The sequence below is a fragment of the Bizionia gelidisalsuginis genome (assembly GCF_008086185.1).
GTDB lineage: Bacteria > Bacteroidota > Bacteroidia > Flavobacteriales > Flavobacteriaceae > Bizionia > Bizionia saleffrena.
This window is the reverse complement of sequence record NZ_VSKN01000016.1, coordinates 1-57,671: the sequence shown is the minus strand read 5'-3', so window position 1 is coordinate 57,671 and position 57,671 is coordinate 1. Positions and strand designations below refer to the sequence as shown.

Here is a 57,671-nt window from a genome sequence, read left to right as displayed (position 1 = left end):
ATTCCGTTTTTAAATAAACTCTGTAAAGTGCATGGTACGGCACACCCAGAATTATTTACTATCACAGCGTTATTTACGGCGTCTAGTAAAGAGCTTGCTTCTCATATGAAAAAAGAAGAATTGATGTTATTCCCTTTCATTAAAAAGATGGTAAAAGCCACGCAGACAGACGAACGTATAGATCCCGCGCATTTTGGAACAGTAAAAAATCCTATTGCCAGTATGATGGCCGATCATGATAATGAAGGTGAACGTTTTAGACAAATTGAAGAACTCACCAATAATTACACACCGCCAGCCGATGCATGTAATACGTATAAAGTGACTTTTGCAATGCTAGATGAATTTGAAAAAGACTTACATTTACACATTCATTTAGAAAATAATATTTTATTTCCTAAAGCTGCAGCATTAGAAAAACGTTTATTTACTATTTAATATTTATGTTAAAACATCGTGTTACAACGTGTTTAGTTAATTTTTTTATTGCCGCTATAATGGGCTTACTTTTAAGGTATGCTTTTATAAGCGGCAGTATTTTTAATTATAAATACTTAATGCATGCGCACTCTCACGTTGCGATGCTAGGCTGGGTGTATTTAATGTTATTTACTTTTTACGTTCATTACTTTGTACCTGAAAAGTCACAGCGCTATTCCTCCTTATTTTGGACTACTCAAGCGGCTGTCATTGGGATGATGTTAAGCTTTCCATTGCAAGGTTATGCCGCTGTATCCATTAGCTTTTCTACACTGCATATTTTTTGTAGTTATGTTTTTGTGTACCGTATTTGGAAAGATATGTACATTCACAACCCCATAATAAAAACGTTAGTCCGGGCCTCTTTAATTTTTTTGTTGGTTTCTACAATTGGGGTTTGGTGCTTAGGTCCTGCAGTGGGGCTTTTGGGACAAGCGTCTGCTTTTTATCAAATTGCTATTCAGTTTTTTTTACATTTTCAGTTTAACGGTTGGTTTTTAATTGCGGTTATCGCTATTCTATTTCATAAACTTAAGATTAAACCTTCAAAAGACACACACCTATTTCTTAGGTTTCTTATTTTTTCAACAGTAGTCACTTTTGCCCTGCCTATTCAATGGTTTGCAAATCACCCACTGCTCTATTGGTTTAATGGCTTGGGTATTTTACTTCAATTAATAGCGTTATATTATTTTATTCAAATTGTTAAATCACCTTTAAAAGTAAAAATATCTCAACCATCAAATAGCCTAAACATATTGTACCGATTTTCCTTGATGTGTTTGCTTATAAAAATAGTACTGCAAACACTCTCCATTATTCCGGCGTTTTCTTCCACAGTATACGAGCATCACAATTTTGTGATTGGTTTTATTCATCTCACAATGCTCGGTGTTGTTAGCGGGTTTTTATTTGCGTTCCTATTTCAATCTAAAATAATTTCCATCAATGTTCTTTCTAAACTAGGCGTTTCCCTTTTTCTTTTAGGGATTATAAGCACAGAACTCATACTATTTTCACAAGGCGCTCTTTGGTATTTAGAGCAAGGTATGCTGCCGCATTATTTTAGTATTTTATTTATTGCAAGTATTCTCTTACCTTTAGGAATTCTAATCTTACTTATAAGTTATAAAACACAACACTATTATGGCACAAAAACCATTAAAACGACACGACGCTTTAAAACCGTTAAGCCGTGAGCACCATTATGGATTACTATTATCGTGGAAAATTAGGACTGGCTTTAGCAAGAATATTTCTGCCGAGCGTATAAAAATTTATGCCGATTGGTTTTATAAAACACAATTAATTCCGCATTTTGAATTAGAAGAAGCTGAAATCTTCACGATTTTAAATCCTGATCACGAGGGTATAAAGAAGGTGTTAGAAGACCATAAAAGACTTCATTATTTATTTACTGAAGAACCTGATATAGAAACAGCATTAATAGCTATTGAAAGAGAATTGGAACAACATATCCGGTTTGAAGAGCGGGTTTTATTTCCTGAAATTCAAAAAGTAGCAACCGAAACACAAATGATACGTATAGAAAAAATCCATCAACCAGAAGCCTTTCAAGACAAATTGGATGATGAATTTTGGAGATAATCTAAGTCTATATTTCTACTTAACGTCTCTAATTATTATTTCCTGATGATTTAAATAAGCTAGGTTTTACCGTTACCATTGCCCAACCCCAATTGGTTGTTGCCTTATGGTTTCCTCCTTTTAAAACTTCAAGCGTTTCTGTTCCAAATAATTGGGAATACCCCACTTGAAAACTCACCTCTTTTTGCCAGTTGTACGTTACTTTTAAATCTATTTCCGTTCCTAAATAATCGTCTACCGTTTTGTTGCTGGCATCTACAACGGTGGCAGCCGACCAAAATGCGTGCGGTGTCACGCCCACTTTTAATTTGTTTTTCTGATACTTTAAATTAATAAACGCATCGATTAACCCAACAGAGTTTGAATGACTTCCCACATAAAAGTAATCCATTGCACCATTAAATTTGTGGTTGGTACCAAACCAAGGCGTAAATGATTTTAAGTCTGTGCTGGTAGTGTTCATATCGGTTCCCGATAGGTACTCGGCGCCAACGCCCGTTATAAAATTATCGGTCAAACTATAATTTAATTGAGCTGCGGCGTTGTATGCACTTAAATTTCTATTCGCAATTTTACCTGTTTGGTAGTATAACGACGCTTCGGCTGACACATTATTTTCAGAAAACGTTAAATACGTTCCAATAGTTTGGTTGTAATCTACTTTTTCTTCTTGAGGCGCTGCATAATATGTTAATCCGTTATTCAAAACCAAGAAACTAAGGCTGACGTTATTGACAGCAGTATGGTACCATAAATATTGGAACGCTTTGTAATTATTAAGCGTATAATCGGTTTTTGTTAACGATTCGGAAGTTGCATTTAGCGCCAAACCCAATTCAAAATGATGCTTAGCATTGGGCTTATAAATTGCCAAAACTGCATCGTGACTTCTTCCTTGTTGCGCCCAACCCACACTTCCAAATATACGCTGATCGTCGTACACGATTTCTTGTCGCCCTAATTTTAGCGTAAATTGGGGTGCTAAAAATAATTCCGCCCAAGCTTCGTGCACACTTAATCCGTTATTATCGGTGGTATTTAAAGTCGGAACATCACCCCAAACACGAACATCTTGAATACTTAAATACGTCTTAAAATATGTCTGTTCGTAATCGAAATTTAATCGGGTACGTTGCGATACAAAAGCCGCAGCATCCAGTGAATCTACAGGTAATGTTTTATACCCATTGCGGTACTCAAATCGCGGTCTTACTTCGGCGGATACCTCAAAATTTTGAGCATAAAACACCTGACTCAATGCTAAGAATAGCATTAATAAACAATAATTTTTCATAATGTGTTTTTAAATGTATTACGGCGTTACAACCCTTATGGTGTAACCTTTAAAATAGATGAAATTGTTTCCTTATTATTAACCCCCAACCCTTCTTGCTGGTGAATTAATTCCCCTTCGGCATTAAACACTGAAATAATATTAGAATGCGAAAAATCTATAGGAGAAATCTCTTTATATTTTACAGACAGCACATTAGCGAACTCCCGCACACCACTTACTGTACCTTGTAAAAACGTCCATTGTCGGTCGTCCATTTCGTTTTCTATCGCGAAACTCTTCAAACGTTGGGGGGTATCTATTTTGGGATCGATACTTATTAAAACGAATTCAATGTTCTTCAACTTATCTTTGGGGATTTCTGCTTCAATATTACGCATATCGGCAACTAATCTCGGGCAAGCCGCCTTACAAGACGTATAGATCATTACCATTACTAAAGTTTTTCCTTTTAAGGATCTAAGCTGAAGTGCTTCGCCTTCTTCATTATGCCAGGTTGACGACAAATTAAAAATAGACGCTTCGGAAATTTCATTATTTTGACTTAATACTTTTTCTGAACCATCATTTATCATCTTTAAATCCATTTTACAGACAGGACAAGATCCTTCGGTATCATAGGTTTTTTCCCCCTCACACAACATAGGGCATTGGTAATCGGTGACCATTACGATGGCTTCTTTCTTTTCAGACTTACAACTCTGAAAAGCGATAAACGTAATGATTAACAGTATGCTATATTTTAATAATTTCATAAATAATTTATTTAGTTACAGGTTTAACACATCTAAACCCTAAGTTTTTCATAGAATACTTTGCCTCTAAACTTCCGCGAATAGCATATCGCATAAACGCTGCATAATTCATTAAATCGGTGGCATTAATTGCGGCACTACCACAAAACAAATTGTTGTCTGTATCGACATCTTTTCGCGACTCTCCAGTAATTAAGACCGAATTAAAATCGAGAGTCCACTCCCACACCAAACCGTGTAAATCGTAAACACCCCAAGCATTTTTAGCATTCATGCCAATAGTGTTTTCGTTAGATCGTGGTGCTTCATACCAATCTAAAATTTTCTTATTGTATTCTGGTTTTACACGTGCATCTTTAGTAGTTTCATCGGCCATAGCGGCATACTCCCATTCATCAATCGTAGGCAAACGTTTACCCTGGCATTCGCAATACGCTTTTGCAGCAAACCAAGACACGTAAGTTACGGGGCTATTAGAGAGTGCCGAAGCTTCTAGTTGTAAGTCATTTTTCCAATTGGTTAAATACATTTTATCGGTAAACAATTTAAGTGCTTTCGATTTTTGCCAGTTGGTGTTTTTCTTAAGAAAATCGCCATATTCTAAATTAGAAACTGGGTAGATATCCATTTCGAAATCTTTAACTTCTACAACCGTAGAGTCTCGTCCGTAAAGTGGAATATAGCGACTACCCTCAATGTAAACCATACCTTCAGATTGCGCAAATAATTCACAATGCATAAAAAAAGCAATACTTACTATCAGGAATTTAAAGGCTCCGTTTTTCATTATATTAAAAGACTTATTATTTTTGATTTTTCACTTTTTCAACCATTTCGCTAGTAATAATTTCACCAGAATTCCCCCAGCTATTATAAACGTAAGTTAATACGTTGGCAATTTCATCTGGAGATAACATTTGTCGTGTCATTACACTATTATATTTTTCACCGTTTACAGTTATTTCTCCTGTTAATCCATGTAGTACAGTGCCAATGGCACGATCTACATTTGCATTTAAATAATCTGATTTAGCTAAAGGAGGAAATGCATTAGGTATGCCTTGCCCTTCCGATTGATGACAAGCAAAACACGTTTGCATATAGGTTTGTTTACCAAATTCCATTTGTTCTTCGTATGATTTTGCAGGAACTTCAGAGGCTATAATTTCGTCGGTTGTTGGCATACTTTGAATTCCTGGTCCTTCTGGCAAATAAATATCATCACGGATTTCACCGGAGTATATTTTTTTGTCTTCCTCTCCTTCAACCTTAAGCATTCCTAAAGCACCTTTATTAAAGGCTCTAAAAATAGAGTGATCGACTATAATAAACGTTCCAGGAACATCAACTTTAAACTCAATCATTGCGGCACCACCGGCAGGGATTAAAGTTGTTTGGACATTTTCGTTTACTAAACTCCCACCTTCTACGTTGACTCTATCGAATATTTCTCCAATAACGTGGAAAGACGATACCAAACCTGGCCCACCATTTCCTACATATAAACGTACGGTTTCGCCAACTTTAGCCGTTAATGCATTGTCGCCTGTTAAAGCGCCAACTTTACCATTAAACACAACATAGTCTGCTTGTTCATTTACTGCTTTTTGCATATCGAAAGGTTGTAATCCGCGCTCCCCATTTGCCCCTTTAGTATAAAAATCTCCCTGCATAATGTAGTACTCTTTGTCTACTTCTGGTAAACCACCTGCTGGTTCTACCAAAATTAAACCGTACATTCCATTAGCAATATGCATTCCTACTGGAGCCGTAGCGCAATGGTACACATATAAACCAGGGTTTAATGTTTTAAAAGAAAACACTTTAGAGTGTCCTGGCACAACAAATGATGACTCTGCACCTCCTCCAGGGCCATTAACAGCATGTAAATCTATATTATGCGGCAGCTTATTGTCTGGGTGATTTTGTAAGTGAAACTCTACTTCATCTCCTACTCGTGTTCTTATAAAACTCCCAGGCACCGTACCACCAAAAGTCCAATACATATAGGTAACACCATCGGTCATTGTGCCTTCTTTTTCAAGAATTTCCATTTTTACGACTAACTTTTTTGCTTTTCTTCGTCCAACAGGTGTTGGTACATGTGGTGGTGAAGTAAGTTCGGCTATCATTTCTTGATTTACGGGTATATCTACCGTATCGTCATAGGTTGTTTTCGTGTCGTCAAAACAAGAAACCATAACTAAAGATGCTATAAATAAAATAGCGCCTTTTAAGGCTGTTTTTCGATTTAATTTTAATTGGGTTGCTTTCATAATATAATGGAGTTGATTTGTAGTTAGAATTAATAAACACTGCGAAATTACTTGAATTCACCCTTTGATTTGATGACATTTATCAGCTTATTGAAGTTTTTTTAACAAAATTTTATAATTTTAAACCCGCACTTTTATTTTGAAGTTACCCTTTTTAAAACTAAGAGATGGGGAATTAAAAATTTCAGCATAAAAAAAGCGGAAAAATAAGAGCTAAGAGTCAGTGAATCGGTGCTTTACAAAATGAATAGCTAAACACAGCATTTCATTTTAGGCAACTGTTAACAAGTTCAGTTTTTATTACTAATAAATAATTGTATTTTTACGCGTACTAAAATCTAAATATTTTAATGGGTAAAATCATTGCAATTGCCAATCAAAAAGGAGGGGTTGGTAAAACAACAACTTCTGTAAATTTAGCGGCCTCTTTAGGTGTGCTAGAAAAAAAAGTACTTTTAATAGATGCCGATCCACAGGCAAACTCCACTTCTGGTTTAGGAATTGATGTTGAAACTGTCGAGATTGGTACCTATCAACTTTTGGAGCATACCAATAGTGCTCGCGACGCAATTATAAAAACAAACACACCTAATTTAGATATTATTCCTGCACACATAGACCTTGTTGCTATTGAGATAGAACTCGTAGATAAAGAAAATAGGGAGTATATGTTAAAAAAGGCGCTTGAAGATATAGTAGATGATTACGATTATATTTTAATTGATTGTGCCCCCTCTTTAGGGTTACTCACCTTAAATGCTTTAACAGCAGCACATTCGGTAATTATTCCTATTCAGTGTGAATATTTTGCACTCGAAGGTTTAGGGAAATTATTAAATACCATAAAAGGTGTTCAAAAAATACACAATGCAGATTTAGATATTGAAGGCTTATTATTAACTATGTACGATTCGCGTTTGCGTTTATCGAACCAAGTAGTTGAAGAAGTGCAAAAACATTTTAACGATATGGTGTTTCAAACTATTATACAGCGAAATGTGCGTTTAAGTGAAGCGCCTAGTTATGGCGAAAGCATTATTAATTATGATGCTAGCAGTAAAGGAGCCATTAATTATTTAAGTTTAGCTAAGGAAATTATTAACAAAAACTCCTAAAAAATGGCGAAGGCAACAAAGAAACAAGCGTTAGGAAGAGGCTTATCGGCACTTTTAAAAGACCCGAGTAATGACATCAAATCTGTACAAGATAAAAATGCAGATAAAGTTATTGGTAATATTGTAGATTTAGAATTAGCTTCAATTGAAGAGAATCCTTTTCAGCCTCGTACAAATTTTAACGAAGAATCTTTACGAGAATTAGCATCTTCCATTAAAGAGCTTGGTGTAATACAGCCTATAACCGTTAGAAAAGCAGGTTTTGAAAAATACCAATTGGTTTCTGGAGAGCGCCGTTTTAGAGCCTCTAAATTAATTGGATTAGAAACGATACCCGCTTACATACGTATTGCGAACGACCAGGAAAGTCTTGAAATGGCTTTGGTGGAGAACATTCAACGCCAAGATTTAGACCCAATAGAAATCGCATTATCTTACCAACGTTTAATTGACGAAATCCAATTAACACAAGAACAGATGAGTGATCGCGTTGGTAAAAAACGCTCTACAATTGCCAACTATATGCGATTGTTAAAACTAGACCCGATTATACAAACCGGAATGCGCGATGGCTTTTTATCTATGGGACACGGTCGTGCAATTATTACTATCGAAGATCAAAGCATACAGTTAGATATTTATGAAAAAATCATAGCTAATAAATTATCTGTTAGAGAAACCGAAACCTTAGTTAAAAGCTATAATGAAACGCGTCAAATCGTTGTTCCTAAAAAGAAAACCGATAAAGAATTGCCTGTTTACGTTAAAAAAGGAATTAAAGATTTCTCGGAATACTTTGGTCATAAAATAGACGTTAAGGTTTCTAATAATGGAAAAGGTAAAATATCAATACCGTTTCATTCTGAAGAAGATTTTAACCGTATCAAAAAGCTAGTTGAGAGTGCTAAATAAAATTACGATAGCGTGTGTATTGTGTCTAACTTTTAGTTTTTCCGCTTTGGCGCAAACAATAAAAGGGAACACAATAGACGCAAAGCATCTTTCCGAGCCCGTATCGGTGTCTTTAGACTCTACTCAATTACGAAAACCGATCGATCCATTAGCACCTTCTCGCGCAGCCTTTTACTCGGCTATTTTACCAGGTTTAGGACAAGCTTACAATAAAAAATACTGGAAAATACCCATTGTATATGCCGCAATTGGGACCGGTATTTATTTCTATATCGATAATAATACCGAGTATAAAAAAGTAAGAAACGCTTATAAACGCAGATTAGCCGGCTTTAGTGACGATGAATTTCAAGGCCGAATAACCGACGACGGCTTGCGAGAAGCACAAAAAACACTACGCCGAAATAAGGAACTTTCCTTATTAGTAACCGTAGGTTTATATGCTTTAAACATTATCGATGCCAATGTAGACGCACATTTACTACAATATAATATAGACGATAATTTATCGCTTAAACCACATTATGAAATAGACCAGTTTGATAATACTGGTCGTTTAGGTCTTACGTTTAATCTGAAATTAGATTAACATATTTAATACCTTTTTAAATCCATTTATTTTAAATGAAAATAGCTTTACTCGGATACGGAAAAATGGGAAAAACTATTGAAGCTCTTGCCATTAAACGCGGTCACACAATTGTTTTAAAGTGCGATGATACCAGCGAAAATGACCTTAAAAACGCCGATATCGCTATAGATTTCAGCATTCCTGAAGCCGCTTTTAATAATATTTCTAAGTGTCTTAATAACAATACCCCTATCGTTTCTGGTACTACAGGGTGGCTCGATAAATATAATGATGCAGTTGCTTTATGTAAGGATAAAGATGGAGCTTTTATTTATGCGTCTAACTTTAGTTTGGGTGTTACTATTTTTTTCGAACTGAATAAAACTTTAGCCAAAATGATGTCTAATTTAAAAGAGTACACGATAGATTTAGAAGAAATACATCACACTCAAAAACTAGACGCACCTAGCGGAACTGCCATTACACTCGCAGAATCTATAATCGACAATCACCAAAAATACACGCAGTGGAAACTCGATTCTAACGCCGAAAACACGGTCTCAATCTCGGCTAAACGTCTTGATAATGTTCCGGGAACACATCGTATTAAATATGTGAGTGCTGTGGACACTTTAGAAATAAAACACACCGCACACAGTCGCGAAGGCTTTGCATTAGGAGCTATTGTTGCTGCCGAGTGGCTAGTAGATAAAACGGGCGTTTTTACAATGAAAGACGTGTTAAATATTCGTTAATTACCAACAAAAATGTAACATTGGTTTTTATAAAACTACAAATAGAATTAGTAATAATCTAATAGACAAACGTCTTTAAAAATATAATATGAGTTTTACACAGTTGTTAATTTTTCTCTTAATCATTCAGGCCGTTCACGGCTTAGCTACTTGGAAATTATATTTAAAAGCAGGAAAACATGCTTGGGAAGCATTTATCCCTGTGTACAACGCCGTTATTTTAATGAAAATTATTAACAGGCCGTGGTGGTGGACCATCCTTTTATTTTTACCTATCGTTAACCTTATTATGTTTCCAGTAATTTGGGTAGAAACAGCGAGAAGTTTTGGTAAAAACTCCAATTTAGACACCTTCTTAGCCATAATATCTTTAGGATTTTATAACTTCTATTTAAACTATGCCGCCGATGTTACTTATATCGAAGACCGTTCGCTACAACCCCGTTCGGAGGTTGGAGATTGGGTAAGCTCGATACTATTTGCTATTGTTGCCGCAACTATCGTACATACTTATTTTATTCAGCCGTTTGTAATACCAACCTCTTCTTTAGAAAAAACATTACTGGTGGGCGATTTTCTTTTTGTAAGTAAATTTCACTACGGCGCAAGATTACCACAAACCTCTTTAGCGTTACCAATGGTGCACGACTCTATTCCTGTCGTACATACCAAATCTTACATCGCCGACGATGACAGAGCAACACGCGACGAGTCGTGGGCAAATAAAACGTTTCTACCGTATTTGAGATTACCAGGTTTTCAGAAAATAAAACGAAACGATATCGTGGTTTTTAATTGGCCTGTAGATACAGTTCAGGATTTCTTTAAAGTCCCAAAACGTGGATTTATTAAGCCTGTAGATAAAAAATCGAACTACGTTAAGCGTGCCGTTGGAGTTCCTGGCGATTCGATGGCTATTAAAAATGGATACATTTATACTAACGGAAAGAAAAATGAACTCCCGGATCGTGCGCGAATTCAATTTTACTATTCGGTAACTACTAAAGACGATTTAGATCAAGGTTTCGTAGACCAAAATATTCATTCTCAATTTTGGAGATTTTATAATATTAGCTCAAAATATTGGGACGATACGCGACTTCAAGAGTATTTTAACACCGACAATCGCGCCTATTTAAATGAAGGCAGTAGAGACTCCTTAAATGTTGAAGTAGTTGGTTTTGTAAGAAACGACGATATGCAAAAATTTAAAATGGAACCGCTTTTAAATAAAATTAATGTTAATTTAACCGAAGAAGAGGCCCAAACATTACGCGAAAATCCTAAAGTAGCGTCTGTTGAAAAATTTGATTATCAACCCAAAGAAGATGTGTTCCCACATTCTCCAGATTACAACTGGAGTTTCGATAATTTTGGTCCCATTTATATTCCTGAAGCGGGGAAAACGGTCGACTTAAACCTTGAAGTGTTGCCGTTTTATGAGCGCATTATTTCGGAATACGAAAACAATACAATTACAGTAAAAGGCAATCAAATTTTTATTAATGGTAACGTCGCCACCTCTTACACATTTAAGCAAGATTATTACTGGATGATGGGAGATAACCGCCATAATTCTCAAGATGCGAGAGCTTGGGGTTACGTGCCATTCGATCACGTAGTGGGTAAACCTGTTTTAATTTGGATGAGTTGGGATACCAATGCTTCTGGGTTTAATAAAATACGTTGGAATAGATTATTTACAACGGTTCACGGTAGCGGAAAACCGGTGTCGTATTTAATTCCGGTACTTATTTTAATCGCTCTCGGTTATGGTTTTTCAAAATATAAAAAACGCAAGAAGAAATAACAACTTTATATTCTTATAAACTATAAACGCTTTACTCTCAGTTTAATATAGAGCACCGCGTTTAGGTGCTTAAGATTATGATAGCTCAGCAATTGAAAACTCGTTACGAATGACATCCATTATACTACATCCTACCTATTTCCCGACTATTGAAACGTTTGTAGCGTTAGTAAATACGGATAGCGTTACGTTTGAAGTATACGATAACTACCAGAAACAAACCTATAGAAACCGCTGTTACATTTATGCTGCAAATGGTAAATTGCAGTTAAGTATTCCGGTTATTTATACGCAAAAAAACCGTCAGTTATATCAAGAAGTAAAAATAGCCAACACGTACAATTGGCAAGACATTCATTTTAAATCGTTGGAATCGGCTTACAGAACTTCTCCTTTCTACGAGTTTTACATAGATGACATTAAACCCTTATACACCACACCTTTCGATTCTATTTTGGAATTTAATATGGCGTGTTTTGATGTTATTTGTGACGCTTTACAATTGGATATTACAATTACCAAAACTGAAGATTTTAAAAAAGAATATAAAGAGAATACAGACGGTAGAGATTTAGTAAATGCTAAAAACGAAACTGCTCTACCATTTGATAATTATATGCAAGTATTTAACGCAAAGTACGGCTACATTAATAATCTTAGTATATTAGACTTATTATTTAACGAAGGTCCAAGTGCTTTAGCTTATTTAGAGGCACAACATTATAAATAATGCTTACAGATTTTATACATTACGGCATTCATTTTGGTGGCCCTTTATTAGTTGCCGTGTTATTTTACAAAAAAATATGGCTTAAGGCTTTTGGTATACTCCTTTTAGGAATGCTTATTGACTTAGATCATTTATTGGCAACGCCACTGTTCGATCCTAATCGGTGTAGCATCAATTTTCATCCACTGCACTCCTATTACGCAATTGCAGTGTATCTCTTTCTATTGCTACCGAAGAAAACCAGACTTATTGGTTTAGGTTTAGTCATTCATATAATTGCAGATAGCGCGAATTGTTTAATGCTGTAATTATCGCGGGAGACTCACGCGAGACATAATTGGATAATGATCGGAATATAAGACATCGTATGTTTTAAAGCTATTTATTGTAAATTCCGGATCGGTTAATATAAAGTCTATTCTAATCGGGAAAAACTTAAAATCGTACGTTCTACCGAAACCATTTCCAGCCGCGTTAAAGTTGTCTATTAAATCACCTTTTACGCGCTTATACGCATAAGAAAAGGCTGTATTATTTAAATCTGTTCCTACAATCGTTTTGTAAGGTGATTTGTTTTTATGAAGCAAAAACAATTCCGCTTGTAACTGCTGCGTTTTAAACGTGTTTCCTACTCCTTTAAATAATTTCTGGGCATCATCTTCGGTCAGTTTATCTAAATTAGGATCTATACGCAACGATTGCAAGTGAATATTATACAAGCGAATAGTATCCTTTTCTTTTACAATGTCTGCATAAATAGCATTATTCGAAGTATTAGGAAACTCCACAGAGCCAGAATTTATGATAGGATATTGTGAAAAAATTGCTTGTCCGTATTTAGTTTTGTTACCCGAAAGTTCTTCAAATTTATACTTAAAAAAAGATAAATCTACGTTTTTATGTGGATGGTATTCCTGCATCAATAAAACGTCTGGCGCCTCTCTTTTAATGAATTGTTCAATTTTAGTTTCAACACCCTTCTCAGAAATCCAATCGTATAAATTGAATAACCGCACATTATAATTCATTACCGAAATGGCATTTTGGCTGATTTCACTCTTAGATTCTGAAAACTTATATAACGACCCCAATGAAAAATAACCGATAGCCAACATAAGAAGCGATAGAATGACTTGCTTCTTAATTTTAACTAACCAATACAATACAAATAACGTATTGATAACAATTAAAATAGGCACGCCCAAACTCAGTACAGAAAAAGAGGAGAATGTTTTAGGCGGCAATAAAGGCAATATGTAAGATAGCAAAAGAAGAAAAGCTGCAACAGAGTTGAAGAAGAACATAACTTTTTCAAAAAATCGAAGGTTTTTCATAATCTATTTTCCCGCTCTAAATAAGAATTCCTTTTCGGCCGCCGTTAAACTGTCGTACCCGCTCTTACTTATTTTATCAAGAATAACGTTTATTTTCTTCTGGTTGTTAAATTTATCAAACTCCCCTTTAGTAAAACCACCAACTTTAGATTTGTCTTTGTGAACCGTTTTTAAAGGCGATTTCGTTGACGTTTTAAACCAGCTAGAAATGGCATCCAATACACTTTCAAAACCCCTACCAATATCATTCCCTTTTAATAATTGCTTAGCATATAGATACCCTAAAAAGGCACCACCTAAATGTGCTAAATTACCGCCAGAATTCAATCCGAATAGCCCTAAGACATCAAATGAGACAAAAGCGACTCCTAAATACCATAATTTTACATTGAAGGTAAAAAAGCTCACCTTTTTATCAGGCATATACGCACAAATAAATATGAACAATGCTCTAACCGCTGCCGATGCTCCTACCAAATATGTGGTTCCAGAAAAGTAAGACGGTAATACAGTATAGCCTACAATAAAGAATAAGCCACCAAAAATGGCTCCTAGAAAATAAATGTTTAAGGCTGTTTTAGCACTAAACAGACTTAAAAATATGCGTCCAATAAAATACAACCAAGCCATATTAAATAATATATGAAAAAAGTCGAAATGTAAAAACGCATAAGTAAAAATGGTCCACGGTTTAACTAAAAAACTATTTATTTCGCTAGGTAATTGTAGCCATAATATAATGTTACCAGAAACCGATTTTAATAGAAATGACAGTAAAAAAACAATAACATTAATCGCTATTATTTTTTCTAACACATTAAGCCGTGCTAGTTTATATTTTATATCCTCGTTTAAACTCATATAAAAACCTTTTTGTATGTTTTGTATAAATTAATCTATTCTAAAATTATTAAAAGTAGTAGTGTCATTTTTCCAGAATAGCATAATGATAAATCCTACTAAAGCACCACCAACGTGCGCCATAAACGCTGTATTACTCGGACTAAAAAAGGACTGCCCCGTGAGTGCCGATATAATATCTAAAGCGATGATACCTGGTATAAAATACTTCGCTTTTATAGGGATTGGTAAAAAAATCAGCATTAATTCAGCATTAGGGTTTAACATCCCAAACGCTACTAAAATACCCATTATACAACCTGAGGCACCTACCATTGTTGCATTAAACACAGGGAAAATAGACTTTAAATTCTCAAATTGCTGTGCATTAATGCCTCCCATCGCCTGGTTTTTTCCTAACATATCAAAAATCTGACTACTCGATAAACCCGAATTAATCAAAGCATCGAAAGCTGGTAAATAGTTAAAATAATAAAATCCTAACTGAAACGCAGCAGCGCCTAAGCCTGCAGAAAAATAAAGAAATAAGAATTTTTTAACTCCGAGTTTTTGCTCTACCGCCGTACCAAACATCCAAAGGGCAAACATATTAAACAATATATGCATAAAACCACCATGCATAAACATATGCGTAATTATTTGCCACGGTTCAAAAACGTCGCTTTCGGGAAAATGTAAAGCGAACAAATCATAAAATAACGTACCGCCACCAATGGCTAACGTTGCCACAAAAAAGATGACATTTATAATTATTAAGTGTTTTACAGTATCGGTAATTCTCATCATTGTGCTGTGTTGTATTTAATAAATTCTAAACAAACTTTTTATCTAATTCGTCGACGGTGGTCGTTGTAAAAGTGATTTTATTTGCTGGCGATACATTGGGTTCTTTACAAGCAAATAGAGAATTTACAAGATGTTCTTGCTCCATTCCTGTTAAGCTTTGCCCTGTTTTAATCGCTAAACTTTTGGCCATTGATTTAGCTAGCAAATCGGTAGCACTAAAATTACTGTCCGGCACTTCGTTTTCAACATCACTAATAAGTTGTTCTAAAATAATAGAAACTTCACTTTCGGGCACACTTACCGGCACTCCAGTAATTTCTAATAATTCTTCTTTTATCGTCTGAAAAATAAAACCTGTATGTTCCAAATCGCTTTTTAGTTGCTGAATAATTTCAATTTCTTGAGGTGAAAAATGAAGTTGTAATGGAAACAATAATTGCTGACTCATCGCTTCTTTAATTGTCATATTTCTTAAGAAATCTTCGTATAACACCCGTTGGTGCGCCCGATGCTGATCGATAATCAACATTCCAGATTTTATAGTACTTATTATATATTTATTATGAACTTGATAGGTGGTGTGTTTGTGCTCCACTTTATTGGTTTCATCAAAAATAGAAGAGTTTTTTTCTTCCGTTTCAAAATGTATTCCACTAAAATCATTGTGCGACGGCATCTCATTAGACTCCAGCCCCACATACAAACTCTCCCAATTGCTAGAAGAATTAGTTGGTCCTGTTTTGTGTGTTCTTTGAGGTACAGAAGTCGCTATTTTTTCTTCTTGAAACGGATTAAATGTTCTATCCACCTCGACCGTTGGTGTTCCTTTTTGCTGGTAGCTATACGGCGTATCTAAGTTAGAATCTCTATCGAAATCTAATACTGGCGCAATGTTAAACTGCCCTAAACTGTGTTTTACAGCCGAACGCAAAATAGCATATAACGTATGCTCGTCGTCGAATTTTATTTCGGTTTTTGTAGGATGAATATTAATATCAATCGTTTGCGGATTCACCTTAAGATTTAAAAAATAACTAGCGTGAGCCCCATCTTTTAAAAGTCCATCGAAAGCGGAAGAAATAGCGTGATTTAAATACGCACTTTTAATAAAACGATCGTTTACAAAAAAGAATTGTTCACCACGAGACTTTTTAGCAAACTCTGGTTTACCGACAAATCCTGAAATGGCTAACACCTCAGTATCTTCATTAACAGGCACCAATTTCTCATTGGTTTTAGTCCCGAAAATATTTACTATACGTTGTCGGTAATTACTTTCTGGCAGATTAAACGATTCGCTACCGTTATGAAACATTACGAATTCGATAGTAGGATGTGCTAAAGCAACACGGTGAAACTCATCGATAATATGACGGGTTTCAACAGCATTCGATTTTAAAAAATTGCGTCGCGCTGGAATATTAAAAAATAAGTTCTTTACTGCAATCGAAGATCCTTTTGGTGTCACAACGACCTCTTGCGATTGCACTTCGCTTCCTTCAATAACTAAGCACGTCCCTACCTCGTCACCTTCTTGTTTTGTTTTTAATTCTACGTGTGCAATAGCAGCAATACTTGCTAAAGCTTCGCCACGAAATCCTTTTGTGCTTAATAGAAAAAGGTCGTCGGCTGTTTTAATTTTAGAAGTTGCGTGGCGTTCAAAACTTAAACGGGCATCGGTAACACTCATTCCCCCACCGTTATCGATAACCTGTATAAGTATTTTACCTGCTTCTTTAATGATTAATTTTATAGAACTAGCACCCGCATCGATCGCGTTTTCTAACAACTCTTTAACTACAGAAGCTGGTCGTTGTACGACTTCTCCGGCAGCTATTTGATTAGCAACGTGATCTGGTAATAATTGAATGATATCTGCCATTTAATTTAAAAAAAGAGAGTCAAATCGAAATCTATTATTAGTAAAAACAGAAAAACCAGTACCAAACCAATGACTAAGACTCTTCGGTTTACAGCTTTATCTGGGGAATTTTTAAACTCATCCCAAGCCGAAGTGAATTTCTGTTTTATATTTTTATTGCCAACTAAAGTGGTTCTATAATCGTCAAATTTGTGTTTTATTTCAAACGGGCTGCCCTCACCGTTGCTTTTATAATAACGCGGTGTATAATTATAGCGTTTATTCTTTTTCTGTTTTAAATATCCCATCGTTTGTAAAAAGATTAACGTAATTTAATATCTAAGTAGTACATTATCCCTATAATTAAAGCCAAAATAATTAGTAATATGGGCAACGTAGATACTTTGTTTTTTTTAACGGTACGCCTTGTTTTTTCCCATTCGGATAATATATCGCCAGTACTTGGTTCTTTAGAGCGTCTATTATCGCGTTTTTCTTTATCCGAAAATCGAGAATTATAATTAAATTGTTTATTCTTTTTTTGTGTAAACACGATACTTTAGCTGCTCGTTAATAACTTTCAAAAGTACAGAAAATACAATAGACTAAAGGATTGTAACTGCTAAAAAATGTTAACAAAAAAGCACCTTAAAGTATATAAAGATACTAAAAGATGCTGTTACTGTAAATTACTATTGGTATTATGCGTTTTCTCCTAGTTGCGCCATTTTAATAGCAGCAACTGCTGCTTCTGTACCTTTATTACCATGTTTTCCACCTGAGCGGTCTATGGCCTGTTGTAGATTATTATCGGTGAGCACACAAAAAATTACTGGTGTGTCGCGCGTTACATTGAGATCTTTAATACCGTGAGCCACGGCGTCGCAGACAAAGTCGAAATGCTTGGTTTCGCCTTGTATAACACTTCCTATAGCGATAACGGCGTTCATCATTTGCTCTTGCATCTTCTTACAACCATAAATAAGCTCATAGCTTCCTGGCACGTACCAGATTACTATGTTATCATCTTTTGCGCCGTGTTCTTTAAGCGTTTCTACGGCGCCTTTTAACAAGCCTTCTGTGATATCACTATTCCATTCTGAAACAACAATCCCAAACCGAAAATCTTTCGCGTCTGGGATTGATGCTTTATCATATTCTGATAAATTATTATTTACTGTTGCCATAAATATGTTCCGATACTATCGGAAGTTTTAATTTAGTTGGACATTGCTTCCGCTTTTCCTATAAACAAATCTATTGTTGTAGACTCTGAAGACGATGGGTATTTCTCTTTAATTGTATTAAAATAGCCTAAAGCTTCCTTAGCATTTCCTAATTCTAAAGCTGTAATTCCAGCTTTATAGTAATACGTTGGTGCCGAATATCCGTTTTCGCGTAATGTAGCAGCACTTTTGTAATACTTTAAGGCGTCTTCGTTCTGGTTTAACTGTACAAAAGCATCTCCAATTGCTCCTTTTGCCATAGGCGCTAAAATTTCGTCTTCGCTAGAAAACTTATCTAAGTGCTCTATTGCTTTTTTGTAATCTTTTAAATTTAAGTAAGCCATACCTGCATAATAGTTTGCAAGGTTTGCTGCTGGAGTACCACTATATTCGTTAATAATATCGATCATTCCAAACTTACCCTCGCTACCATTCAAAGCAACGTTGTATAACGAATCTGAGGAAACACCATTCACCGCTTCTTCAAAATTTTGTTGAGCGTGATACATATCGTTCATCGCTTCATTTTGCTTTGGTTCGTGTACAAATTCTTTATACCCTAAGTAACCAAGCACGATTACTGCTACCACACCAATTATGATAAAAATATACTTTTGGTTTTTAGCAACAAAGTCTTCAGTCTTAGATGCCGTTTCGTCTAAAGTATTAAATACTTCTGCCGTTGTTGAGTTTTCTTCAACTTCATTTACTACCTCTTTCTCTGTTTTAGGTTTGTAACCTCTTTTCTTATAAGTTGCCATATAGTGTATATTAGTGCCCCGCAAAAATAAAATTTTTATCCACATATAAAAGCTTATTTATTTGTTATTTTGTAATAATTTGCAAGACCCAAATTAAAAGGTCGAAACTTAGGTCGCTTTTAGACTAAATTACTATGATATTAAAATCACTTTCTTTACTAAATTATAAAAATTTTGACACCAAAACATTTAATTTTAATGACACCATAAACTGCATTGTCGGTAACAATGGCGTCGGAAAAACAAATATTTTAGATGCTATTTATCACTTGTCTTTTGGAAAAAGTTATTTTAATCCTATCGCTTCTCAAAATATAAAACACGATGAAGAATTTTTTGTTATAAACGGAGACTATGAAAAGGAAAATAAAGCTGAAAAAATTGTTATAAGCTTAAAAAAAGGTCAAAAAAAGGTTATTAAACGCAATAGTAAGTCTTACGAGAAGTTTAGCGATCATATTGGGTTTTTACCATTAGTTATAATTTCTCCGGCAGATCGCGACTTAATTATTGGCGGTAGCGATACGCGAAGAAAATTTATAGACAGCGTTATTTCGCAAAGTGATAACAACTATTTAATTACAATTATTAAATACAATAAAATAGTAGCGCAACGAAATTCGCTTTTAAAATATTTCGCACTCAATAACGCCTTTAATAAAGATACTTTAGAGATTTACAACTTACAATTAAGTGAATTTGGCACTGTTATTTTCGAGAAACGAAAGGCTTTTTTAGATAATTTTATTCCTATATTCAAAGAGCGTTATCGCGCCATTAGCAACGGTAATGAATCTGTAGATCTACACTATAAAAGTGATTTATTCGATTCCGATTTAAACAGTCTACTACAACAAGTTATAAACAAAGATAAAGCACTACAATACACCAGTGTAGGCGCTCATAAAGACGATTTATATTTTAATATAGACGGTCACCCCATTAAAAAATTCGGGAGTCAAGGTCAGCAAAAATCGTTTTTAATTGCATTAAAATTGGCCCAGTTTCAGTTTATAAAAAAACAAAGTGGCGTAAACCCTATTTTGCTATTGGATGATATTTTTGATAAATTGGATGAAGAACGCGTGTCGCAGATAATAAAATTGGTGAACGATGAAAATTTCGGTCAGATTTTTATTAGTGATACTCACGCCGAACGCACCGAGCGCGCAGTAAAACAGGTACATCAATCGTACGAGATTTTTAATATTTAAGTACTATGAAGTGTTAAAACTTCAACCGTGACACTATTAAAACGAAATTAACAGGCACCACCTTATATTAATGTGTAACTTATAGACTTTGTAAAATAGTCGGGCAACAAATCACCATAAATAATGAAAAAAATAAGCGTTTTAATAGTTATAACCCTTCTATTTTATAGTTGTAAAAAAGACCCGCAGACTTCTTTAAAACACCTTAATGGGTATTGGGAAATAGAAAGTGCAACAACTCCTAAGGGAAAAATACACGAGTATAGCATAAGCACAACTGTAGATTATATTAGTATTAATGACAGTTTAAAAGGCTTTAGAAAAAAATTAAACCCCACATTTACAGGTTCGTATAACACGTCTGAAGATGCGGAAATGATAACGGCTAAAATTGAAAATGACAGCTTAAATTTATATTACAGAACACCGTTTTCAACATGGAAAGAAACCGTAATAGTTGCAAACAAAGAACAATTAAAAGTGGTAAACGCAGATAATATGACCTACATATACAAACGATTTACACCTATTAACGTATTAGAATAAATTATGGCAAAACGAAATAACGATATATTAAGCTTCTCTGACGCATTAAAGGATTTTGTAGAAACTAATAAATTAGACAAAGGTTTAGACAAGGTAAATGTTAGGGACGCGTGGGCAAATTTAATGGGAAACGGTGTAAACAATTACACGACCAATATTGAATTAAAATTCGGTACTCTTTATGTACAATTAAGCTCTAGTGTATTACGAGAGGAATTGAGTTACGGTAAAAACAAAATTATAAAGATGCTTAATGAAGAATTAGGTAGAGAAGTTATAAAACAAGTTGTTCTTCGTTAAATAACGCTATTAAAAGAGAGTGTTCCCGGATTTGTTTCTCTATTTCAAATAGTAAAAATTACAGACCCTAGAAACCTAATTACAACTATTAAATAGCACTTTATTGCTCCTTTTTAAAGACTTTTACGCCAACACTAACTGCTGTGAAATAGTAGTTTTTAATAATAATAAAATAAAAAAATCTGTAAAAAGTTTTTTTAAATATAAAAGACTATATTTGATTATTATAAATTTAATTTTTTTTTAAAATGGCTCAAGGCACAGTAAAATTTTTCAATGATTCAAAAGGTTTCGGTTTTATAACTGAAGATGGATCTGACAAAGACCATTTCGTACACATCTCTGGTTTAATCGACGAAGTTCGTGAAGGAGATGTTGTAGAATTTGACTTACAAGAAGGTAAGAAAGGTATGAACGCAGTAAATGTAAAAGTAGTATAATATATATATTCTTTATTTCTTTACAAGCAAAGCTCACTTAACGGTGGGCTTTTTTTATTGTATTAAGTCAATTAAGTTTTAACGGTTATTAGTAGAACAACGACCGTATAGTTCTCTATTAAAATTTGTGTGTTACTCTAGAAACACCCAAAATTAGCCCATTCCCAAATAGATGATTCTTATTTATTTAAAATCATTTAAGTGCTCTCACTACGCTCAGTACAAACTAAAATCCAGACTTAGGTGTTTTTTTACAGCGTATGTTGTTTATTAGCAACCTCAGGGCTGCGCTCGAGACGACAAATTTGTGTTTTTTAAATGTACTTAGGCCTCTTTTAGGTTAACTAATATAGTGACTTGCTAATAAGAAATTAATTTAATTTTTAGGACACGAAAGGATTCTGTTTCAGCACATAAAAAGTCGCAAACAAACACTTATGCTGGCGTATCAGGTTTTATAAGCGAGATTTGTGACGGTGTAGCATTCTATTGACAGCCAAAGAAAAAAGGAGGCTCCTAATAAATATAAAAGTGAGATAATATATAGAAGATAATTTTTTTATAAATTTAAATAGTGAGTAAAAAAAGAGTCTCGATATAAAATCGAGACTCTTTTTAGTTTAAAGCTATATAATTTATTGCTTAACTATTTTCAAAACTTGTTGTGTGGTATCTGTTGTAATTGACATAAAATACAGTCCTGAAGCCACATCCGACATATCGATTGTTGTATTAGTCGTCATATTAGAAAGATCTATTCCTCTTACAAAACGTCCATTAATATCGTAAATCTCAGCTTTAGTTACCGTTACAGATTCTGTTTTCTGAATAGTAAAAATTCCATTTGAAGGATTCGGGAATATTTTAATACTGCCCATTACATTTGAAACCTCATCTGTTGACAGCGAATAATTGCAATTGTAAACCATAAATTCATCTACATACCAGCCATCTCTACCGTTACAACCATCTGTTCCAACTTCAAATCTAAACTGTATTGTAGAATTTGCGTTTACACCTAATACCGATAAATCGACAACACTAGTTCCCCAACTTCCAGTAAAAGAACCTTCATCTGAGCCCGTAAATGCACCTTCACCAGCTAATGGATTATCATTACCTTCGGCAACTGTAGCCAAACTACTATTGTAAGCATTTTCTACAAAAGCACTCGTTGGCAATAAAGCCCACGTTGCACCATCTAAGCTATATTTTATATTTCCACCATCATAATCAGGTTCTGTAGACACAAAATGATTAAATGATAAGTTGTAATTACCATTAGAAAAATCTGGCATAGTAATCACCGGACTTTCTAATCTCATAATTCCGTTTTCAAAATCTGTAGAACAGTTTCCATTTACTGGGTCTGCTCCAAAAATAGCACTTCCTGTTCTTTCGCTTGGCAGCGCGTTAACCACTATCCAATCTCTATCCTCCCAAGTCATAGCGTTAACTGGTAATTGTGCTACGCTCCAATTCCCCATTCCAGACTCCCAATCTTGAAAGTATATAGGGTTATTTGTGGCATTGTCGCAAAGCGGTGCTATTTCACTAAGTATTGGAGAATAATTACAACTATCAGGATTTATTCTTAATTCTACCGCAAAAATAGCATTGATTACTTGGGTTACATCGGCTGCTGTAATTATTTCTCCCGACAGTCCTGCAGGTGCATTTACAGTAGATAAACCTTCTAAATTAATCCCTATTAAATCGTTAGCAGAAGCTTCTAAAGCATCAGCTAAACTCGTAAAATTACTTGTCGCCGTTAAATATTGGCTTTGTGCTCTCCAAAAAATGTGAGCTGCTTTTGTAAAGCCAATACCGCTTACAGTATAACTATTAAAGGTTCCTCCGTCAACGATTAAAGAATAAGCGCGATTAGGTATCCCACTATTAGAGTGCACTCCACCAGCATCTCCTTCACCACAACGGTATTGAAAATCGCTTACTTTACCAGGATCTCCATTACAATTAGGATTCCACATATCTCGTATAGCACCTCCAAAAGCTGTTGCATCTTCCCCAATTCTCCAGCGGTCTGAACTTCCACAAGAAACTCTCAATGCTTGGTTATCGTCTGCATCTTCATAGCCATTTAATAAATCGATAGTTTCTCCCCAAATATCAGAAAACGATTCATTTAAAGCACCAGATTGGTACGCGTAAATTAATCCGCTAGTATATTCTGTATAAGCGTGACCCCATTCGTGTGCAATAACATCGTCGGTTGCTGTACCATCGCAATAATTCGCTGTGTACCCGTTCCAGTTTGCATTAGGGCACGAAATGTTAGGATTATTATTTATGGTTTTCATTTGTGCATCCGTATTATTATAAGACACATAATTAAAAGCATTTTTAAAAAAATGGTACGTATGTCCAGAGGCCTCTACTTCATTTTGTTGCCAAATGGTTAATCCATTAGGAAAGGCATCGCCTTCTTGCCAAACAATATCTGATGTATTTTCTTCGTATACCACGCGATCTAATGCGTGTGGCATACCCGTGTACTGTTCTACAATAGATCCAGAATGTGCATCGATAAAAACATATTCTCTAACATCGTTTTTATTAGCAACCTCTATTTTATAGGCTAAATTATTGGTGTCAATATACCCTTTCACCAATCCTTTATTAAATATGTATAGTGTATTCGATAGGGCTTCTAAAGACGCACCCGAAAAATTCAAATTTTGATTTTCAATTTCTTGAATCGCTAAGGCATTCGCTTCAGCAGAAGAAACAGTAGCCGTTGCGTTTAATTTAATTCCTGAAATGTAATTACCATTAACTGCTGTTAATTCGTTTTTAGCATTAAAATGAAATACTAATTTACCATCAAAAACAGGAACCCCTTGATGTGTCTGTACCAATACAATTCGCTTTAAACCGTTAGAATCGGTTTCAGGAGTATTTGTTTTAAAACTAGAATTCACTGCATCCATTTTAAAGATTGCTTTGTTTTCTTCTAAAAAATAAAGTGCCTTAGACTGTAGCGAATTGCCTTTTAATTGTAGGCCTTTACCTTTTTTGAAAGCAATAAAATCAGGAATCCCTGAGCTCGCATTTACAGTAATTTTAGCACCGTTTTTTTTTTGAAATTCTGCAATAGCTTTGACATTGCTTTGAGAAAATCCTAAAGCAGTAGTTAAAAAAGCAGAAAACAATATTAATTTTATGTTTTTCATTGAGTTTTTTTTGATTTCGCTAAAATACCTGATTATCGGGCATAAAAAAAGCCTAAAGGTGTTAAATTCAGGCTTAAATGTATATTTTATAAGATAAAGTACTTAAAACAATTCTCTTCCTGAGAAGTGAAAAGCACTTTCAATAGCTACGTTTTCATCGCTATCACTCCCGTGAACCGCATTTTCTCCAATAGAAGCTGCGTATAATTTTCTAATAGTACCATCAGCCGCATCTGCAGGATTTGTTGCTCCTATTAATGCTCTAAAGTCTTCAACTGCATTTTCTTTTTCTAAAACTGCAGCTACAATAGGACCACGAGTCATGTATTCTACTAATTCACCAAAGAAAGGTCTTTCGTTATGAACCGCGTAAAATGTCTCAGCATCAGCCTTGGTCATTTCAGTTAATTTCAGTGCTACAATTCTAAAACCTGAAGCATTAATTTTTTCTAAGATTGCGCCAATATGCCCTTTTTCAATTGCATCTGGCTTAAGCATTGTAAATGTTCTGTTTGTTGCCATTTTTTATTTTTATTTTTTGCAAAAGTAATCTATTTCTAAATAAAAACAATATATTCAGTTATTAAAAAATTGTATATTCGTGCCCTATGAGCACACAAGACATTTTAGAAATTAAAACATTGCTAGCGTTCCCAAAACAAATAGCGATTATTCCACATAAAAATCCAGACGGAGACGCTATCGGCTCTACCTTAGGCCTATTGAATTATCTTTTAAAGCTTAATCATAACGCTGTAGTTATTGCGCCCAACGATTATCCAGATTTTTTAAAATGGCTACCCAATGAAAGTAGTATTTTAAAACACGACACTCAGCAAGCAGACTGCGATGCGTTTATTACTGATGCCGATATCATTTTTACGTTAGATTTTAATGCATTGCATAGAACCGGTAATATGGAAGCGATTCTAAAAGCTAGTGACGGCCTAAAAATAATGATAGATCACCACCAGCAGCCCGACGATTATGCTAAATACGTTTTTAGCGATGTCACAATGAGTTCTACCTGCGAAATGGTATATCACTTTTTTGAAAAACTAGACACTCTAGAATCTATAGATAAAGACATTGCTACGTGTTTATACGTGGGGATTATGACCGATACAGGATCGTTTCGATTTAGGTCTACCACCAGTACAACGCACAGAATTATAGCAGACCTCATCGATAAAGGTGCCGATAACACACAAATACATAACAACGTTTACGACACTAATAGTTACAACCGTTTACAATTATTAGGTTGTGCTTTAAGTAATCTAAACGTTTTACCAGAATATAGAGCGGCCTATATTACGCTCTCTCAAGAAGAATTACAAGGTTTAGATTATAAAAAAGGAGATACTGAAGGTTTTGTTAATTATGCTTTATCGCTAGACAATATTGTATTAGCGGCTATTTTTATTGAAGACAAAAAACAGGGTATTATTAAAATCTCGTTGCGCTCTAAAGGCGATTTTTCGGTTAATGAATTATCGAGGCAACACTTTAACGGTGGTGGCCACACCAATGCTGCAGGTGGTAAAAGTGATACCGATTTACAAACAACAGTTGAAAAATTTATTAGTATATTACCCCACTATAGCAACGCCTTAAATAATGAATAAACTTTTTTTACCAGTTTTATTACTCCTCGCCTTCTCGTGTAAATCGCCAGAAGCCCGCAAACCAATTAGCGTTAAAACAGGCTCTTTCATAAACGAATCGGTGCAACGAAACATTAATTTATACAATCAAGAAAAAGAACAAATTCAGGCTATTATTAGCGAATTTCCAAATGAAGAGTATATATCTTCAGAAAATGGCTTTTGGTACACCTATATTAATAAGGTCGACAACGATAGTTTAGAAACACCAGATTTTGGCGATATTATCAACTTTAATTATGATGTATCGCGTTTAGACGGCAGTACCATTTATTCCAAAGAAAACTTAAAGACCCGCAATTACGCGATGGATCAAGAGGAGTTATTTAAAGGTTTAAGAACAGGACTGAAGCTTATGAAAGCAACCGAAACCATAAAATTTATATTCCCTTCCCAAATGGCATACGGCTATTATGGCGATGACAATAAAATAGGTAGAAACCTACCTATAGTTTGCGAAGTAACAATTAACACAATAATAAAAAAATAATTTTTAAACGATGAATACACTTAAACAAACGATGAAAATTTTTATTCTAGCTTTAATAGCAACGCTAACGTCTTCTTGCCAAGAAAATAAATATCCAGATTTAGAAGATGGCCTTTACGCAGAATTTGTAACCAATAAAGGAACTATGGTTGGTAAATTATACTACGATTTAGCTCCTGTTACGGTGGCTAACTTTGTATCGTTAGCCGAAGGAACAAACACTAAAGTAGATTCTACTTATGTAGGTTTAAAATTCTACAACGGCACCACATTCCATAGAGTTATAAACGAATTTATGATTCAGGGTGGAGATCCAACAGCAAGTGGATCTGGTAATCCAGGTTATAAATTCAAAGATGAAATTAACTCGGCTAAACACGATAAGCCTGGTATGTTATCTATGGCAAACTCGGGACCAGCAACAAACGGTTCTCAGTTTTTTATTACTGAAAAACCAACACCCCAACTAGACCCTAAACACACTGTTTTTGGTGAATTAGTACTTGGTTTAAATGTGCAAGACAGTATCTCGAATGTAAAAACCATACGTGGAGATAAGCCAGAAAAGGATGTTGTAATTGAAGCGTTAAATATTATTAGAAAAGGTAACGACGCGAAACAATTTGATGCTCCTAAAGTCTTTAATACTTATTTTATTGATTTAGAAAAAGAAAATAAAGAAGCTGCCGAAAAATTAGAAAAAGCTAAAGCTAATTTTATAGAAAAAAATGAAGCGTTAAAAGCAGATATGAAAACATTTCCTTCGGGATTAGGAATGACTATGACCAGTGAAGGTAGCGGGGTTGAACCACAGATGACAGACAAAGTAGTAATTGCCTATTCAGGTTATTTAGCTGATGGAACATTATTTGATACAAGTGATGCTGAAGTGGCTAAAGAATATGGTACTTACGACGAGAAAAGAGATGCACAAAACGGGTACCAAGCGTTCCCAATGATTTATAATGAAACAGCAACTTTAATCCCAGGATTTAGAGAAGCGATGTTAAATATGAAAGTTGGAGATAAAGCAAGAGCTTTTATTCCTGCTACTTTAGGATACGGCGCTCGTGGTGCTGGAAGAATCATTCCTCCTAACTCAGATTTAGTTTTCGATTTAGAAATTGTTTCTATTAAAGAATAATCGGAACCAATTAAATACTATTAAAAACCTTCAGAGATGAAGGTTTTTTTTTGTTTCTATAACTAAGGTTTTATTCACTATTTAAAAGGCGTCCATAAAAAAAGCCTGCATTACGCAGGCTTTCATTTTTACTTATAGTGTTATTCTTAATTGTGATTCTTCAACGCGTTAGTTTCAGAATTATTTTTTAGGAATATTCTTTAAAATCTCTAATACAAACTTCCAGTATTTTTGTGCTGAAGAAATACTAGCTCGCTCATCTGGAGAGTGTGCTCCTCTAATAGTGGGACCAAAACTAATCATTTCCATTTCTGGATAATTCTGTCCTAATATTCCACATTCTAAACCTGCGTGACAAGCAGCAACGTGTGCTTTTTCGCCATTCATTTTTTCGTATAAAACATCTAAAACTTTAAGAATTGAAGACTCCATATTTGGAGCCCATCCTGGGTAATCTCCAGAAAATTCTACCTCACATCCTGTTAATTCAAAAGCAGCACGTAAAGTGTTTGCCAAATCTATTTTAGAACTTTCTACCGAGCTACGTGTTAAACACGCAATTTTAATGTTTCCATCCTTCACTACTACTCTAGCGATATTGTTGGACGTTTCTACCAAATCAGGAATATCAGCACTCATTCTAAACACACCGTTTACTGCCGCATAAATAGCGCGTGTTAATCCTTCCTGAACTCCTAAATCCATCATTTTTTCTGGTGTCTCGCACGCAGAAACAACAATTTGTAAATCCGGCTCCATTGTTTTTAGCTCCGCTTTAATAGTCGTTGCTAATTCTTCCATCTCTGCAACAAACACTTCTTCGTGTATGGCATCTATAACAACAGTGGCATTGCTTTCTCTAGGAATAGCATTACGTAAACTACCGCCATTAATTTCAGAAATTCTTAAGCCGAAATTTTCGAATCCATCAAATAATAAACGGTTCATAATTTTGTTTGCGTTTCCAAATCCTTTATGAATATCCATTCCAGAGTGTCCACCCTGCAATCCTATTACTGTAACAGTATATCCTGTTTTAAATTCTGGTGTTTCCTCTTCGGTGTACGTTCGTGTTGCAGTAACATCTACACCTCCAGCACAACCTACTCCTATTTCGTCATCTTCCTCAGTATCTAAGTTTAATAAAATACCGCCAGTAAGCAATCCGCCTTTTAAACCCTTTGCCCCCGTCATTCCTGTTTCTTCGTCTATGGTAAATAACGCTTCAATAGCAGGATGCTCAATCGTTTTACTTTCTAAAATAGCCATTATTGTCGCTACTCCTAGTCCGTTATCGGCCCCTAAAGTGGTTCCTTTTGCACGAACCCAGTCACCATCAATGTGCATTTCGATTCCTTGAGTATCGAAATCAAAATCGGTATCTGCATTCTTTTGGTGCACCATATCTAAATGCGACTGTAATACAATAGCCACATGATCTTCCATTCCTGAAGTTGCTGGTTTTTTAATAATTACATTTCCAACTTCGTCTTCTATAGTTTCTAAACCTAATTTAGCGCCAAAGTCTTTAATAAATGCAATAACACGTTCCTCCTTTTTTGAAGGTCTAGGTACCGCATTTAAATCTGCAAATTTGTTCCAAAGTTCTTGTGGCTCTAATGCTCTAATTTCAGTATTCATTTCTATATTTTTTTTAGTTTTACAAAGGTAATTAATAGAATAGCAATTATGTAAACATTTTCTTAAATTTGAAATATGCTTAAAAACAATAAACTCCTCGTCGCTTTATTACTCATTCCTGCTATTATTGGCGTTAAAGTGGCGGCTTATTTCCCAGGTATCATCGAGGTCATTTACAGTACCGGTTTGTACCCCTTTATCTCTCGGTTTTTTCGTTACTTTTTAGGATGGATTCCTTTTTCTTTTGGTGATTTGGTTTATGGTTTCGGAATTCTATTTATTATGCGTTGGTTACTTATAAACCGTAAGCGGGTAGTTTCAGATTTTAAAAATTGGTTGATAGATATTTTTGCCGCTGTTTCCATTATTTATATTAGTTTTCATTTGTTTTGGGGATTAAATTACTACCGACTACCGCTTCATAACAGCTTAAATTTAGAAGCCGAATACACCACTGAAGCTTTAGTGGATGTTACAAAAAAACTGATTAATAAAACGAATGCACTGCATTTGGAACTCACTAACAACGACTCTATTCGCGTTGAAAGTCCGTACTCCAAAGCAACCATTCTTAAGATGGTTCCCGAAGGCTATTCTGTTTTAAAAGAAAAATATCCACATTTAGAATATAAAGGCGAATCGATTAAAACCTCATTATTTAGTTTGCCGCTAACCTATATGGGTTTTAGCGGGTATTTAAATCCGTTAACCAACGAAGCGCAAGTCGATGGTTTAATTCCAGAATTTAAATTCCCTACAACGGCTTCGCACGAAATTGGCCACCAGTTAGGCTATGCCGCAGAAAACGAAGCTAATTTTATGGCGTGTTTGGCAACGACTTCACATAGCGATTTGTATTTTAGATATTGCGGTTTTGCCTTTGGTTTACGCCATTGTTTACACGAAATCTATAGACGAGATCCAGCACTGTATAAGGAGTTATTAGTTACCTTAAACACAGGCGTATTAAAAAATTACCAAGAGGTGCGCGATTTTTGGGAGGCGCATAAAAACCCAACAGAACCCGTATTTCGAAAAACCTATAACACCTACTTGGAAGCCAATAACCAAGAAGGGGGAATGGACAGCTATAGCTATGTCGTCGCTTTAATAGTTAACTATTTTAAAAATAAAACACTATAACAATATAAAAGACAAACGTTAAATTAAGTTTGCTTTGTGTTTAGTGACTACAGAATCTTATCTTTAAAACTTTTAAAACTTTATCTCACTAACTTATGATTAAACACGTTTTGTTTCTCGCTGTACTATTTTGTGGCTACACTAGTTTTGCTCAAGAATACATCCCTAAAAACGACGGTGTAAAAACCGCTACTTCACATTACACTGCATTACAAAATGCGACTATTCATCTGTCTCCAACAGAAGTTATCGAAAACGGTACTCTGGTATTTAAAGATGGAAAAATCGTTTCTGTAGGCACTTCGGTAAATATTCCTAAAAACAGTTTGGTTATCGATGCTACTGGTAAAACAATCTATCCGTCGTTTATAGATATTTACTCCACTTTCGGAGTGAAGCAACCCGAAAAAAATTCTAGCAACTCTAGAACGCCACAATACGATGCAAGTCGCGAGGGCTATTATTGGAACGATCATATTAGACCCGATCAAAACGCCATAGATTATTTAGATTACGACCTTAAAAAAGCAAAAGCGTTGCAGAAAGCTGGTTTTGGAGTGGTAAACTCACATATCGACGATGGTATTATTCGTGGTACTGGTATTTTATTAGCGCTTAACAACGAAGGCAATGCTTCAAATAGAATTCTCGAAGCACAATCGGTACAGTATTCTGGAACTTCAAAAAGCAAAACCTCAAAACAAGCGTATCCAACCTCTTTAATGGGCGCTTTAGCCTTATTACGTCAGGTACATTTAGATGCCGATTGGTATGCAAAAGGTTTAAGTACAGAAAAAGATCGCGCTCTCGAAGCCTTATTAGCAAATAAAAATAAGGTGCAAATTATTGAAGCCGGCAGCAAACTTAATGCCCTACGCTTAGATAATGTGGGTGACGAATACAACACGCAATATGTCATTGTTGGTGGTGGCGACGAATACGAAGCTATAAAAGATATTAAAGCCACACAAGCACAGTTTATAATACCTATAGATTTCACAGACGCTTACGATATGGAAGATCCATTTTTAGCGCGCTCTGTAGAGCTGAGTGATTTAAGACAATGGAATCAACAACCGCATAACCCTAGAATTTTAGCGGAGAATAATATTGAATTTGCTTTATCGACTTACAAGCTAAAAAAAGAAGCGTCTTTTTTACCGAACCTAATTAAAGCTATTGAGGCCGGATTACCAAAAGACAAAGCACTGGCAGCTTTAACTACAATTCCTGCTGGAATTATTGGAAAAAGTAATACTTTAGGATCTCTTAAAACCGGAGCTTATGCTAATTTTTTAGTGACTTCGGGCGATATTTTCGATAAGAAAACCACGATTTACGAAAACTGGGTAACTGGTGTTAAAAACGAATTAGAAACGACACCTAAAGACGTTCGTGGTGAATATGCGTTTAACTTAGAAAACGAAAAATACACGCTTAAAATATCGGGCACTTTAGAAAAATTAAAAGCTAAAGTAAAAACCGATAGTACGACTTTAGGCACAAAATTAAATGTAAATAACGATTGGTTACAACTCACGTTCTCGACTATAGATACCACGAAACAGGAATTTATTCGCGTGGTTTCAAATTTAACCGATAGTAAGATATTATCCGGAAAAGCCTATTTCCCTAACGGAAAAACCCTTGCATTTAATGCGGAAAAACAAATCTCAGACACAAAAGAAGATTCAAAAATAGAGGATGAAAATGATGATGATGATGATGATGATGAAACACCATCAAAATTAAACCCCTTTCACCCGGTAACTTATCCAAACTTAGCGTACGGTTTTGAAACGTTACCAAAACAAGAAACACTTCTTTTTAAGAATGTAACGGTGTGGACCAACGAAAAGGAAGGCATTTTAAAACACACCGATGTTTTAATTAAAAATGGAAAAATAGCTAAAATTGGCACTAATTTAAGTGACAGAAATGCTCAAACTATTGATGGTACTGGAAAACATTTAACAGCTGGAATTATAGACGAACATTCGCATATTGCCACCTCATCGGTTAACGAATCGGGTCACAACTCCACTGCCGAAGTGAGTATTGAAGATGTTTTAAACCCTGATGATATAAATATTTACCGCAATTTGGCCGGTGGTGTTACGTCTATTCAAGTATTACACGGCTCGGCAAATCCTATTGGTGGCCGCTCGGCGATTATTAAACTAAAATGGGGAGAATCGGCTAAAAACTTAATCAACCCACACGCACCAAAATCCATCAAATTTGCTTTAGGTGAAAACGTAAAACAGAGTAACTGGGGCGATGCTGCAAAAACGCGTTTCCCACAAACTAGAATGGGTGTAGAACAAGTGTATATCGATTATTTTCAACGTGCTAAAGAATATGAAGTTCTAAAAGCTAGTGGAAAACCATTCCGAAAGGATATTGAAATGGAAACACTTGTCGAAATTATTAATAAAGAGCGTTTTATAACGTGCCACTCGTATGTGCAAAGTGAGATAAATATGTTAATGAAAGTGGCTGAGCAATTCAATTTTAACATTAACACATTTACACATATTTTAGAGGGTTATAAATTAGCCGATAAAATGGTAGAACACGGTGTTGGAGGCTCAACATTTAGCGATTGGTGGGCGTACAAATACGAGGTCAACGACGCGATACCTTACAACGCCGCAATTATGCATAATAATGGCGTTACCGTTGCTATTAATAGTGACGATGGCGAAATGTCGCGTCGTTTAAATCAAGAAGCTGCAAAAGCGGTGAAATATGGCGATGTTAGCGAAGAAGATGCTTGGAAATTTGTAACCCTAAACCCTGCAAAATTACTACATATTAGTGATCGCGTGGGGAGTATAAAAGTAGGAAAAGATGCCGATATGGTTTTATGGAGCGACCACCCGTTATCGATCTATGCGAAAGCGGAAAAAACAATTATTGAAGGGGTAACCTATTTCGATATTAATCGTGACAAACAATTGCGTGCTACGATTTCTAAAGAAAAAAATGAATTGACCACTTTAATGCTTCAAGCGAAAAACAAAGGCTTAAAAACAAAACCGATCGCGAAGAAAGAGAAAGCACATTTTCACTGCGATTCTAATTTCTAACATCAAATTCTCAATACTTTTAAAACAGACACGTTATGACATTATTAAAATATAAATTACTCGGTGTAGCACTATTTTTTTCAACAATACTACTCGCTCAACAAACCCCCGCACCAAAGCAGACACAGGCCATTTCTATTGAAGGCGGCACCGCACATATAGGAAATGGTGAAGTTATAGACAATGCCTTAATTATATTTACCGAAGGAAAACTAACTTTTGTAGGCAGCGCGCTAACTGAAACGGCGAGACAAGGCACGATTATTAACGCTAAAGGGAAACACATTTACCCAGGATTTATTGCCCCAAATTCCACTTTAGGATTGGTAGAAATTGATGCCGTAAGAGCGACTGAAGACCAGGACGAAGTGGGTAAAATGAATCCGCATATTCGTAGTATAATCGCGTATAACACAGAATCGAAAGTGGTAGAATCTATGCGAATTAACGGTGTGTTAATGGGGCAGATAACACCTAGAGGCGGACGAATTTCAGGAACTTCATCGGTCGTACAATTTGACGCCTGGAACTGGGAAGATGCCGTAATTAAAGAAGATGATGGTATCCATTTAAACTGGCCAAATCCGTTTTCTCGCGGCCGTTGGTGGTTAGGTGAGCCAGCCACTTTAAAAGAAAATAAAGAATACAATAATCAAGTGGATGAACTTACTACTTACTTCAACGAAAATGCAGTCTACCAAATTGGAAAAAACACCTCAAGACATTTACCTTTTGAAGCGTTAAACGGCGTGGTCACTGGCAAAAAAACGTTGTATGTACACGTAGATAATGAAAAAGGAATTACAGATGCTATTAATTTTAAAACTGCCAACAACATTAAAAAACTTGTTATTGTTGGAGGTAACGAGGCGCATTTAGTGTCTAACCTTTTAGTGAAACATAATATCCCGGTGCTTTTACAACGCGTTCATAGTCGACCGAATAACGACGACGACGATTACGATTTACCATTTACTTTAGCAAATCGCTTGGTTAAAGATGGTGTATTAGTGGGCTTAGAAAACTCTGGAGGTATGGAACGAATGAACACAAGAAATTTGCCTTTTCTAGCGGGAACTTGCGCTGCATACGGTTTAGATAAAGAAAAAGCGCTAAGCTTAATTACGTTAAACACGGCTAAAATATTAGGCATTGACGATACAGTGGGGTCTTTAGAAGTTGGTAAAGACGCAACTTTTTTTATAAGTGAAGGCGACGCTCTAGATATGAGAACCAACAAAATAGATAAAGCGTACATTCAAGGTCGAGATGTTATTTTAAAATCTCACCAAACCGAATTGTACGAACGTTACAGTAATAAATACAAGGACAATAACTAGATATTTAGTGTTATAACACAAGTAAATAAATAGATTAATCTATGCAGTAATTAAAAAAAAGGCGGCCAATTGGCCGCCTTTTTAATATGTGTGTTTTCGAAATTTATTCAACGAAAGTTGCATTTTCTGGTTTAGAGAACCTAGTAACATCAAGAGCTTCCTTAGATAATTTTGCGTTAAAAATCGCTGTCGTTCTTACAGGGTTTATAGGTTGATTGTTAAAAAACTCGTAGTTAACCATTTCTGTTGGTAGCAACACACCTTCAACTTCCTCCCATTTATTATATTTTTTCAAATGAAACTCTTTGGTTTTTTCTTTAGAGAAATAGGTTACCGTATACCCTAACCATTCCATTTTAAATGTTTCTGGGTGGTAGTATAAAACGTATTCATCGTCGGGAGACTCCCCTACTCCATTTTCGTAAGCAATTTTGATACCTGGATAGGTTACACCTTCAAATTCTATAGCTTTAGCAGCGCTAAAAACAATACCATCGTCGGCCAAAACAAAAGGCATAGCATAAAAATAGAACATTAAATTGTAGTAAAATTTAGGTGCATAGCCTTTGTATTCTTCTTCTGTTCTATTTAAAAACCAAACCGCTTCACCATCGAAACCAATAACATAATTTTCTGCTTCTATTAACGATTCTCTAGAGTTTAAATTGGTACGCGTCACTTCATCTCCGCCTGGTTTTCTCATAGTAAACTCAACAGACTGCATTGTTTTCCAATGATCCAATCCGCCATGCGCTTCAAATACTTTCGCTATATCTTCAGGAAATGATTTATCTTCTTTTATTTCAACTTCCGGTGTAGGCTGAACCTTTTCAGGAGCCGTTTCTTTTTGTTTACAACCCATAAAAGTCATCATTAATAATACAATACCCAAATAGTTTTTCATACTTTAATCTTTCTTAATTATTAATGTAGGTTGTCGAAAGCACGAACTTAACATTACAAAATTATCTATATTTTTATATCATTAGGGTTTAATATAAAGACAGGAGACCGTTTTATTTTTAGAACCAAGAACTAAAACTTGATTCTAACTATTCTAAAAAAAAGATCGGCTTTGTTAGAAAAACTTCCCCACTACATCCTTAAAATTTTTTAATTTGAAAGGTTAATACGAATACACTCTTTCATATAGTCCATTACTATATTTTAAAGACGCATCCTTTTTTGAAGTTACTTTTAGCACGTCGTTTAACACTTCTTTACACTAGAAAAACAGACAAGAATAGGAGCGCGCGTTATTATTATTGTTATTACTAAGCCATTTCAAACAGAAAACATAAATTTGCGTTTATAATTATAATGCAATGGATATTAAACACATCAGCAGCGTACAAAACGCATTAATAAAACAGGTTGTGCTCTTAAAAGACAAATCTCGCGAACGTAAAAAATCGGGTGTATTTATTATTGAAGGTCTTCGAGAAATTGAATTGGCTGTAAAAGGCAAATATACGATTGAAACTATTTTTTATTATGCTGACATTTTTCCGAAAGAACAACTTGAGAAATCAGACTTAAAGGCGTCACAGTACATTGAAATATCGAAAGACGTGTATCAAAAAATAGCATATCGAGAAACTACTGAAGGTATTATTGCCATTGCAAAAGGTAAAGAAAATACGATTGATAAATTAATATTTAATAACAAAAACCCACTCATTCTTGTTGCTGAGGCACCTGAAAAGCCTGGTAATATTGGTGCTATTTTACGTACCGCCGATGCTGCCAACGCCGATGCTGTGATTATTGCCAACCCAAAAACCGATGTATACAACCCTAATATTATTCGCTCTAGCGTGGGCTGTGTATTTACAAACCAAATTGCTACGGGTACAACAAGCGAAATAATAGCTTTTTTAAAATCGGAAAATATAGCTATTTACGCTGCTATTTTACAAGATGCCGTAGCTTACCATACTCAAAATTTCACTACTCCGACAGCTATAGTTGTAGGCACCGAAGCTACTGGTTTAAGTGAAGCCTGGCGTGTGGCTTCTAAACAGAATATTATTATCCCTATGCAAGGCGAAATAGATTCTATGAATGTTTCTGTAGCTGCAGGGATTCTAATTTTTGAAGCTAAGAGGCAACGCGATTTTAAATAAAGAATACGTTATTTTAAAATTCGTTTATAGATCGTTCCTTTATCCGATTCTAATTTTAATAAATACAATCCGTTAGCCAAATTTTCGAAATCAACAATTAAATCAGCGTCGTCATTAGAGAATTGTGACACTATTAACTGACCATGCATATTGTAAATTTCTACTTTAATTATTACTTTAGTATTAGTAATGAATAATTTATCGATTACTGGATTTGGGTATATTTCTAGACCTTCCAACTCGAAATTTTTCGTACTCAACAAAGCAGAATCTGTAGATATACGAAAACTATTGGTTATCCGTCTTCCTGTAAAAGCATTTTCCATACTAACATATATTGTTTCAGGATCTTCTGTGTTTGTGTATGCTTCAGGATTAGAAATTGCATTAACACCAGTTTCAGCGTCAAGTAGTGTAAGATAATAGTTAAAATTAAAAGTATAAATTGAAGTATCAACACTTCCCAGCATTAGCGTTTCGTTATCCCGTAAATTAAAAACAGAAGAACCGTTATTATCGGTATCTTCAACAACCACATCCCCTGGTTCTTGCTCCATAATAGGAATAGCTCCAAATGAATTCTTCTTCACAAATAATGCACTATCATAACTAGAGTCTGATGCATCTGCTACAACTATTTTAAAACTATAATTATCGCCAATAACTAAATCACCCGTGAGTTCGAACACTTCCGTTTGACCATTAAAATTTATAGGAGAGTCTGCTGGAAGAATATAATCTGGATTAGCAGGAACATTAGTCACCTCGTAATTATAACGATGAAAATAAGCTTCGTTTTCAGGTGAACAACTGGTGTTGGCGCCACCACGGACATTGAGTATCGAAATTGGGGTTGTTGTATTAGGTACTAAAGCTAGATTCACTGAAACCCCAGTGTTTAGATTAGTTAGAATAACTGCAAATGTATCAGCATACGAGCATTCAAACACACCATACTCTTCAGACACCATTAAAAAATCGAAACTAATAGATTCAACCTGTGCTAAAAAATCAAACTGAATAACCGACGCGTTAAAAGATGTTGAAACCCCAGTTATCATTTCCAAATCTGAATCTCCGAGCCAATTACTTGTTCCTTCGCTTAATACACTTGTATTTCCTCCAGGAATAGACAAGACATTCCCTGTACTTAAAACTATACCTTGAGCAAAAGCTATGTCCGCTCCATTAGCCGTAAACGTTGCGACCCCATTTACCTCACCAAAATCTACACCTGTACTAACAACTAAGTTAGACATTGGAAAGTTTGGATTACCAACCAACTCATCTTGTATAAGCTGTTGCGTCGTATTTATATCATCTATGGTTAATTGAGAAAAGGAGTAATTACAAATAATTAAGAAAATAAAAAGTATCTTTTTTTTCATAGCTGTTTAGTTAAGATTTTAAAGGTAACAAAATGTACTTTCATTATCTTTGCAAATAATAAATTAATCACAATAAGATTCTTAAATGACTGCGACTTTTCTATTTTATATCATTATTTCTTTATTAATTATCAGTTTTATAATCGATAAAGTGCTGGACGCTTTAAACGCCAAACATTATAATGATGCCATTCCAGCGGTATTAAGCGATGTTTATGACGACGACGAATACAATAAATCGCAACGTTATAAGAAAACCAATTATAGCTTCGGCTTACTAACCTCTTCATTTTCGCTAGTACTTACCCTAGCCTTTTTCTTTTTAGATGGCTTTGCGTATGTAGATTCTTTAGCTAAACAATGGACCGATAACCCCATAATAATCACCCTTATTTTCTTTGGAATTATTATGTTGGGTAGCGATATTTTAACCACACCTTTCTCTTATTATAAAACCTTTGTAATTGAAGAATGTTTTGGGTTTAACAAAACAACTAAGCTTACCTTTATAGTCGATAAGCTAAAAGGTTGGTTCATGCTCATTATTGTGGGTGGCGGTATTTTAGCACTTCTTACGTGGTTTTATCAAACAACAGAACAGTTGTTTTGGATTTATGCCTGGCTATTAATCACGGTCTTTACGCTATTTACTAATTTGTTTTATTCGCGTTTAATTGTGCCAATATTCAATAAGCAATCACCATTAGTAGACGGTGATTTACGCACACAGATTTCTAATTACGCCAAAACAGTAGGTTTCAATCTTGATAAAATATTTGTTATCGACGGCTCTAAACGAAGCACTAAAGCCAATGCTTATTTTTCAGGATTTGGAAGTCAGAAGCAAGTGACGCTTTACGATACACTAATTAACGATTTAGACCCTGAAGAAATCGTAGCTGTTTTAGCACACGAAGTCGGGCATTATAAGAAAAAACATATCATTTTTAATCTATTTGCCTCCATAGTGCTTACAGGTATTACCTTATATATTATGTCTTTGCTAATTTCAAATCCGTTATTGTCTGACGCTTTAGGAGTCGCTACGCCGAGTTTTCATATTGGATTAATCGCTTTTGGTATTTTATACAGTCCGATTTCGGAACTCACCAGTTTAATAATGAATTGGTTTTCTAGAGTGTTTGAATATCAAGCAGACAATTTTGCGAAAAACACTTATAAAGCCGAACCTTTAATAAGCGGACTTAAAAAATTATCTAAAAACAGCTTAAGTAATTTAACACCGCATCCTGCGTATGTGTTTATGCATTACACGCACCCAACGTTATTGGAACGCATCAATAATTTGAGGAAAAGGTAGACACCTCCATAAAATGAAACTATATAGTTGAGCTTAGTCAAAACTAATTCATTTAATATATTTATATTTCAACAATTAAAAAAACCTAAGCATTGAAAATAATTAATTTTATTAAGGAAGAAAAGGTATTTACCGCAATAATCCTACTCTCTCTAATTTCGTCATTACGTTCTTTGATTACGCCTCCATTTGGAGATGAATTAACTTATTTGAAACTTGCAGACAATATATTAAAGGGCAAATACTATCTAATTAATAATCCTTCCACTGTCACCCCTATTATCCCCCTTATAATTGCCTTTTTTAAAATTAATGCATATCCAATGCTAGGGTTTGCATTAGCCAAAATTTTTCATATAATATTGACAATTTTTGGATTTAGATACTTGTATTTATTCTTAGCAAAACAACAACTTAATCATCGTATTATAGTAGCTATAATTGCGCTAACTGCTGTAAACCCTATAGCAATAAGTAATTTTGGAAGTTTGTACCCAGAAGCTATACTGTTTTTTTGCTTTTGGGGTGTTATTTATTACTCGGTCAGTGAATATAAGATTAACAACTTAGTCAAAATGTTATTTTTGTTTCTAATGCTATCTATGACAAGGTATTTATATCTTGTTTTGGGTTTAATTGTAGTTTTTAATTTTTATAAATTTTACAAATCAAATAGCCTGCAACATACGTACAAGCTTTTAATGTACACTGCAATATTAATGACACCTATATTGTTTTGGGCTAAATACGTATACAGTATTGAACAAAATAACTTGTCAGAAATAAGTTATTTCAATCGATTTAAGACAGATAACCAACTACTTTATAATATTAAATCTGGATTAGGAATTATTAAACATCACGAAGTTAGCCGAATAAATGGAATACCCGCTTTTATTTCTCTTTTCATACCAATCACAGGGTTCCGACATTATTTGCTAAGTATAATTTTGCTTTTGACTATATCTTTTGGATACTTCAGGAAGAATAATTCAATCGGAGTTAAAATATTAATTTCAGCCCTATCACTAACTATGTTAGGTCTTATATTTGCAGGAACAGGTTTTAGTAGGTATTGGTTAATTTTACTACCAGGCTTCTTCTTAGGCTTTTATTATTCAGCAAAACAAATGGGAATAAAAAACAAAGTATTTATTTATACTTCTCAAATTGTATGTTTCATATATATTGTTAATGAACTAAGACTTGATTTATTGATTATAAATAAACATCTATAATTCTATTTTGAATATATGATATCAAAAAAAATAATTATATATATGCCCGCTCTTAATGAGGGGCTAACGATTTACGAGGTTTTAAAGTCAGTACCGAAAACCATACAAGGATTTTCGCATATAGAACTATTAGTAATTAATGATGGTAGTACAGACAATACGGAGCAAGAATCTTTAAAGGCAGAAGCCACCGTAATTAATCACAATTGTAATAAAGGTGTTGGAAACGCTTTTCAGACCGCAGTAAACTATTCTTTAAAAGTGAATGCTGATATTTTAGTAAGTATTGATTCTGATGGCCAATTTGATATCAATCAAATAGAAGAGATGATTTTACCCATTATAAGAAAGGAAGGAGATTTTTGTATTGGTAATAGATTTAACGATTCTAAACCCGAGAAAATGCCTAAAATAAAGTATTGGGGAAATCGTCAAATAAGTAGAATAGTAAGCTTCGTTGGAAACACAAAAATACAAGATGCTTCGTGTGGCTTTAGGGCCTATTCTCGTGACTGTTTACTTAGTCTAAATTTACAAGGTGGTTTTACTTATACACACGAAACTATTTTAGATTTAATAGACAAAGGGTATAGGGTTATACAAGTTCCAGTAAGTGTAAAATATTTTGAGGAGCGCATTTCAAGAATTGCTAATAATCTATTTAAATATGCTATAAATACCTCGTTAATTATATTTAAGTGTTTAAAAGACTATAAACCATTGCAGTTTTTTTTATTCATAGCATTATTCGTGTTAGGCTTAGCTTTTTTTATGGGAGGTTTTGTATTAATTCATTGGATTAGTACCGGTATAATTACGCCTTATAAAAGTTTGGGAATTATTGCCCTTTCACTTTCTGGAATGTCATTACTTTTAATTACTCTTGCTTTTGTTGCCGATATGCTTAATCGGATAAGAAACAACCAAGAAAAAATATTATACCTTATAAAAAAAGATTATTTTGAAAAAGATTGATCACTCTAGTTTAAAAGCTTCTCCAGAAACTGAAAATTTTTCTGGCAAATATGAAGACCCTAACCTTCTTTCTAAATATTTAGTAGATAATTATTTCAAATCTGTTCGAAAGCTTATTTCTAAAATTAACGACATAGAATCTTCACATGAAATAGGCTGTGGAGAAGGAAGATCAACGATGAGATTAAATAGAATGGTCTCAAAATTGTCAGCGTCGGAGTATGTAGAAAAACTATTAATTATAGCACAAAAAAACAATTCTGATACCTCTATATTTCAAGAAAGCGTATATGAACTAAAAAACGAAAAAAATAGCGTAGACTTGGTTTTTCTATTGGAAGTTTTAGAACATTTAGACTACCCCGAATTGGCACTTGAAGAAATAAAAAGAATATCAAAAAAATTTTTAATCTTAGGAGTTCCGCGAGAACCGCTTTGGCGGTTTTTAAATATCTGTAGATTTAAATATCTAAAATATCTTGGCGATACCCCTGGCCATTTAAATCATTGGTCAAAAAGGTCTTTAATTAAATTAGTAGAAAGAAGATACGGGAAAGTTATTGCTGTCGAATCGCCTCTTCCTTGGACTATTGTTTTAGCTAGAAAAACGGAATAGAAAATGCTGAAAATTAAAAAGATATTAAACCTTGAAAACAAGAAACTTTTTATTAGATATATTTTAATTAGTTTATTTAGTTACAGCGTAGTTTTTCTTGGTTTATTTTTACTTGTTGACATTTTAAATTGGAGCGAAACGATCTCCTTTTTAATAGTTTACGGTTTTACCTATGTATACCTATATCTGGTTCAACTTAAGTTTTTATTCAAAACAAAACACAACATTTCTAAATTATTACGATTTTATTTTTCTGTATTATGTTTTTACCTTATCGCAAACCTATTGTTTAATTTAGGCCTAAAATTGAATATTCACTATTTAGTATCTTCTATTTTTTCAATCGTGATTTTAATGCCTTTTAGACTCATTGTGTCTAAATTATTTGTTTTTAAAAATTAAGTGATTTTAACTCAACTCTACAACTCTAAACTATTCCACCGGAAAATCAAAGTACTGATTACGGTAGGGCTCATTTCGTAAGGTAAAATGCCACCATTCTTTAGGGTAATTTCTAAATCCATTGGCAAGCATTAGTTTTTGTAAAAGGCCACGATTTTCCAATTGTTTTTTAGCAAGTTCCGTATTGGCAACCCAAGATTCCTTACCAAAGAAATCGAAAGGCGATCCCATATCTAACTCTTCGCCAGTTTTGTTGTCTACAATTGTAATGTCCAAAGTACTACCGCTACTGTGTCTAGATTTTGAAGCAATATAACCCGCACTAAATAAATGGCGCTTGTTTACATTAGGATAAAATTGCGATTTCATTATAGTGTCATTTACCGCTTTTGCCCAACGTACAAAATGGTTTACCGCACGTTGTGGTCTATAAGAATCGTAGATTTTTAAACTTAAATCTTGTTTTCTAAGTTCTACTTGTACTTTCTGTAAAGCCATAGCAGCTTCTTTAGTTAGAATAGCTACATTTTCTATATAACCGTCCACGTTTTCGCCTACAAAATTATTATCGTAGCAATACCTAAGTTCTACTTTAATATCTGGAATACTGTTTTTAACATACACAAAACCGTCTGGCAGTTGTGCAAATGAAGTAGTTATAAATAAGACTAAAAAAAAAGTGACACTAATTTTCATGATTACTATTTTAAAGGCTAATTTAGAGAATTAAATAAAAACTTATGACTTTTCCTTGGCATCTTTACCTTATGGCGGCAGTATATATTTTTGCTGGAATTATGCATTTTATAAAACCTAAAGCGTATTTACGTATTATGCCACGCTATATACCAAAACCAAAATTAATGGTGCGTTTAAGTGGTATTGCCGAAATACTTCTAGGCGTTGGCTTGTGCATTCCTGCGCTTAAAAAGCTTTCTATTTACGGCATTATGGCGATGCTGGCCCTATTTTTATTAGTTCATTTTTATATGCTTTCAGGCGAAAAAGCGTCGGCAGGAATTCCAAAATGGATTTTAATTTTACGTCTTCCGCTTCAATTCGGATTAATGTATTGGGCGTATTGGTACCTTCAATTTTAAAACAGATGTTGTTTCCTTCAGAAGAAATACGGCTTAATTTACCAGATGCCGAAATTAGTTATTTTCCTAACTTTTTTAGTGCAACTGAAGCACAACAATATTACCATTCCATATTAAATACGACCCATTGGCAGCACGATGACATCACTGTTTTTGGTAAAACACATAAACAACCGCGCCTAACGGCTCTATTCGCATTGAACAATAATTCGTTAAAATACTCCAATATTACGATGCACCCTTCGACATTTACACCAACTTTAAAAGAGATTAAATCAAAAATAGAAAGGGTTTGCAATATTAAATTTACTACGTGTTTGGCTAATTTATATCGCGACGGAGAAGATAGTAACGGCTGGCATGCCGATAATGAAAAACAATTGGGTAGAAATCCGGTAATTGCATCGGTAACTTTTGGCCAGCCCCGGTTTTTTCATTTAAAACATAGAACTCATAAAGAGTTACGACATAAATTACTGTTAGAAAATGGCAGTTTGTTGTTAATGCAAGGTGAAACACAACACCACTGGTTACATCAAATAGCGAAAACAAAACGAAAGATAAACCCGAGAATAAACTTGACTTTCAGAGTGCTTGAATAGCCTAAAATTGAAAAAAACTGAGATCCCTCAACCTCAGTTTTTCTTTATTTACAATTTTTATTCTGATTAGATTTAGGGCCTAAATAGTATTTAAAATTGTAAACATCAATTAATTAATCCATTGAACTAACCTTTGTATTATTAGTACACTTCGAAAATATAACTAATCCTTAAGATTAACGATTAAACCCCTTAAATTTCGATGAAATACACTTTATTTTAACATTAACCGATTAAAAGCGCTTTTAATCGTTATATAATAGTTTCTAATTAAAGTTTACACCGTTATTTCTAACCTAATTATACTTAAATTTGTGTATTAACGCATCGATTTAAAAACAAAATTATACTATTTCAAACTTTAATTTTTCAGCTATGAAAATTCAATTCATCCTTCTATTCTTACTTATTAGTAATGTTGTAATGGCACAAGATAACACGAACCTTTCCGAAGAAATTATTATAAATGAGTTTATTGAAGGGACTTTGTTAGTGCCCAATGCTATAGAAAAACCAAATTTGGTTATTATTATCGCCGGATCTGGCCCTACGGACAGAGATGGGAATCAGAATTTTCTAAAAAATAATGCTTTAAAAAAATTAGCCGTTGGTTTATCGAATAGAAATATTGCCACATTTCGTTACGACAAACGCGTTGTAACCCAAATAAAAAAAGGCAAGATCGACAAGAATATACTTTTTAAAGATTTTATAACTGATGCTATTTCAGTTTTAGATTACTTTAAAAACGAAGCGCGTTTTAACCACATTTATGTTGCAGGCCATAGTCAAGGCAGCTTAGTGGGTTTAGTCGCCGCCAAAGACAAAGCCGATGGTTTTATATCGCTAGCTGGCGCTGGGCAAAGTATAGATGGCGTTATCCTAGAACAAATCACCAAAACGGCACCAATGTTTACCGAAGAGGCCGAGAAGACTTTTGTAGTATTAAGAGAAGGCAAAACTACCGATGAGTACCCGAAGGCCTTAGAAGCCCTTTTTAATAAAGGTGTACAGCCTTTTATTTCGAATTGGATGAGCTATAATCCACAAACCGAGATACAAAAATTAAACATTCCTATTCTAATTATAAACGGAACTAAAGATTTACAAGTTACAGAAGCGGAAGCAGAACTTTTACACCTAGCTGCACCACAATCTAAACTACACATTATTGAGAATATGAATCACGTTTTAGTCACTATTGAAGGGGGTACTTTAGAAAATTCTAAATCGTATAACGAATCTGCACGTGCTTTATCGCCAGAGATTTTTGAAGCTATTATTAGTTTTATAAAATAGAAAAAGCACCCTAAAAAGGATGCTTTTTCATACTAACCAACCAAAAATATGATAATTACGACTCGTATTTTAAAGTAACCACACTCTTAAATAGTCGACATACGCAATTACATAAAACAATATTTCAATCTTCGTGCCAAAAGCGAGCAACGTGCTTTTATCGCTTGTTTTTTTAGAAACATTTAACAAAAGGCGACAGCTTTAATAGTACTTATTACATTGTGTCTGTTATAGAACTAATTTTGACAGCCTTTCAGGTACACATACTACAAATCGTTACGTTTAGTTTTTATCGCTTTTTAAAGCAGAAAGGAGTCTTTTTTTTAAGGAAGAAATTCGCTATTTTGCGAGAAATTAAAACTAAAACATGGAAAACACGTTACCAATTAGCAACGATGCTATAGTCTTTGGAATTTTAATGCTATGTCTAGGTGTTGTTTTTTATACCGAAAACTTAAAGAATAAATTCTGGACCTCCTTTTACAAGTTCGTTCCAGCACTTTTAATGTGTTACTTATTACCTGCCGTTTTCAATTCTTTAGGAATTATATCGGCCGATACGTCGCAGACCTACTTTATTGCTAGTCGTTATTTGTTACCTGCCTCTTTAGTTTTATTTACCATAAGTATCGATTTAAAGGCAATCTTTAATTTAGGCCCTAAAGCCTTAATAATGTTCTTAACAGGAACTTTTGGTATTATCATTGGCGGCCCCTTAGCCATTTTATTAATTTCTACATTTTCCCCAGAAACAGTAGGAGGTGCTGGTTTCGATGCCGTTTGGCGTGGATTGTCAACCTTAGCAGGAAGCTGGATAGGTGGTGGTGCAAACCAAGCCGCAATGTTAGAAATTTATGAGTACAATCAAGAATTATATGGGGGAATGGTATTGGTAGATATCGTCGTCGCAAATATCTGGATGGCCATTTTATTATTAGGAATTGGTAAACGTAAAAAAATTGATAAATGGTTAAAAGCTGACAACTCGGCTATTGATACTTTACAGGAAAAAGTTCAGAATTTATCTGACAAGATAACGCGAAATCCTACCCTAACCGATCTTATGGTTATTTTATCTATTGCTTTTGTAGCCGTAGGTATTGCGCATTTAGGGTCCGATTTAATTTCTGGGTACTTAAATAATAATTTCGAATCGGTAAGTGATCCTAAAAGTGCTTTGTCCTCATTTGGAAGTGGTTTCTTTTGGTTAATTTCTATTGCCACCATTATTGGTGTAATACTGTCCTTTACAAAAGTAAAAAAATACGAAGGTGCTGGTGCCAGTAAAATCGGGAGTGTTTTTATCTATGTGCTAGTCGCTACTATTGGAATGAAAATGGACTTAGGAAAAATATTTGAAAACCCGGGATTAATCTTTATTGGTATCGTTTGGATGGCCATACACGCCGGCCTTTTAATTTTAGTCGCTAAATTAATAAAAGCACCTTACTTTTTCTTGGCTGTTGGTAGTCAAGCCAATGTTGGTGGCGCAGCATCGGCTCCAGTTGTAGCAGCTGCTTTCCACCCTTCGCTAGCATCTGTTGGTGCTCTTTTAGCCGTTTTTGGTTACGTTGTGGGAACCTATGGCGCACTATTGTGTACCGAATTAATGAGAATCGTCGCTACACAATAATTATTAATTAATTTTTTAGCATATTTGCGCTCTATAAAAAACACTATACTATAATGCGAAAACTAATAGCACTGTTAAGTTTAAGTTTACTATTTAACTGCGGAAACTCTAACGATTCACTTGTTGTAAAAGGCCAGATTAAAGGCTTGAAAAAAGGAACAATATATTTAAAGAAAGCTACCGATTCTACGCTAGTGACCTTAGATTCTGTAACCGTGAACGGAGAAACTCCTTTTGAATTAAAAAGCAATATTGATGAACCACAAATTCACTTTTTATATCTAGATAAGAACGATGCAAAGGAAGACCGAATTTCATTTTTCGCAGACAAAGGCGTTTCTGAAATACAAACGACCTTAAAAAACTTTGCTTACGACGCGGAAATAAAAGGCTCTAAGCAACAAGATATTTTAAATGATTATTTAGTGATGATGTCTAAGTTTAATAATAAAAGTTTAGAATTAATTAAAGAGAATTTTGATGCTCTAAGAGTAAACGACACGATTTTAGCTACAGAAAAAGAGATGGCTTTTAACAGCCTTAAGCGACGAAAGTATTTATACACCACTAACTTTGCCTTAAACCATAAAAACAGCGAAGTAGCGCCTTATTTAGCGCTGACTGAGTTGTACGATGCTAATATTAAATTGCTAGACACCATTAATAACGCATTAAACAAAGCAGTAAAAACATCGTTGTATGGTAAAAACTTACAACAGTTTATAGATAGAATTAAAACGGAAGAATAATAGCTTTAAACGCTTTCCAAAACATAAAAAGCTTCACTAATTATAGTGAAGCTTTTTTTATGGATTGCATTTAGTGTTGTTCTATAATATTTTAAAATAGGCGACCATAAATCATCTTACAATTAACCGTCCTAACGCAACCGAAAATTGTTTGGATAGTCTATATCTATTTCAAATTTTAACTATGCCATAGCGCATATAAAAGGCCATCACTTTATATTGTCTTTCGGCAACTCTATTGGCTGCAGGCTACATTAACCTAAAGCGTAAAACTGTACCTAAAAAGTAGATTTAAAAAGTATTAAAATTGTCCCCTCGAGCGCAGTCCAGAGGTTACTTATAAAGTTCTAAATAGAAAAGAGTTGCTAATGCCCCAAGCGTAGGCTTGATTTTATAATGAGTGCATTCGCAGGCTTTACGTGCATTAAGAATTAGATTGAATTCTCTATTCCGGATGTTTGAAAATCTCGGACATCTCTACACACCTCTTTTAAGAATGATCATGTATAAAGTGTAAACTAGTAGTATTGGAAATAGCAATTACGAAGTGATACAACAGATTTCTTGAAATTTGATCCATTTGATCTTTGTTTAACACGAGGATTGGTAAAGAATGGTATTTAACACGGCTTTTAACGGTAGGTATAAAACCAAAAAAACCACTCTAAAAAAGAGTGGTTTAACTTTGAGCCGATGGAGGGACTCGAACCCACGACCTGCTGATTACAAATCAGCTGCTCTAGCCAGCTGAGCTACATCGGCAAAGCGAGTGCAAATATAGTATTGAATTTCATACCTGCAAACTTTTTAGGTAGAAATTTACCCTAAATTATTAATCTTTTCTATTAACGCACGACCCTTTTCTTCAAGTTCTGTGTTAATCGCCTTAAAATGAGCTTTTTTGTCCTCAACTTTTCTATCATTAACTTTTTCAATTAATTCATCGAAAGTTATGATTGCCTCATCAATAACTGCTTCACTAGCTTTTGGGTCTTTTTCTGTATTAGTATATTGCCATACATAAACTGCTTCGATAATATCTCCTAATACGTAGTTTATATCTTTTTTAAGGTCTCTCTTGTTTGCCATAATATTCTTTAATTTAATTTGAGTGCAAAATTACACATAAACTTCTAATAGTTTACCTTTTTTCGAGGTAATTTCATATTCTAAAAGTGCTGCTGGTAATAAAACGGTTTCTCCTTTTATTATTTGGGTTGTTTCCTGGTTATAAGTAATGGTGGCTTCACCATCTACACACATATACACTATAAATGAATCGAACGTATTTATTTTATTTATCGTTTCAGCTTCCAAATGAATGTAATTAGTTGTAAAATAGCTACAACTTACAATCTTGTGTGTCTCATTTTTTGTTTTGGAATACGATAATTTAAAATCATTTTTCATACTAAAATCGATGGCTCCTAAGGCCCACTGGGTATGTAATTCTCTTTTGTTTCCTTGGTCGTCTACTCTGTCCCAATCGTAAATACGATACGTGATATCGCTAGTTTGTTGTATTTCTGCGACCATAACTCCCGCTCCAATAGCGTGAATACGTCCCACTCCAATAAAGTAGGCATCTCCTTCTTCTACGTTTTCAGTATTAAGAATTTGTGTGAGTGTTTTTTCCTCTACATGTTTTTGATACACCGCTTTATCTACCTGTTGATTAAAGCCAACGATTAGATTAGATCCTTTATTTGCTTGTAAAACATACCACATTTCTGTTTTACCGAAAGAATTATGGCGCTTGGTAGCTAAAGCATCATTGGGATGAAGCTGAATGGATAAATCCGTTTTGGCATCTATAAACTTAATTAATAGCGGAAATTTCTCTCCAAAATCTTTATAGTTCTTAGCTCCTACTAAATCTTCTTTTAACAAATCTTGAAGACTGTTTAAAGATGTCCCCTTGAACGCCCCGTTACTTACAATAGAAGTATCGTCTTTTACACCACTAATCTCCCAGCTTTCTCCAATATTCGGAAGATCACTTTCTCTATTAAGAAGTGTTTTTAATTTTGTACCACCCCAAATTTTTTCTTTTAAAATAGGAGTGAATTTAAGCGGATAAAGGGTCTGCTCCATAATAAGGATTATTGACCAGCGTAACTAACAAAGTTACGGGGCGTCTCGTAAAGTGTGACTTCTAAGTCTAAGCCTTCTTTAAGTTTGTTTTTTATTTTATTGTAAATTACGACCACAATATTTTCTGCCGTAGGTATTAATTCTTTAAATTCTGGGACATCTAAATTAAGATTTTTATGATCGAAAGCGTCTTCAACTTCCGCCTTAATGATATCTTTCAACGTTTTAATGTCTATAACATAGCCGGTTTCCGTATCAATATCTCCTGTAACGCTAGCTATTAAATCGTAGTTATGACCGTGGAAATTAGGATTATTACACAAACCAAAAACAGCGTCATTTTTTTCGTCTGTCCAGTCTTTTCTATATAATCTATGCGCCGCATTAAAGTGCGCTTTTCTACTTACTGTTACTCTCATCATTAATATTTATAAATTCGTAAAATTTATCAAAAATAATTTTAAACCAAGCCGTATACACCTCAGGATTATTTTTCATATCCATTTTAACATCTTCTAAAAGCATCCATTTATAAGCCTCTACTTCCTCTGGATTTATTAGTGGTTCGCCATTAAAACGCCCTATCATAATATGATCGTATTCGTGCTCTGTTAATCCATTTTCAAACGGTGCTTTGTAAATAAAAGACGTTCGTTCTTCGAGCTCTGTTACAAACCCCATTTCTTCCTGCAAACGCCGTTTTCCTGCTTCTAAATTACTTTCTCCTTCCCGTTGGTGACTGCAACACGTATTGGTCCATAATCCTGGTGTATGGTATTTTGATAGCGCCCGTTGTTGAATCATTAATTCGTTCTTATCATTAAAAACGAAAACAGAAAAGGCGCGATGTAGTAGTGCTTTTTCATGGGCTTCCATTTTTGGCATTAAACCAATTTGTTCGTCTTTTTCATTAACTAAAATCACCTTTTCTTCTAGCATATCAATTTTTAAATGGTTTTTTTCAAATTTACAAAATAGCCTTTATTAAATGCCCTTTTTAATTAATTTTTAAGCTTTGCGCTTTATAACAAAAAAGCACCTCCACTACGAAGATGCTCTTTTGTTATATAAATAGGTAAAACAGTTATTAATTCCCCGAAATAACAAACATACTTCTCCGGTTTTTTTGATGTTCTTCCTCTCCACATTCAACTGTGCTCGTGCAGGCATTGACCAATTGGTTTTCACCGTAACCTTTTCCTGAAATTCGCTTATTAGAAATATCTCCATTTTTAATAATCCATTGTTTTGTCGCCTCGTTTCTCCTATCAGATAGCGCCATATTATAGGTTCTATTTCCTCGAGAATCGGTGTGCGATCGCACGTCTAATTTTACATTTGGGAATGCTTTTAAATATCTAATGACTTTCTGCAGTTCTTTTTCGGCATCGGGACGAATATTAGATTTATCGAAATCGAAATAAATGGGGTCTAAATCTAATAATTGGGTTAAATCGGTTCCCACTGGAGCAACGTCTTCTTTTACTAAAGGAAAATTCGGAGTTAGATTTAATGCTAAAGTTATATCATTACTATTATTTGGTTCTATCATATAAACTAACGACGTCGACGCGTAACCTTCTTTGCTTGCTACCGCTTTGTACTTATCTTCTCTACAATTAGAGTTGTAATTAAACGTTCCGTTTTTATCTGTTATAAATCTATAAACCTCTTTATCTGTTTCTAAATTATAGACCACAATTTTGGCCCCAGAAATTTCTTTATTAATTCTATTATCTACAAGAATTCCTGAAATTAATTGGTTACACTCATTTCTTCTGAATTTATAAATATCGTCATCTCCTTTTCCTTTTAATCGATTTGAAGTTAGATATCCTGTGTTTTTAAACTCATCTATAATAAATTCAAAGTCGTCACGAGAGCTATTAATGGTTTTTCCTAAGTTTAAAACCTGCGGGTTTTCACTTTCAATATTGGTATAAAATAGATCTAACCCCCCTAAACCTAAATGACCATCTGATGAAAAATATAATGTACCATTATTACTCACAAAGGGAAAGTTTTCACGGCCTTCTGTATTAATTCTATCGCCTAAATTTATCGGCTCTCCATACGTACCATCGGTATTAACATCTACCATATATAAATCTGATTTCCCCAAGGACCCGGCCATATCGGACGCAAAATATAGTGTGTTCTCATCTAGACTCAACGCTGGATGTGCGACATTGTAATTATCATTATTAAAAGGAAGACTTACAATATCTCCCCATTCACCATCTTTAAAAGTAGCTTTAAAAATTTTAAGTCCGTTAACCTTATCATCACTTTTACTAGTTTTTCCTTTGAAATAATTATTTCTCGTGAAATATATCGTCTTTCCATCTTTTGTAAAAGACGTTGATGATTCGTGATATTTCGTATTTATTTTATTTGAAAAAGGTGCTGCAACAGATGAAGAATCGGCTTTATAAAATAAATCTAAGAACGGTTGTTCATTCCACTTGTATAATTTCCCTTCGCCTCTAGAGGAAGCGAATACAATCCCATTATTATAATACGATGTTCCAAAATCTGAATACTTTGTGTTTGTTGACAGATTTTCGACACTAAAATTTCCTGATAATTTATCGATTGTTGTTAAATAATCTGGAGAATTTGAAAACATAATGGCGCGTGAATCAGTAGGGTTTAACACCGCAAACTTTTTCATATACTTATTTCCCATTTCGTATTTACCAATAGCCTTTAAGCTCATAGCGTATCTATAATAGTACTCTGTATCACTATCAGCATCGGTTTTAAGTAATAAATCATACCATTTTGATGCCTCAATCATATCTGCGTTAAAATAGTATGCATTACCTAATTTTGCTAATACTTGCGGACTTTCTACTCCGTCTTCTACATATTTAGTTAGATTTTGAATGACCTTTTTATAGGATAGATTATTGTAATCTCTATCGACTTTAGAATTAATGACATCTTGTTCTTGCGCTATTACAGAGTTGAAACTAAGCAATACCGTTAGTATAAGTAGTTGTATTTTATTTTTCATCATAATATTTTAATTCTGTTGTTAGAAGAATCTTGGCGATAATATTCTAGAGTTTTTAAATAATTCAAATCTTAAAAAGAATTCAAACGATCCTTTTTCGTATTTCGTTTTACCTAAATCTGTTACTTCTTTATCGTAAGCAATACCTAACATTAAATCTTCAGTTAATTGATATCCCAATAAACAACTAAAAGCGGCGCTCCACCTGTAAGCAACACCTAAAGACAACTTATCTCTTAATAGTGCATTTACAGATAAGTCTGCTTGTAATGGCGCACCTTTTACACCTTTAAATAAAATGGCTGGTTTTAATTTTAAATCCGGATTCACATCAAAGACATAGCCACTAATTAAATAATAATGAATACTCTCTGCTGCTGTGGAATAAATTTGTTCATCGTTATTTCCAAAATGTTCAGTTTCTAATAAATTAGGAGCAGATAGCCCTAAATACCATTTGTCGCCTCCACGATAATATAAACCAACACCAACATTAGGAGAAAATTTATTTTCGATATTAGATCTTAACAGCACATCACTAGGGTTGTATTGATTAAGTTTTGTATAATCGACATCTAAAAAATGGCCACCCGCTTTTATTCCGAAAGATAAGCGACCATCGTATGATGTATTAACGGTATAGGAAAAATCAATATCGAAATACGTTTCTTGAGTTGGTCCTATTTTATCATTTACAATTGAGGCTCCCAACCCTAAACGGCCGTCGTAATCTAAAGGTGAATGAACATTAAAAGTTTGAGTGCTTGGAGCTCCATCTAGACCAACCCATTGCGATCTGTGTAAAAGTAAAGCACTTAACGTTTCTCTCTGTCCTGCATAGGCTGGATTTACACTCATAGTATTATACATATATTGTGTAAACTGAGCATCTTGCTGTGCATTGGCTTCGGTTAAAAAACTAAGGCTTGTAAGAAGTACAAAAATTAATAATCTGTTTTTCATTATTCTAAAATTATAATTATAAGAGACACTATTAAATCACCTCCTTTTTAGTTTTTTATTATCGTTGAATGTATAGATATCCCGCTTTAGACTTGTTATCGCCCGTGGCATCGTTTGTATATTTAAGGATGTAGAAGTACGTTCCAATTGGTAGTTGATTCTCTTTCGAAATAGTTACTCTTCCGTTAGATTCTCCTGTAAAATAATTTCCATTTTGACCATAACTACTTGTTTCATATACAATAACTCCCCATCTGTTATATATTTCAAGCGTATTGTTTGGGTATAACTCTAAATTTCTAATAACAAGCACATCATTGTCACCATCTCCATTAGGTGTTATAACATTAAATACTTCGATACCGTCTTCTTCAGTCGGATTTCCATTATTAACTTCTAAATAATCAGGTAATCCGTTTCCATTACTATCAACTGCGTCACCACCAAATCCAATACCGTCACCATTAGGATCTGCTCCTTCTAAGATTGTAGGGATACCATCACCATCATCATCTGGGTCTAAATAATCTGGTGTACCATCTCCGTCTGTATCATTATCTATAGGATTTCCATTACCGTTTGGATCTACAGAACCGTCTGTTACATCTACATTAGTATAATCTTCATTGATCGTATCTACCCCATCATTATCATCGTCCGAGTCTAAATAGTTAGGTATGCCGTCGCCATCTGTATCACCGTTAGGTAATTCTTCGCCGTTAGGCACATTATCTTGGTCACAATCGCCGTTACTCCATTCTTGAGATTGTGCAACCGTAACGTCTTCAAGATAAAAATCACACGGATCAAATACATTAGTTGAGTTACCACCATTAATAGGATTTAATTCATCACCGTTGATTACACCGTCTCCATCACAGTCAAGACTATTCCAAAATGTTAAATCTGCATTCGCATCTTGATTTGCGATAACTAAGTCACAAGGATCTACAGGATCTGTACCGTCCGCTATTTCTGTTCCATTAGTTACCCCATCGTTATCACAGTCTGCATCTAAGTAATTTGAGTTCACAGGTTCTGTAATATCTTCAAAGTTGAAATCACATTCATCGTTTGGATCGGTGCCATTGGCTACCTCTGTGCCGTCAAGAACGCCATCACCATCAGTATCTGGATTTGTTGGATCTGTACCGTCTGGTGTATTTGGGTCGCCATCGGGACCGTTGATTTCTTCAGCATCCATTAAGCCATCATTATCACAATCCGTCGTTGCCGTGATTGGTAAGGTAATATCTTCGATGTTATAATCACATGGATCGTTTGGATCGGTGCCGTTTGCTACTTCTGTGCCATCAAGTACCCCGTCGCCATCTGTGTCTGGTTCTGGCGCTACCGTAATGGTTACCGTAGTTGTTTCTGTGGTGGTGGTTCCATCGGGATTGTTTACTGTAACTGTATACTCGTAACTATCCGTACCATTAAAGTCTGCATTTGGAGTGTATGTAATTGTTCCGTCAGAGTTGATTACTACAGCTCCATTCGCTGGAGTCGTTGTATTGGTAACGGTATAATCTGTTCCATAGACTCCTGTAAACGTATCATTTGCTAACACATCCGTTGTCACTGCCGTGTCTTCTGGCGTGGTATCTGTATCGGCTACAATATCCGCAACTGGCGTTACCATAACGGTTACCGTCGCTGTTTCTGTGGTTGTACTCCCATCAGGGTTGGTTACCGTTACGGTGTAATTAAACGTATCCGTTCCGTTAAAGTCAGGGTCTGGTGTGTACGTTACTGTGCCGTCAGGGTTGATCACTACAGTTCCGTTTGCTGGGTCTGTTGCATCTGTTACTTCTATTGTACTTGATGGATCGAACGTATCATTATCTAAGACATCAATAGCAACTGCTGTATCCTCATCCGTTGTTGCTGTGTCATCATTTGCATCATCGCTTGGGTTCACCGTTACCGTTACCGTCGCTGTTTCTGTGGTTGTACTTCCATCAGGGTTGGTTACCGTTACAGTGTAATTAAACGTATCCGTTCCGTTAAAGTCAGGGTCTGGTGTGTAGGTTACTGTTCCGTCAGGATTAATAACTACAGTTCCGTTTGCTGGGTCTGTTGCATCTGTTACTTCTATTGTACTTGATGAATCGAACGTATCATTATCTAAGACATCAATAGCAACTGCTGTATCCTCATCCGTTGTTACTGTGTCGTCATTTGCATCATCGCTTGGGTTCACCGTTACCGTTACTGTTGCTGTTTCTGTGGTTGTACTCCCATCAGGGTTGGTTACCGTTACGGTGTAATTAAACGTATCCGTTCCGTTAAAGTCAGGGTCTGGTGTGTAGGTTACTGTGCCGTCAGCATTTATAACTACAGTTCCGTTTGCTGGGTCTGTTGCATTTGTTACTTCATAGTCCGTTCCGTAAACTCCTTGGAAGCCATCATTATCTAAGACATCTACAGTTACTGCTGTGTCTTCTGGCGTAGTATTTGTATCGGCTACAATATCTGCAACTGGCGTTACCGTAATGGTTTGGTTGGCTGTAGCTGTAGCTGTACCATCAGTAATGACATATGCAAAGGTCTCCGTACCATTGTAATTATCACTCGGTGTGAACGTAATAATACCTGCTGCATCTATATTCACTGTTCCATTTGGAGTCGTGATAACTTGCTCTGTTCCTGGTGTTAATAAAGTTCCATTTATAGAAACAATGCTTAAAATATCACCATCAATATCACTATCTAAATCTAATGGTGTTAATATTACTGTACTTTCTTCTGAAACGGTATAATTATCGTCTACTGCTACTGGTGCATCATTTACTGG

Annotated in this window: 54 protein-coding genes and 1 tRNA gene (1 of these 55 running past the window's edge); 30 read left to right on the top strand and 25 right to left on the bottom strand. The window is 34.7% G+C overall.

Annotated elements, in window-relative coordinates:
• The 3 genes in view from ric to ES677_RS11375 are tightly spaced (at most 5 nt apart) and all read left to right on the top strand, a layout consistent with a single transcriptional unit that may run on beyond the window.
• Positions 1-438, top strand: partial view of an iron-sulfur cluster repair di-iron protein gene (ric, locus tag ES677_RS11385; protein ID WP_148370831.1) — the 3' portion only. It extends 297 nt beyond the left edge of the window; only the last 438 of its 735 coding nucleotides appear in the window; its start codon lies off the left edge, out of view; its stop codon occupies positions 436-438.
• Positions 439-443: 5 nt separating this feature from the next.
• Positions 444-1,679, top strand: a complete 1,236-nt coding sequence (locus tag ES677_RS11380) for a hypothetical protein (RefSeq protein ID WP_148381301.1) — start codon at positions 444-446, stop codon at positions 1,677-1,679.
• Complete coding sequence (locus ES677_RS11375; protein WP_148381300.1) at positions 1,627-2,088, top strand: hemerythrin domain-containing protein; 462 nt, start codon at positions 1,627-1,629, stop codon at positions 2,086-2,088. Before ES677_RS11380 ends, ES677_RS11375 begins: the two co-directional genes overlap by 53 nt.
• Before the next feature lie 28 nt (positions 2,089-2,116).
• Here the strand turns inward: ES677_RS11375 and ES677_RS11370 are convergent, their stop codons facing one another.
• From ES677_RS11370 to nirK, 4 genes are read right to left on the bottom strand one after another with little or no spacing between them, the layout of a single operon-like run.
• A complete protein-coding gene (locus ES677_RS11370) occupies positions 2,117-3,382 on the bottom strand; it encodes an alginate export family protein (RefSeq protein WP_148381299.1) in 1,266 nt (421 codons plus the stop codon).
• Positions 3,383-3,417: 35 nt separating this feature from the next.
• The gene (locus tag ES677_RS11365; protein ID WP_148381298.1) at positions 3,418-4,137 is read right to left on the bottom strand and encodes an SCO family protein; all 720 of its coding nucleotides are present in this window, start codon (positions 4,135-4,137) and stop codon (positions 3,418-3,420) included.
• A 7-nt stretch (positions 4,138-4,144) separates the two neighbouring features.
• Positions 4,145-4,924: a formylglycine-generating enzyme family protein gene (locus ES677_RS11360; RefSeq protein WP_246124508.1), complete on the bottom strand. Its 780-nt coding sequence runs from the start codon at positions 4,922-4,924 to the stop codon at positions 4,145-4,147.
• Positions 4,925-4,940: 16 nt separating this feature from the next.
• Positions 4,941-6,413: a copper-containing nitrite reductase gene (gene nirK, locus ES677_RS11355; RefSeq protein ID WP_148381297.1), complete on the bottom strand. Its 1,473-nt coding sequence runs from the start codon at positions 6,411-6,413 to the stop codon at positions 4,941-4,943.
• Between the two features lie 350 nt (positions 6,414-6,763).
• On the opposite strand from nirK, the gene ES677_RS11350 reads away from it, so the two are divergent.
• The 7 genes from ES677_RS11350 to ES677_RS11320 all read left to right on the top strand — a co-directional run bounded on the left by ES677_RS11350 (position 6,764) and on the right by ES677_RS11320 (position 12,614).
• Positions 6,764-7,528: a ParA family protein gene (locus ES677_RS11350; RefSeq protein ID WP_148370825.1), complete on the top strand. Its 765-nt coding sequence runs from the start codon at positions 6,764-6,766 to the stop codon at positions 7,526-7,528.
• Between the two features lie 3 nt (positions 7,529-7,531).
• Positions 7,532-8,440, top strand: a complete 909-nt coding sequence (locus ES677_RS11345; RefSeq protein WP_148381296.1) for a ParB/RepB/Spo0J family partition protein — start codon at positions 7,532-7,534, stop codon at positions 8,438-8,440.
• Between the two features lie 46 nt (positions 8,441-8,486).
• On the top strand, positions 8,487-9,029 hold the full coding sequence (locus ES677_RS11340) for a DUF5683 domain-containing protein (RefSeq protein ID WP_394348794.1): 543 nt from the start codon (positions 8,487-8,489) through the stop codon (positions 9,027-9,029).
• A gap of 35 nt (positions 9,030-9,064) precedes the next feature.
• Positions 9,065-9,766, top strand: coding sequence for a 4-hydroxy-tetrahydrodipicolinate reductase (dapB, locus tag ES677_RS11335; RefSeq protein WP_148381295.1), 702 nt, complete (start codon positions 9,065-9,067; stop codon positions 9,764-9,766).
• Positions 9,767-9,854: 88 nt separating this feature from the next.
• Entirely contained in the window at positions 9,855-11,576 is a 1,722-nt protein-coding gene (gene lepB / locus ES677_RS11330; RefSeq protein WP_148370821.1) for a signal peptidase I, read from the top strand.
• A 109-nt stretch (positions 11,577-11,685) separates the two neighbouring features.
• Complete coding sequence (locus ES677_RS11325) at positions 11,686-12,306, top strand: WbqC family protein (RefSeq protein WP_148370820.1); 621 nt, start codon at positions 11,686-11,688, stop codon at positions 12,304-12,306.
• Positions 12,306-12,614: a DUF6122 family protein gene (locus ES677_RS11320; protein WP_148370819.1), complete on the top strand. Its 309-nt coding sequence runs from the start codon at positions 12,306-12,308 to the stop codon at positions 12,612-12,614. The genes ES677_RS11325 and ES677_RS11320 overlap by 1 nt, the downstream gene beginning before the upstream one ends.
• On the opposite strand, the gene ES677_RS11315 is transcribed toward ES677_RS11320, so the two are convergent.
• From ES677_RS11315 to ES677_RS11285, 7 genes are all read right to left on the bottom strand, one after another.
• A complete protein-coding gene (locus ES677_RS11315; RefSeq protein ID WP_148370818.1) occupies positions 12,615-13,640 on the bottom strand; it encodes an endonuclease/exonuclease/phosphatase family protein in 1,026 nt (341 codons plus the stop codon).
• 3 nt (positions 13,641-13,643) lie between these two features.
• Positions 13,644-14,501, bottom strand: coding sequence for a rhomboid family protein (locus ES677_RS11310; RefSeq protein ID WP_148370817.1), 858 nt, complete (start codon positions 14,499-14,501; stop codon positions 13,644-13,646).
• A 30-nt stretch (positions 14,502-14,531) separates the two neighbouring features.
• Complete coding sequence (locus ES677_RS11305; protein ID WP_148370816.1) at positions 14,532-15,287, bottom strand: rhomboid family intramembrane serine protease; 756 nt, start codon at positions 15,285-15,287, stop codon at positions 14,532-14,534.
• A 25-nt stretch (positions 15,288-15,312) separates the two neighbouring features.
• Positions 15,313-17,169 (bottom strand): DNA mismatch repair endonuclease MutL, encoded by a 1,857-nt coding sequence (mutL, locus tag ES677_RS11300; protein ID WP_148381294.1) that lies wholly within the window; start codon positions 17,167-17,169, stop codon positions 15,313-15,315.
• 5 nt (positions 17,170-17,174) lie between these two features.
• On the bottom strand, positions 17,175-17,456 hold the full coding sequence (locus ES677_RS11295; RefSeq protein ID WP_148370814.1) for a riboflavin synthase subunit beta: 282 nt from the start codon (positions 17,454-17,456) through the stop codon (positions 17,175-17,177).
• A gap of 393 nt (positions 17,457-17,849) precedes the next feature.
• A complete protein-coding gene (gene ribH / locus ES677_RS11290) occupies positions 17,850-18,335 on the bottom strand; it encodes a 6,7-dimethyl-8-ribityllumazine synthase (RefSeq protein ID WP_148370813.1) in 486 nt (161 codons plus the stop codon).
• A 32-nt stretch (positions 18,336-18,367) separates the two neighbouring features.
• On the bottom strand, positions 18,368-19,135 hold the full coding sequence (locus ES677_RS11285; RefSeq protein ID WP_148381293.1) for a tetratricopeptide repeat protein: 768 nt from the start codon (positions 19,133-19,135) through the stop codon (positions 18,368-18,370).
• Positions 19,136-19,269: 134 nt separating this feature from the next.
• On the opposite strand from ES677_RS11285, the gene recF reads away from it, so the two are divergent.
• The 4 genes from recF (at position 19,270) to ES677_RS11265 (ending at position 21,635) form a co-directional block, all read left to right on the top strand.
• Positions 19,270-20,349 carry a DNA replication/repair protein RecF gene (gene recF / locus ES677_RS11280; protein WP_148370811.1) on the top strand — a complete coding sequence of 360 codons (1,080 nt, stop codon included), beginning with the start codon at positions 19,270-19,272 and terminating at the stop codon, positions 20,347-20,349.
• 123 nt (positions 20,350-20,472) lie between these two features.
• Positions 20,473-20,895 carry a hypothetical protein gene (locus ES677_RS11275; protein WP_148370810.1) on the top strand — a complete coding sequence of 141 codons (423 nt, stop codon included), beginning with the start codon at positions 20,473-20,475 and terminating at the stop codon, positions 20,893-20,895.
• Between the two features lie 3 nt (positions 20,896-20,898).
• The gene (locus ES677_RS11270; protein ID WP_148370809.1) at positions 20,899-21,195 is read left to right on the top strand and encodes a DUF721 domain-containing protein; all 297 of its coding nucleotides are present in this window, start codon (positions 20,899-20,901) and stop codon (positions 21,193-21,195) included.
• Between the two features lie 248 nt (positions 21,196-21,443).
• Positions 21,444-21,635, top strand: coding sequence for a cold-shock protein (locus tag ES677_RS11265; RefSeq protein WP_148370808.1), 192 nt, complete (start codon positions 21,444-21,446; stop codon positions 21,633-21,635).
• A 635-nt stretch (positions 21,636-22,270) separates the two neighbouring features.
• Here the strand turns inward: ES677_RS11265 and ES677_RS11260 are convergent.
• Both ES677_RS11260 and ES677_RS11255 read right to left on the bottom strand, forming a co-directional pair.
• Positions 22,271-24,829: a M4 family metallopeptidase gene (locus ES677_RS11260; protein ID WP_148381292.1), complete on the bottom strand. Its 2,559-nt coding sequence runs from the start codon at positions 24,827-24,829 to the stop codon at positions 22,271-22,273.
• 102 nt (positions 24,830-24,931) lie between these two features.
• Positions 24,932-25,351 carry a nucleoside-diphosphate kinase gene (locus ES677_RS11255; protein WP_148381291.1) on the bottom strand — a complete coding sequence of 140 codons (420 nt, stop codon included), beginning with the start codon at positions 25,349-25,351 and terminating at the stop codon, positions 24,932-24,934.
• Positions 25,352-25,437: 86 nt separating this feature from the next.
• Between ES677_RS11255 and ES677_RS11250 the strand changes: the two genes are divergently transcribed.
• Genes ES677_RS11250 through ES677_RS11240 form a run of 3 tightly spaced genes read left to right on the top strand, consistent with a single transcriptional unit; the run spans position 25,438 to position 28,130 of the window.
• Positions 25,438-26,457: a DHH family phosphoesterase gene (locus ES677_RS11250; RefSeq protein WP_148381290.1), complete on the top strand. Its 1,020-nt coding sequence runs from the start codon at positions 25,438-25,440 to the stop codon at positions 26,455-26,457.
• On the top strand, positions 26,450-26,986 hold the full coding sequence (gene gldI / locus ES677_RS11245; protein WP_148370804.1) for a gliding motility-associated peptidyl-prolyl isomerase GldI: 537 nt from the start codon (positions 26,450-26,452) through the stop codon (positions 26,984-26,986). Before ES677_RS11250 ends, gldI begins: the two co-directional genes overlap by 8 nt.
• Before the next feature lie 10 nt (positions 26,987-26,996).
• Positions 26,997-28,130 carry a peptidylprolyl isomerase gene (locus ES677_RS11240; protein WP_246124506.1) on the top strand — a complete coding sequence of 378 codons (1,134 nt, stop codon included), beginning with the start codon at positions 26,997-26,999 and terminating at the stop codon, positions 28,128-28,130.
• Positions 28,131-28,310: 180 nt separating this feature from the next.
• Here the strand turns inward: ES677_RS11240 and ES677_RS11235 are convergent, their stop codons facing one another.
• Positions 28,311-29,771, bottom strand: coding sequence for an aminoacyl-histidine dipeptidase (locus tag ES677_RS11235; protein ID WP_148370803.1), 1,461 nt, complete (start codon positions 29,769-29,771; stop codon positions 28,311-28,313).
• A gap of 75 nt (positions 29,772-29,846) precedes the next feature.
• Here ES677_RS11235 and ES677_RS11230 point away from each other — a divergent pair, with 75 nt between their 5' ends.
• The 3 genes from ES677_RS11230 (at position 29,847) to ES677_RS11220 (ending at position 35,346) form a co-directional block, all read left to right on the top strand.
• The gene (locus ES677_RS11230) at positions 29,847-30,914 is read left to right on the top strand and encodes a DUF3810 domain-containing protein (RefSeq protein ID WP_148381289.1); all 1,068 of its coding nucleotides are present in this window, start codon (positions 29,847-29,849) and stop codon (positions 30,912-30,914) included.
• Positions 30,915-31,009: 95 nt separating this feature from the next.
• Entirely contained in the window at positions 31,010-34,006 is a 2,997-nt protein-coding gene (locus ES677_RS11225) for an amidohydrolase family protein (protein WP_148381288.1), read from the top strand.
• Between the two features lie 35 nt (positions 34,007-34,041).
• Positions 34,042-35,346: an amidohydrolase family protein gene (locus ES677_RS11220; protein WP_148370800.1), complete on the top strand. Its 1,305-nt coding sequence runs from the start codon at positions 34,042-34,044 to the stop codon at positions 35,344-35,346.
• A gap of 103 nt (positions 35,347-35,449) precedes the next feature.
• Here ES677_RS11220 and ES677_RS11215 read toward each other — a convergent pair whose 3' ends face one another.
• Positions 35,450-36,250 (bottom strand): DUF6503 family protein, encoded by an 801-nt coding sequence (locus tag ES677_RS11215; protein ID WP_148370799.1) that lies wholly within the window; start codon positions 36,248-36,250, stop codon positions 35,450-35,452.
• A 421-nt stretch (positions 36,251-36,671) separates the two neighbouring features.
• On the opposite strand from ES677_RS11215, the gene ES677_RS11210 reads away from it, so the two are divergent.
• Complete coding sequence (locus ES677_RS11210) at positions 36,672-37,472, top strand: TrmH family RNA methyltransferase (RefSeq protein WP_211357876.1); 801 nt, start codon at positions 36,672-36,674, stop codon at positions 37,470-37,472.
• 8 nt (positions 37,473-37,480) lie between these two features.
• Here ES677_RS11210 and ES677_RS11205 read toward each other — a convergent pair whose 3' ends face one another.
• Entirely contained in the window at positions 37,481-38,860 is a 1,380-nt protein-coding gene (locus ES677_RS11205) for a choice-of-anchor L domain-containing protein (RefSeq protein WP_148381287.1), read from the bottom strand.
• A gap of 85 nt (positions 38,861-38,945) precedes the next feature.
• Here ES677_RS11205 and ES677_RS11200 point away from each other — a divergent pair, with 85 nt between their 5' ends.
• The 4 genes from ES677_RS11200 (at position 38,946) to ES677_RS11185 (ending at position 43,010) form a co-directional block, all read left to right on the top strand.
• On the top strand, positions 38,946-40,181 hold the full coding sequence (locus tag ES677_RS11200; RefSeq protein WP_148381286.1) for a M48 family metallopeptidase: 1,236 nt from the start codon (positions 38,946-38,948) through the stop codon (positions 40,179-40,181).
• 92 nt (positions 40,182-40,273) lie between these two features.
• Positions 40,274-41,419: a hypothetical protein gene (locus ES677_RS11195; RefSeq protein ID WP_148381285.1), complete on the top strand. Its 1,146-nt coding sequence runs from the start codon at positions 40,274-40,276 to the stop codon at positions 41,417-41,419.
• A 42-nt stretch (positions 41,420-41,461) separates the two neighbouring features.
• The gene (locus ES677_RS11190; RefSeq protein WP_170235062.1) at positions 41,462-42,394 is read left to right on the top strand and encodes a glycosyltransferase family 2 protein; all 933 of its coding nucleotides are present in this window, start codon (positions 41,462-41,464) and stop codon (positions 42,392-42,394) included.
• Positions 42,381-43,010, top strand: a complete 630-nt coding sequence (locus ES677_RS11185; RefSeq protein WP_148381283.1) for a class I SAM-dependent methyltransferase — start codon at positions 42,381-42,383, stop codon at positions 43,008-43,010. The genes ES677_RS11190 and ES677_RS11185 overlap by 14 nt, the downstream gene beginning before the upstream one ends.
• A gap of 432 nt (positions 43,011-43,442) precedes the next feature.
• Here ES677_RS11185 and ES677_RS11180 read toward each other — a convergent pair whose 3' ends face one another.
• On the bottom strand, positions 43,443-44,108 hold the full coding sequence (locus ES677_RS11180) for a M15 family metallopeptidase (protein ID WP_148370796.1): 666 nt from the start codon (positions 44,106-44,108) through the stop codon (positions 43,443-43,445).
• A gap of 44 nt (positions 44,109-44,152) precedes the next feature.
• Here ES677_RS11180 and ES677_RS11175 point away from each other — a divergent pair, with 44 nt between their 5' ends.
• The 5 genes from ES677_RS11175 to ES677_RS11155 all read left to right on the top strand — a co-directional run bounded on the left by ES677_RS11175 (position 44,153) and on the right by ES677_RS11155 (position 48,795).
• Positions 44,153-44,512: a DoxX family protein gene (locus ES677_RS11175; RefSeq protein WP_148370795.1), complete on the top strand. Its 360-nt coding sequence runs from the start codon at positions 44,153-44,155 to the stop codon at positions 44,510-44,512.
• A gap of 5 nt (positions 44,513-44,517) precedes the next feature.
• A complete protein-coding gene (locus tag ES677_RS11170) occupies positions 44,518-45,114 on the top strand; it encodes an alpha-ketoglutarate-dependent dioxygenase AlkB family protein (protein ID WP_148381282.1) in 597 nt (198 codons plus the stop codon).
• A gap of 375 nt (positions 45,115-45,489) precedes the next feature.
• Complete coding sequence (locus ES677_RS11165; RefSeq protein WP_148381281.1) at positions 45,490-46,413, top strand: alpha/beta hydrolase family protein; 924 nt, start codon at positions 45,490-45,492, stop codon at positions 46,411-46,413.
• Positions 46,414-46,780: 367 nt separating this feature from the next.
• Positions 46,781-48,046, top strand: a complete 1,266-nt coding sequence (locus ES677_RS11160) for a DUF819 family protein (RefSeq protein ID WP_148381280.1) — start codon at positions 46,781-46,783, stop codon at positions 48,044-48,046.
• Positions 48,047-48,099: 53 nt separating this feature from the next.
• Positions 48,100-48,795: a DUF4369 domain-containing protein gene (locus ES677_RS11155; protein ID WP_148381279.1), complete on the top strand. Its 696-nt coding sequence runs from the start codon at positions 48,100-48,102 to the stop codon at positions 48,793-48,795.
• Between the two features lie 688 nt (positions 48,796-49,483).
• Here the strand turns inward: ES677_RS11155 and ES677_RS11150 are convergent.
• The 8 genes from ES677_RS11150 to ES677_RS11115 form a co-directional block, all read right to left on the bottom strand.
• Positions 49,484-49,557, bottom strand: a tRNA-Thr gene (locus ES677_RS11150).
• 57 nt (positions 49,558-49,614) lie between these two features.
• A complete protein-coding gene (locus ES677_RS11145; protein WP_148370790.1) occupies positions 49,615-49,884 on the bottom strand; it encodes a hypothetical protein in 270 nt (89 codons plus the stop codon).
• Between the two features lie 30 nt (positions 49,885-49,914).
• A complete protein-coding gene (locus ES677_RS11140) occupies positions 49,915-50,889 on the bottom strand; it encodes a type I phosphomannose isomerase catalytic subunit (RefSeq protein WP_148370789.1) in 975 nt (324 codons plus the stop codon).
• An 8-nt stretch (positions 50,890-50,897) separates the two neighbouring features.
• On the bottom strand, positions 50,898-51,308 hold the full coding sequence (locus tag ES677_RS11135; RefSeq protein ID WP_148370840.1) for a 6-pyruvoyl trahydropterin synthase family protein: 411 nt from the start codon (positions 51,306-51,308) through the stop codon (positions 50,898-50,900).
• Positions 51,289-51,828: an isopentenyl-diphosphate Delta-isomerase gene (gene idi, locus ES677_RS11130; RefSeq protein WP_148370788.1), complete on the bottom strand. Its 540-nt coding sequence runs from the start codon at positions 51,826-51,828 to the stop codon at positions 51,289-51,291. Before idi ends, ES677_RS11135 begins: the two co-directional genes overlap by 20 nt.
• A 148-nt stretch (positions 51,829-51,976) precedes the next feature.
• Positions 51,977-53,911: an OmpA family protein gene (locus ES677_RS11125; RefSeq protein WP_246124504.1), complete on the bottom strand. Its 1,935-nt coding sequence runs from the start codon at positions 53,909-53,911 to the stop codon at positions 51,977-51,979.
• 18 nt (positions 53,912-53,929) lie between these two features.
• Complete coding sequence (locus ES677_RS11120) at positions 53,930-54,871, bottom strand: PorP/SprF family type IX secretion system membrane protein (RefSeq protein ID WP_148381278.1); 942 nt, start codon at positions 54,869-54,871, stop codon at positions 53,930-53,932.
• 58 nt (positions 54,872-54,929) lie between these two features.
• Positions 54,930-57,671 (bottom strand): Ig-like domain-containing protein (locus ES677_RS11115; RefSeq protein ID WP_148381277.1); only part of this gene is annotated, 2,742 nt, incomplete at its 5' end.

What these genes read in the sequence shown, in the direction of transcription:
- nirK (WP_148381297.1), bottom strand. Translation starts at nt 6,413, where the DNA reads ATGAAAGCAACCCAATTAAAATTAAATCGAAAAACAGCCTTAAAAGGC.
- ES677_RS11155 (WP_148381279.1), top strand. Translation starts at nt 48,100, where the DNA reads ATGCGAAAACTAATAGCACTGTTAAGTTTAAGTTTACTATTTAACTGC.
- ES677_RS11145 (WP_148370790.1), bottom strand. Translation starts at nt 49,884, where the DNA reads ATGGCAAACAAGAGAGACCTTAAAAAAGATATAAACTACGTATTAGGA.
- ES677_RS11295 (WP_148370814.1), bottom strand. Translation starts at nt 17,456, where the DNA reads ATGGGATATTTAAAACAGAAAAAGAATAAACGCTATAATTATACACCG.
- ES677_RS11200 (WP_148381286.1), top strand. Translation starts at nt 38,946, where the DNA reads ATGACTGCGACTTTTCTATTTTATATCATTATTTCTTTATTAATTATC.
- ES677_RS11320 (WP_148370819.1), top strand. Translation starts at nt 12,306, where the DNA reads ATGCTTACAGATTTTATACATTACGGCATTCATTTTGGTGGCCCTTTA.
- ES677_RS11310 (WP_148370817.1), bottom strand. Translation starts at nt 14,501, where the DNA reads ATGAGTTTAAACGAGGATATAAAATATAAACTAGCACGGCTTAATGTG.
- ES677_RS11365 (WP_148381298.1), bottom strand. Translation starts at nt 4,137, where the DNA reads ATGAAATTATTAAAATATAGCATACTGTTAATCATTACGTTTATCGCT.
- ES677_RS11190 (WP_170235062.1), top strand. Translation starts at nt 41,462, where the DNA reads ATGCCCGCTCTTAATGAGGGGCTAACGATTTACGAGGTTTTAAAGTCA.
- ES677_RS11285 (WP_148381293.1), bottom strand. Translation starts at nt 19,135, where the DNA reads ATGGCAACTTATAAGAAAAGAGGTTACAAACCTAAAACAGAGAAAGAG.
- ribH (WP_148370813.1), bottom strand. Translation starts at nt 18,335, where the DNA reads ATGGCAACAGTAAATAATAATTTATCAGAATATGATAAAGCATCAATC.
- ES677_RS11140 (WP_148370789.1), bottom strand. Translation starts at nt 50,889, where the DNA reads ATGGAGCAGACCCTTTATCCGCTTAAATTCACTCCTATTTTAAAAGAA.
- ES677_RS11225 (WP_148381288.1), top strand. Translation starts at nt 31,010, where the DNA reads ATGATTAAACACGTTTTGTTTCTCGCTGTACTATTTTGTGGCTACACT.
- idi (WP_148370788.1), bottom strand. Translation starts at nt 51,828, where the DNA reads ATGCTAGAAGAAAAGGTGATTTTAGTTAATGAAAAAGACGAACAAATT.
- mutL (WP_148381294.1), bottom strand. Translation starts at nt 17,169, where the DNA reads ATGGCAGATATCATTCAATTATTACCAGATCACGTTGCTAATCAAATA.
- ES677_RS11305 (WP_148370816.1), bottom strand. Translation starts at nt 15,287, where the DNA reads ATGATGAGAATTACCGATACTGTAAAACACTTAATAATTATAAATGTC.
- ES677_RS11375 (WP_148381300.1), top strand. Translation starts at nt 1,627, where the DNA reads ATGGCACAAAAACCATTAAAACGACACGACGCTTTAAAACCGTTAAGC.
- ES677_RS11180 (WP_148370796.1), bottom strand. Translation starts at nt 44,108, where the DNA reads ATGAAAATTAGTGTCACTTTTTTTTTAGTCTTATTTATAACTACTTCA.
- ES677_RS11135 (WP_148370840.1), bottom strand. Translation starts at nt 51,308, where the DNA reads ATGAGAGTAACAGTAAGTAGAAAAGCGCACTTTAATGCGGCGCATAGA.
- ES677_RS11170 (WP_148381282.1), top strand. Translation starts at nt 44,518, where the DNA reads ATGTTGTTTCCTTCAGAAGAAATACGGCTTAATTTACCAGATGCCGAA.
- ES677_RS11275 (WP_148370810.1), top strand. Translation starts at nt 20,473, where the DNA reads ATGAAAAAAATAAGCGTTTTAATAGTTATAACCCTTCTATTTTATAGT.
- ES677_RS11380 (WP_148381301.1), top strand. Translation starts at nt 444, where the DNA reads ATGTTAAAACATCGTGTTACAACGTGTTTAGTTAATTTTTTTATTGCC.
- ES677_RS11230 (WP_148381289.1), top strand. Translation starts at nt 29,847, where the DNA reads ATGCTTAAAAACAATAAACTCCTCGTCGCTTTATTACTCATTCCTGCT.
- ES677_RS11370 (WP_148381299.1), bottom strand. Translation starts at nt 3,382, where the DNA reads ATGAAAAATTATTGTTTATTAATGCTATTCTTAGCATTGAGTCAGGTG.
- ES677_RS11240 (WP_246124506.1), top strand. Translation starts at nt 26,997, where the DNA reads ATGAATACACTTAAACAAACGATGAAAATTTTTATTCTAGCTTTAATA.
- gldI (WP_148370804.1), top strand. Translation starts at nt 26,450, where the DNA reads ATGAATAAACTTTTTTTACCAGTTTTATTACTCCTCGCCTTCTCGTGT.
- ES677_RS11120 (WP_148381278.1), bottom strand. Translation starts at nt 54,871, where the DNA reads ATGAAAAACAGATTATTAATTTTTGTACTTCTTACAAGCCTTAGTTTT.
- recF (WP_148370811.1), top strand. Translation starts at nt 19,270, where the DNA reads ATGATATTAAAATCACTTTCTTTACTAAATTATAAAAATTTTGACACC.
- ES677_RS11325 (WP_148370820.1), top strand. Translation starts at nt 11,686, where the DNA reads ATGACATCCATTATACTACATCCTACCTATTTCCCGACTATTGAAACG.
- ES677_RS11260 (WP_148381292.1), bottom strand. Translation starts at nt 24,829, where the DNA reads ATGAAAAACATAAAATTAATATTGTTTTCTGCTTTTTTAACTACTGCT.
- ES677_RS11215 (WP_148370799.1), bottom strand. Translation starts at nt 36,250, where the DNA reads ATGAAAAACTATTTGGGTATTGTATTATTAATGATGACTTTTATGGGT.
- ES677_RS11210 (WP_211357876.1), top strand. Translation starts at nt 36,672, where the DNA reads ATGGATATTAAACACATCAGCAGCGTACAAAACGCATTAATAAAACAG.
- ES677_RS11345 (WP_148381296.1), top strand. Translation starts at nt 7,532, where the DNA reads ATGGCGAAGGCAACAAAGAAACAAGCGTTAGGAAGAGGCTTATCGGCA.
- ES677_RS11255 (WP_148381291.1), bottom strand. Translation starts at nt 25,351, where the DNA reads ATGGCAACAAACAGAACATTTACAATGCTTAAGCCAGATGCAATTGAA.
- ES677_RS11205 (WP_148381287.1), bottom strand. Translation starts at nt 38,860, where the DNA reads ATGAAAAAAAAGATACTTTTTATTTTCTTAATTATTTGTAATTACTCC.
- ES677_RS11175 (WP_148370795.1), top strand. Translation starts at nt 44,153, where the DNA reads ATGACTTTTCCTTGGCATCTTTACCTTATGGCGGCAGTATATATTTTT.
- dapB (WP_148381295.1), top strand. Translation starts at nt 9,065, where the DNA reads ATGAAAATAGCTTTACTCGGATACGGAAAAATGGGAAAAACTATTGAA.
- ES677_RS11315 (WP_148370818.1), bottom strand. Translation starts at nt 13,640, where the DNA reads ATGAAAAACCTTCGATTTTTTGAAAAAGTTATGTTCTTCTTCAACTCT.
- ES677_RS11235 (WP_148370803.1), bottom strand. Translation starts at nt 29,771, where the DNA reads ATGAATACTGAAATTAGAGCATTAGAGCCACAAGAACTTTGGAACAAA.
- ES677_RS11125 (WP_246124504.1), bottom strand. Translation starts at nt 53,911, where the DNA reads ATGATGAAAAATAAAATACAACTACTTATACTAACGGTATTGCTTAGT.
- ES677_RS11360 (WP_246124508.1), bottom strand. Translation starts at nt 4,924, where the DNA reads ATGAAAAACGGAGCCTTTAAATTCCTGATAGTAAGTATTGCTTTTTTT.
- ES677_RS11220 (WP_148370800.1), top strand. Translation starts at nt 34,042, where the DNA reads ATGACATTATTAAAATATAAATTACTCGGTGTAGCACTATTTTTTTCA.
- ES677_RS11350 (WP_148370825.1), top strand. Translation starts at nt 6,764, where the DNA reads ATGGGTAAAATCATTGCAATTGCCAATCAAAAAGGAGGGGTTGGTAAA.
- lepB (WP_148370821.1), top strand. Translation starts at nt 9,855, where the DNA reads ATGAGTTTTACACAGTTGTTAATTTTTCTCTTAATCATTCAGGCCGTT.
- ES677_RS11270 (WP_148370809.1), top strand. Translation starts at nt 20,899, where the DNA reads ATGGCAAAACGAAATAACGATATATTAAGCTTCTCTGACGCATTAAAG.
- ES677_RS11265 (WP_148370808.1), top strand. Translation starts at nt 21,444, where the DNA reads ATGGCTCAAGGCACAGTAAAATTTTTCAATGATTCAAAAGGTTTCGGT.
- ES677_RS11165 (WP_148381281.1), top strand. Translation starts at nt 45,490, where the DNA reads ATGAAAATTCAATTCATCCTTCTATTCTTACTTATTAGTAATGTTGTA.
- ES677_RS11160 (WP_148381280.1), top strand. Translation starts at nt 46,781, where the DNA reads ATGGAAAACACGTTACCAATTAGCAACGATGCTATAGTCTTTGGAATT.
- ES677_RS11250 (WP_148381290.1), top strand. Translation starts at nt 25,438, where the DNA reads ATGAGCACACAAGACATTTTAGAAATTAAAACATTGCTAGCGTTCCCA.